This is a genomic window from Psychroserpens jangbogonensis (assembly GCF_000797465.1).
GTDB lineage: Bacteria > Bacteroidota > Bacteroidia > Flavobacteriales > Flavobacteriaceae > Psychroserpens > Psychroserpens jangbogonensis.
This window is the reverse complement of record NZ_JSWG01000015.1, coordinates 230,686-288,356: the sequence shown is the minus strand read 5'-3', so window position 1 is coordinate 288,356 and position 57,671 is coordinate 230,686. Positions and strand designations below refer to the sequence as shown.

The window sequence follows — 57,671 nt, the reverse complement described above, 5'->3', positions numbered from 1 at the left end:
ATTCATTTATTTGTCCCATTCTCATTGCAATTGGTGCATTTGTTAAAACAAATGTTCCTCCTTCTTCATGAACACGCTCAGCAGTTTTCCAAGCAATTGAATTTGGATCTAACGCTCCGAATATGATTCCTTTTTTTCCTTTTAATAAATTGTATGACATATGACTTATTCTTTAGATTTTAGTTTTTTTAGTCTATAATTTAAGCGCTCAAAGTTAACTTTATTTTTTTGAATTATACCGCTGGGAAAAGAAATTCAACTAATTCAATAATTCCTTTGCATGAGCAATTGCAGACGTTGACACATCTGCTCCTCCTAACATCTGAGCAATTTCAACTATGCGATCATTTGGGCTTAATTGTTTAAGTTGTGTTTGAGTTACATTATTTACATCTTCCTTAAATACTTTATAATGTGTATCTCCTTTAGCTGCAATCTGTGGTAAATGCGTAATTGTAAAAACTTGCATAGATTTACTCATTTGTTGCATTATAGTAGCCATTTTATTTGAAATTTCTCCGGAAACACCAGTGTCAATTTCATCAAACATAATGGTAGGCAGTTGCATATATTTTGAAAGTATTGACTTTATAGCCAACATGATTCTTGACAGCTCTCCTCCAGATGCAGATTTTTTAAGCTCGTTAAATTGTCCACCTTTATTTGCTGAAAACAAAAACTGAAGCTCATCTCTTCCGTTAACCGTAAAGGTATTTGTTGGCACTAATTGAATCTTAAACTTAGCGTTAGGCATTCCTAATGTTGCCAATATAGATTCTAACTGATTCATTAGTTTAGGAATAATGGCACTTCTATTTTTATGAATACGATCTGATTCAGAAATCAATTTAGATTCAAGTACATTAATAGTCTCTTCTTTTTCTGAAATTATAGCATCCAAATTTTCTGTTTCAAAAACCTTAACGTCTAATTCTTCTTTTATATGAAGTAACTCTTCAATACTCGATACAGTATGCTTTTGCAATAAATTATTAATGATTTGAAGCTTAGTATTTACTTGTTCTAATCTATTAGGATCTGCTTCTAACTGGTCTTGAAGATTTTCAATTTCTGAAAACACATCATCCAATTCAATTAAACTGCTTTGTATACGATCGAATATAGAACTATACTGACTTGAGTAACCTGAGAGCTTTGAGAATTGGTTTTTTAATTCGGTAAGATTAGTAATAATTCCCATTTCACCATTACTCATTAATCCATGAGATAAGGATAGTTTTTCTTTAATCTCTTCAACATTATTTAGAGTTTCATATTCTGTTTCTAGAACCTCTAATTCACCAGAAATCAATTTGGCTTCTTCAAGCTCATTAAGTAGAAACGCATGATAATCTAATTCTTTTAACGCTGAATTCTTTTTATCCTTAAGAAATTCAAGGTCAGTTTTTAAAAGTTTAAATTGCTTTAATAAGGTATTGTACTTGATTAAATGCTTTTCATTTTCGGCTAAAGCATCAATAACCTGAAACTGGAAATTATCATTTGTGAGTTGTAAGGTTTGATGTTGAGAATGAATATCCAGTAAACGGTCACCTAGTACTTGTAAACTATCTAAATTGACAGGTGTATCATTTATAAAAGCTCTAGATTTCCCAGATGGTAAAATTTCTCTTCTAATTATAGTTTGTGCTTCGTAATCTAGGTCTTCGGTTTTAAAGACAGACTTTAAGTTGTATTTAGCAATATCAAAAGTCGCTTCAATTATGCATTTTTTCGAACTATCTTTTACACTACTTAAATCTGCTCGCTTCCCTAAAATAAGAGACAATCCTCCTAAAAGAATAGATTTACCTGCTCCTGTTTCTCCAGTGATTATTGTAAGTCCAGTGTTGAAACTTACATTTAATTCATCAATGAGAGCGTAATTTTTTATAGTTAAGTTTGTGAGCATATAACGTGTTAAATGGTATACTTATAGACTACCTTTCGCGCCTTATTTTTAAGACCAAGTATTAAAGATAAAAATAAGCATAAAAACGTAAACTCTAGAAATTAATGTTACGCCATTTTGAAGCATGCATTGGAGCTAATCTAGTTAATGTAGATACTAAATCTGAAATATTCACGGTTGGTCCACCACTAAAGACGTCTTCAATTTCTTCTGCTTTAGCATCAAATAACACACGCATTAAATAAGAATTTGGACGTCTGTTATTCATTTCTTTCAATGAAGTCATACTTTTAGCTATTGATAATTTGCCTTCTTTGGCATCATTACTCATTTCATCAAGACCAAATCGATGGTAATTATAAAGGACTTGTCTAAATTCTTTATATGTTTCAGATAATACATTGTCGATTAAGATAAAACGAGATTGGTTGCCATCTTCAAGCTTCCAACCGCTAAAACTCCCTTGTTGTGAATAATTTGAAATAACCTGAGCTTGGGCATAGTATTCTTCTCCTCCTTTCAAAGAAAATGTATCAGCGTCCATTCCTAAAATCATATATACATGAAACGCTAAAACTGAAACCAAGTTAGATTCAAACTGATTCTCATTATATACTATATTTTGAAATTCCAGATATTTAAAGTCAAAATCCTTATCATTATAATTATAGACTGGAGTACTATAAGACGACCCATAAACTGGTCTTGCAGATTGTACTTGAATTGTGGCTTTAAAATTATCGTTATTGTAATCGGTAACATTAATTACCATACTACAATTAATGCGTTCTTGAGACTTATACGTTTTATTTGTCCAGGTAGTATTATTTATAAATTCTTTTAGTTGTCGTTCAAGCGTTTTAAAGACTTGTACGTTTTCATTTCCTGTAAGCTGTGCATTTACAATAACCTCACAATTAAGCTCTTGTGAAAATGATTGCAAAGAAAATGTTACTATTAATAAATAAATTAATTTACGCATGCTGTTGTTTAATAATTTGTTGCATTAAGTCTTGAGCTACTTCTGTCTTAGATTTAAGCTCGTGTTCTAACACCTCTTCGGTATCAGTTATAAAAGTAACTTTATTTGTTGAACCACCAAAACCAGCACCTTTATCATTGAGAGAATTTAATACAATAAGATTTAAATTCTTGGCCTTCAACTTCCCTTTTGCATTATCAAGTTCATTGTTAGTCTCTAAGGCAAAACCTACTAAAAACTGATTCTTTTTAATAGCTCCTAATGATTTTAAAATGTCTTTTGTTTTCTCTAACTCAATACTAAACGTTGTTGATGCCTTTTTTATTTTTATATCTGAAACATTTTTTGGTTTGTAGTCTGCAACTGCAGCAGAAAGAATAGCAATATCTACAGAATTAAAATACAAATGTGCAGCGTCATACATTTCTGAAGCGCTTGTAACATGCACAACATCAATTAAACTGTGTGTTACTTTTTGATGAGTTGGTCCAGAAATAAGGTGAACCTCTGCTCCTAGATTGGCTGCGGCTTTAGCGATTTCAAATCCCATTTTACCACTTGAATGATTTCCAATAAAACGAACAGGGTCAATAGCTTCATAAGTTGGTCCTGCTGTAATAAGCATCTTTTTTCCACGTAGTGGAAGTTTATCTAAAATATCGCTTTCAATAAAGGCAATTATGTCTTCAGGTTCTGCCATACGACCTTCTCCAACCAAACCACTAGCCAATTCCCCTGAAGTTGCAGGAATCATCGTATTACCAAATGACTTTAATTTTTCAAATGAATCTAAAGTAGACTGATGTTTATACATATCTAAATCCATAGCTGGTGCAAAGTAAACTGGGCATTTAGCTGAAAGATATGTTGCTAACAACAAATTATCACACGTACCATTAGCCATTTTAGACATTGTATTTGCTGTTGCAGGTGCAATAACAAAATGATCAGCCCATAGACCAAGTTCGACATGGTTATTCCACATTGCATTGTCATCATCGTCATTTGTAAACGAAGAATGCACTGTGTTTTTAGATAATGTTGAGAGTGTTAAAGGTGTAATGAAGTCTTTAGAAGCAGGTGTCATAACGACCTTTACGTTAGCACCTGCTTTTATAAATAACCTAACTAGGCTTGCTGTTTTGTAAGCAGCAATACCAGCGGTAATACCTAATAGTATGTTTTTGCCACTTAAAATAGACATGTTTATTTATTCCGTAACGTCGTCATCAGTATTTCTATAGTAGATTTTATCATCTAACCATTCTTGTACTGCTAACGCGTGTGGTTTTGGTAATTTTTCGTAAAATTTTGACACTTCAATCTGCTCTTTGTTTTCAAAGATTTCTTCAAGACTATCGTTGTAAGTAGCAAATTCTTCTAACTTATCTACTAATTCTCTTCTGATATCAGTATTGATTTGTTCTGCTCTTTTAGATATCACTGAAATTGCTTCATAGATATTATCAGTTGTTTCATCGATAACGTTTCTATCATACGTTAAGGTTGTTACAGGAGCATTGGTTTTCTTTAAATCTGTCATAGTATATATATGATTAACTTTTAGTATTGAATTGTTGTAATTGGGTTTGCAAATCCTCATTCATCTTTTCTACTTCTTCAGTTCTGTCAGAATCAGGATAATATTTATGAAAAGTATTGTAATAACCTAAAGCTATATCCAACCTTCCTTCTTTTTTACTTTTAACACTATTGATCGCTAATCTGTATGCAGAATCCAAACGGAAAAACATAGCTTCTTGTCTAAAACTAGTTCCTGGGTAATCTACTAAAAAATTATCAAATGCTTTAATTGCTGCTTCATAATCTGAAGATTCAAAGTAAGCAATTTTATTATATTGCTTTGCTATTTCAAAAGCTTTCTTCTCTAGTTTAAAATCTAATTCTTTAATTAGAACATTTGTTTCAGCTAAAAATTTAGAATCTGGATACTTATTGATAAATAATTGTAGTTTCTCAAGAGCTTCAATAGTTTCTGCTTGCTCTTTTGAATACACTGGAGATAACTCGTAATAGCTTTTAGCCGATAAGAATGATGCCTCCTCTGCCTTCTCACTTTTTGGGTAGCCATTTTCAAAACGTTCAAAATGATAACCAGAAATATGGTAGTCTTTCAATTCATATGAGCACATCGCGCTCATAAACATCAAACGTTCTGCTTGAGGCTTTCCTCTATATTTTGGTATAACCTGTGTAAAAAGCTTATTGGCTTTCGAAAACTTACCAATTTCATATAGCTTTGTTGCCATATCAAGTTTAGTCTTTACGTCTTCAGATTTCAAGGCTTTTTGGTACTCACTACATGATGATAGTGTGATGGCTAATAAAAGGATGTAAACAAATTTCTTCATAAATAAAAAACAGGTTGCAAAAGTACGTATTTCTAACGTATAATAAAAACTAATATTTGTTGCTAAAGTAAACGTTGAAAACAGACCTTAAGTATGTTTAAGTATATTTTAACTTTTTAAAAATCAATTGATTATTTGAAGTGCTTCTTTTATATCATTTTTCAAGGATTTTGTAGCCTCAACTAATGGCAATCTTACATTTGATTTAGCTAGATTAAGAGCCTCTAAAACAGCCTTTATTCCTGCTGGATTATTTTCTAAAAAAATCAAGTTAGTAATATCCATCAATTGGAAGTGAATGGCATAAGCTTCTTTAGCCTTTCCTTGTAATCCCAATTGCATCATTTTAGAAAATTGCTTCGGCAAAGCTTGACCTATTACTGAAATCACTCCTGATCCACCAGCCAAAACAATACCAAGGGCTAAATCATCATCTCCTGAAATTACTAAGAAATCATCTGGTTTATCTCTTAACAGTTTTAAATATTGGTGCACATTATTTCCTGCTTCTTTGACAGCAATAATATTATTGAAGTCTAGAGCCAAACGCAATGTTGTTTCTGGTGACATGTTTGAAGAAGTTCTACCCGGAACGTTATACATCACAATATCAATCGGACATGCTTGAGATATGGCTTTAAAATGCTGATAAATTCCCTCTTGAGTTGGTTTACTATAATATGGAGATACCGATAGTATTGCATCTATTTCACTTAAATCAGTAGACTCAATCTCATTAATAACCTCAGCCGTATTATTTCCTCCAATTCCCAAAATTAAAGGCACTCGCCCTTTATTTGCTTTAATAATAGTCTGTGTTATATCTTTCTTTTCGTCTTTGGTTATGGTTACGCTCTCACCTGTTGTACCAGATATAACAATGTAATCTGTTCCATTTTCAATATTAAAATCCACCAAATGAGCTAATGCTACATAATCTACAGATAAGTCATCTTTAAAGGGAGTAATTATAGCGATTCCTGTACCTTGAAATTTTGTCATTTATATTTTATTTAAAACAGTTAGGTATTTTTTTAATTCAATTTTAAAAAGTTGAATATCTTTAGTCTTTACGTCTATCATTAAATCAAATACACGCTTATCATCTTGAATTAAACCAACTTTAAAATTGGCTTTTGAAGCTGCTGTAATCAGTTTTAATTCTAAACTTTCTTGTGTATAATAACTTATAAGAACATCAAATTTAGTGTCAATAAAAGATTGCAAATCAACATTGTTGATTTTTCCTTTCCAACCAAAATCTTTAGGGTTAAAATACGTGTCCCAAAGCGGGTTTGCATCTTTAGCATCGTCGATAAATGCGATAACTTTAGTCTTTGCAGGAGAAACTCCAAGTTCTTTAAAATAGTTTCTAAAAGTATCAAAATCTGAAAACTCATTCATATTTAAAATAACACCAACCGAATTCATCTTCATGTTACTAACTGCAACTTGACGTGCATTCAGCAATTTGTTAATATATTTTTGGTTAGAATTTGCCTTAAATACTTTTAAAATCATTTATATTTATGCTTTGTACAAATGTAGTAAAAAAGTAACTGCATGTTTTGTTAACGATTGCATAAATCCCTTATGAAAAACATCTTTTTTTTAACATGTTTAACCTTAATTCTGTTTACGTCATGTAAGTCGAAAAATCTTTATAAAATTGAAGGTCGACAAATAGCCGTTACCGACAGTCTTAAGTCAAATCAATCTATTGAAGATTACATAAAACCTTATAGAATACAGATTAATAAAAGTCTTGATAGTGTTATCTCATATGCCAAAGACACGTATTCAAAAAGAGACGGTCACCTTAACACTGCTATAGGTAATATGATGGCAGACGCTGTTTATGAGGAATCTAATCCAGTTTTTAAATCAAGAACTGGTAAGGAAATTGATTTTGTACTACTCAATCATGGAGGCATTCGTTCTATTATTTCCAAAGGAAACATTTCAACAAGAACTGCTTATAGTGTTATGCCTTTTGAAAACTCAGTTGTTGTTGTCAAAATGAAAGGAACTAAAGTTCAGGAATTAGTCGATTACTTAGTTAGAGAGCAACGAGCACATCCAATACATAGATTACAGATTATTTTAGATGAAGAATTACAACTAAAATCTGCAACAATTAATGGTGAAACTATTAACACTAGGAAAACATATTATGTTGCAACAAATGATTATTTATATAATGGAGGTGATCGCATGACATTTTTTAAACCTAATGACAGTCTGCATGTCTTAGACTATAAAATAAGAAATGTACTAATAGATTATTTTACCAAAAATGATACGATTGCTCCAGTAATTGACGATCGATTTATTCAGATAAAACAATAAGCCAAATGAAAAGAAGAGATTTTATTCAACAAACAACTGCAGCTTCAGCACTAATTGGACTTGGAGGAATAGGCTTATCGTCTTTTAAATCATCCCAAAAAAAAATAACTATTCTACATACCAATGATGTGCATAGCCATATTGATCCATTTGGTCCAGAAGATGGTAGAAATCCAAATAAAGGAGGCGTTGCTAGACGTGCCAGCTTAATAACTTCTATTCGAAAAGAAAATCCACACACGCTATTACTAGATGCTGGAGATATTTTCCAAGGAACACCATACTTTAACTATTATGGTGGCGAATTAGAATTCAAACTAATGAGTATGCTTAAATATGATGTTGCAACCATTGGGAATCATGACTTCGATAATAGTATCGAAGGATTATACGCACAATTACCTCATGCAGATTTTGACTTTGTGTCTGCAAATTATGATTTTTCAAACACAGTTATGGACACGCACGTAAAACCATATAAAATCATTATCAAGGATGGTATTAAGATTGGAATTTTTGGCTTAGGAGTGGAACTAATAGGACTAGTAGGTAAAAACTTATATAAGGAAACTGTTTATAATGATCCTATTGAATCGGCACAAGATATGACTCGAATTTTGAAAGATGACGAACACTGTGATCTCATAATTTGTTTGTCACATTTAGGCTATGACTACAGGCACATACCAGGAAAAGTAGGCGATTTAAACCTTGCAGAAAAAACAAAAAATATAGATTTAATTATTGGAGGTCATACACATACATTTTTAGACAAACCTACAATTGTTAAAAACATAGAAGGTAAAGACACTTTAGTGAATCAAGTGGGTTGCTATGGAATTAATTTGGGTAAAATCGATTTCTATTTCGATTCTGATAAGAATAAATCAGCAAATGGCAGATCTATAATAGTCTAAAACGATTAGTCTATTGCTCCTTCTACTCTAATGTCTTTTAATTTCGGAGTGGTAGTAATAAAATATTCACTTATATTCATTTTTTTATCATTGTTTACCATGGTGTGATGATCATAAACATACTTGTATAGTAAAAACAAACCACCAATATGTAGAGTTCTTCCAAAGACCTCAAATAACCAATAATAGATATATAAGTTGTTTATGTAATCTAAAACATCTGAAAACACAAAGCAAAATATCATTAATAAAAATGTGATCGACTGTCCTGTTTCTTTACTTAAATAAACGGCAAAAGAGAAATAGGTTAAGGCAATTAAGGTAATTCCATGAAAAACATATAGTACTAGATTCACTTCGTCAACAAAATTCTCTTTAGCAACTTCATACAAAATGTATAAAAAGTATGCATTTAATACGAGTACAAGTATTAAATACATTGATACTAAACCATCAAATCTTAATTTTTTTATTTTCCCTAGTAATACAAAAATCAGTAGTAAATAAGCACCGATATACATGCTCTTAGATAGCTTTAGCATAACTTCACCAAAACTGAATACGGCAAAAGCATCACCAATAAAAAACAATAGAAAGACTGTCAGAAATACATTTGCCATTTTATTTAATTGACAAAAATAAAAGGTCATTAAAATAGTAACTGTTATAAGTTTAACAGTTTTCGGAACCATAATAGAATCAAAAAAAGTCGCTACTGCAGAACATAAAACAATGACCGCAAGTACGATGACTAAAATCAAATTTGGCGTAAATCTGAGAGCGTTTTTCATAATATTTAATATAAGTAGGTAGGGCAATATACAAATAATATTACACTTAAACGATAATTTTATACAATTTGTCGATTATTTTGATAATTTCATCTGATTTTTATAGTTTTCAATGAATGTTACGTCTAAACTGGAAACAACATTCAATATGAAAAAATATCTTCCTCTAGTTTTAAGAATTATTGTGGCCTTGATTTTAATTCAAACCTTGCGATTTAAATTTACTGCACATCCAGATAGTGTTTATATTTTCACCAAAGTAGGGTTAGAACCAATAGGTAGAATTGGAATTGGAATTGCAGAATTAATTGCTGGGATCTTATTACTTTTCAGAAAAACAGCTTGGGCAGGTGCATTATTAACACTTGGAATTATTGGAGGTGCAATTATGATGCATCTAACACAATTGGGAATTGAAATAAATGGTGATGGTGGTGTTTTATTTTATACGGCCTTAATGACTTTTATACTTTCAGGAATTATACTGTTTATTTATAGAAAAGATATTCCTATAATTGGAAAACGTTTTTAACTTTCAACGTGAACATCCTGGTGATTATAATCGATAACCTCTCTATTTTCCAAACGACATTGTAGATAAAAGAATAGAAAAGCAAATACTAAAAACATAGAACAAAGAACATTCAGCAAATTAATGTCTGCAATATAAAAGTAGGCGAGTTGTATTACTTCTGAAAACATAATACAAATGGTTCCAAGCAGTAAATTCATAGATTTCTTATCATCTCTGTACATATAGTTTACAAGAGCCATAGCCATTAAAAGCATAACTACTGCATTATAAAGTAACTCTAGGTAGTATTCATTATTGGTTAGTTCATTTTTAGTTGTATCCGAAACGTAATACACAAAAAACAAACCAAGAATAGCCAATAATCCAATTTGAATAGGAAATTTAAAAAACACCTTTTTGAAATTCATTGAGACTACAATCCTAGCTATTAAAAATAGGTAAGAAATAATGTAAAGTGTATTACCAATATAATAAGAATAGTCTACATCATATGTAACAGTTAAATTTATACTCCAAGTGATATAATTTAGAATTTCTGAAACTGAGAAGAAAACCAAGAATAATAAGAAAAATGAATGCTTGTTCTTTATCCTAATAATATATAAAAAAGTAAGCAAAGAAATTGCTAAAGCCCTCACTCCTGCAGCCTCGATTTCAAGACCTTTGAACTGTAGTCCAAGAAAAAATAAACTAAGAGCCAAAGTAAGTGCTCCTAAAAACTTTCCTATCTGCATATTATTATCTCATTATTTATTAAGCAAATATAAAAATAACACTCGATTAAACGTTTAAAATCTTATTTAATCGATGAAATACATATAAAAGTAGGAATTTACTCAACTAATAATAAGAAATCATCTTCAGATATTATCGGAATTTCCAATAATTCTGCTTTTGTTCGTTTACTTGGTCCCATTTTCTCTCCAGCTACCAAATAATTAGTCTTAGATGATATTGAAGAAGATACCTTTCCTCCATTATCTTCAATTAGCTTTTTAAGTTCTGTTCTAGATACAGAAACAAAGACACCAGACACAACTATAGATAAACCTTTCAATTTATCTGTTTGATTGGCCAACTTTTCTGCTGACAATTCTAATTGTAGTCCATGTATTCTTAATTTTTCAATAAACACGTTGTTCTCTTCTGAAGAAAAGAACTCTATTACACTTTCAGCTATACGTTCTCCAATCTCATCAACCGCTATTAAATCTTCATTTGAAGCATTAGCAATTGCATCTATGCTTTTATAATGTTTTGCTAGCTTTTTGGCTACAGTCTCACCAACATAGCGAATACCCAATGCAAATAAAACACGTTCGAATGAAATCTGTTTAGAAGATTCAATTCCATTGATTAGGTTTTCAGCACTTTTTTCTGCCATTCGCTCTAAAGGCAAAACATCTTCTTTCTTTAACGTATATAAATCTGAATAATTAAAAATTAGCCCTTCGTTCACTAAAAGCGCAACAGTTTCACCACCTAAGCCTTCAATATCCATTGCTTTCCTAGAGATATAGTGTTGAATACGACCAATAATTTGAGGATTACAGCCATTGTAATTCGGACAATAGTGTTTTGCATCTCCTTCTTGTCGTACTAATTCTGTTTGACATTCTGGACATTGCGTTATGTACTGCGTAACTTTTGAATCAGCTGGACGTTTACTTAAATCAACCGCAATAATTTTAGGAATAATTTCACCTCCTTTTTCCACATAAACCTCATCACCTTCTCTAATATCCAATTTAGCAATTTGATCTGCATTATGTAAAGACGCACGTTTCACAGTTGTACCAGCTAATTCTACAGGTTTTAAATTTGCAACTGGTGTAATTGCTCCTGTACGACCAACTTGATAAGTGATTTCATTTAATCGCGTTGACACTTGCTCGGCTTTAAACTTGTAAGCCATTGCCCAACGTGGAGCTTTTGCTGTGTAACCCAATTCTTCTTGTTGTTGCAGACTATTCACTTTAATCACAACACCATCAGTCTCATAAGGTAAATCATGACGATGAACATCCCAATACTCTACAAATTCCAAAACCTCATCAACAGACATTGCTAATTTGGCGGCTTCTGGAACCTTAAAACCCATATGCCTTGCTTTGTCTAAACTATCAAATTGAGTTGTAAATCCTAAATCCCGTCCTATTATACTATATAACAAACACTCCAAAGGTCGTTTTGCTACTTCTGAGCTGTCTTGCAATTTTAAACTTCCTGAAGCTGTGTTTCTCGGATTTCGGTACAACTCCTCTCCTGCTTCAAGTCGCTCTTCATTCATTTTATGAAACCCATCAAACGGCAAAACGATTTCACCTCGTATATCAAACTTATCAGGATAATCACCTTTTAATTGTAATGGTACCGATTTTATAGTCTTTATATTAGCAGTTACATCATCACCTTGCGTTCCATCTCCTCTTGTGACAGCTCTTACTAAACTTCCATTTTCGTAAGTTAAACTTATAGAAGCGCCATCGTATTTTAATTCACATACAAATTCAACGGTTCCGTCTACATTTTTTTCTATTCGTTTTTCCCAATCTAATAGATCCTCTTTTGAATACGAATTATCTAAAGAATACATTCGGTGCTCATGCACTATTGTATTAAAATTCTTGGTAATCTCTCCTCCTACACGCAACGTTGGCGAATTGGGATCAAAAAACTCAGGATGTTTAGCTTCTAACTCTTGTAACTGTTTAAGTTTCATATCAAAGTCAAAGTCATCAATAGTAGGATGATCTAATACGTAATAATTATGATTATGTTCGCGTAATTCGCTTCGAAGAGACTGGATTTGTGTTTCTATACTCATTAAAAATGTCGTGAAAAAAGTTATCTTTTTACCTTATATTTAAAGCATCTAATATACTAAAATGAACGTCAAGACAATTGTGGTTTTCTGTCTTTTTATTAGCTTTTTATTCAGTTTATTTAATTCCTTTAATCATCCTGTCTTTACCAAATAGATCCTTTTTCAGTTCTATAGATTTAAAACTAAATTCTTCTAAAAGTAGAATCATCTCTTTTCCTAGATATTCGTTGATTTCAAAATATAAGATTCCGTCTTCCTTTAGATTGTTTTGTGCAAACGCACAGATCGCTTTATAAAACTGTAATGGATTCTCATCATCAACAAACAAAGCTAAATGTGGTTCATTATCTAGTACATTAGGTTTGATTTCTGTTTTTTCTAAGTTTCTAACATAAGGCGGATTTGAAACAATAATATCAAAACTAGGCGAAGAAGAAACACGTGGATTTAAAATGTCATCATGAATAAATTCAACAATTACGTCATTCAATTTTGCGTTTTTTTTCGCTATGTCTAAAGCTTTCTCTGAAACATCTAAAGCATGAACATTGACTTCTGGTAAGTTTTTAGCTAAGGAAATCGAAATACATCCTGATCCTGTACCTATGTCAAGAATTTTGAGATGAGACTCTTCACTTTGTTGCATATAAGAAGTGATTATCCATTCAACAAGTTCTTCTGTTTCAGGCCTTGGTATCAGCGTATATTCATTCACTTTAAATGGTAAACCATAGAATTCAGTTTCACCTAACATATATTGTATTGGTGAATTATTATTTAATTCCACTAAAGCATTTGAAAACAATTGTTCTTGTCCACTCGTAATTGCATATTCAGGATCTAAAACTAATTGAATTCGTTTTATACCTAAGTGATGTTCCATTATTAAATCGAAGAAAGAATTGACTTCATCTTTACCATAATTATCATCCAAAGTTGAATGGAACTTATCAAGAATAGTTTTTAATCTCATAATGTCTTTGTCATCCAAACACCACATGAATAATGACCTGTGTTTCCTATAGGTTCGGCTCTATGCTCAAAACCGAAGTCTTCATAAATATGAATGGCTGCTTTTAATTGTGAAGCAGATTCTAAATAACAGGTTTCAAAGCCAAAGTCTTTAGCAGCTTTTAAGCAAGCCTCAAACATTTTTTTTCCAAAGCCTTTACCTCTAATTTTAGGTGAGAAATACATTTTTTGAATCTCACATACATTACCATTAAAGTCCTTTAGTTGTTTTATTCCTCCTCCTCCTAAGACTTCGGTATCGCTAGCAACCACGTAGTAAACTTCTTTTTCACCTTGATAGGATTCGTACATAAAAGGTGTTTCAGCATCTTCATAAGCTGTTCCTTTTAGTGGTATTTTAAACTCCGGAAAACAACCTTTGATTATCGCTTCTATTTCAGGATTGTCTTCTGGTCGAATTTCTCTAATAACAATATTATCTTTGCTCACTTTAATATTCTATTTTTGCTCCGTGAAGATAGTACAAATCTAAAAATACTAATATGAAGAAGCTTATAATCTTATCAACACTTGTCATCACTTTCATTTCCTGTTCTGTTAAAGAAAAGCCTGAATTTTTACGTGTTGAAAACATTAAAGTTTTAGAATCTACAAGTAAAACAATCACACCTACTGCTGATGCCTTATTTATGAATCCAAATGATATTGGTGGAGAATTAAGAACAGATGGCATAAAAGTAATTGTTAATGGAAATGAAATGGCTTCAGTATCTACTGAATCTTTTAAAGTTCCAGCAAAAAAAGAATTTTCTATTCCGTTACGAGCCGATGTTCCAACAGATAGTTTATTTAGCGATAAAAGTTTGAGCGGTTTATTAGGAAGTATATTTAGTAAAAAACTAAAGGTTCAATATAAAGGTGATATTAAATATAAAGTCCTAGGTTTTTCTCATACATACGCTGTTGACGAAACCGAAGATGTTAAAATAAAATTTTAGTTGACCATCCACGAGACTTACATACAACGCTGCATAGATATTGCAAAAAACGGATTGGGCATTACTGCTCCAAACCCTATGGTTGGTGCTGTTATTGTTCATAATGATAAAATTATAGGAGAAGGTTTCACAAGTTCTTATGGAGGTAATCATGCAGAAGTAAATGCTATTAATTCTGTAGAAAACAAAGATTTACTAAATCAAGCTACGCTTTACGTTACACTTGAACCGTGTTCTCATTTTGGCAAAACTCCACCTTGTTCAGATCTGATAATTACTCATCAAATTCCAAACGTTGTTATTGGTTGCATTGATGATAATCCCGAAGTTTCTGGAAAAGGAATTGCTAAGCTTAAGGCTGCTGGATGCAGCGTTACAGTGGGTGTTTTAGAGGAAAAATGTAAAATACACCACAAGCGATTTTTTACGTTTCATAATAAGAAACGTCCTTATATTATTTTAAAATGGGCAGAAACTAGTGATGGTTTCATTGCACCAACAACTAAAGATAAAACGGAACCTGTTTGGATTACTAATGAATTTTCAAGGCAGTTAGTACATAAATGGCGAGTCGAAGAACAAGCTATTTTAGTTGGCACGAATACAGTTTTAGAAGACAATCCGAGTCTAACTGTTAGAGATTGGACTGGAGCACATCCAATTAGGGTTGTTATTGATAGACAAAACAAACTATCAAAGGACCATTCAGTATTCAATTCAATTAGTGAAACACATATTATCTCTGAAAAAGAAGCAGATTTCAACAAACCTTTAGGTCATGAAATTTGTAGAGTATTGCATTCAAAAAATATCAATTCAGTTATTATAGAAGGAGGAGCACAAACACTTCAAACCTTTATAAATGAAAACCTTTGGGATGAAGCTCGCATTTTTACAGGAACATCAATATTTAAAACAGGCATAAAAGCGCCTAAGCTTTCAGGAGCAATAATTTCAGAACAAAACATTATAGAAGATTCTTTAAAAATATATGTCAACAATTAAAACAATCATATTCGATTTTGGTGATGTATTCATCAATTTAGACAAAGAAGGTGCTGTGCAAAATGTGCTCACTTTATTTGAATTGGATGAATTACCAGAAGACCTCATTGCAATCAACACCTTATATGAACAAGGATTAATCTCTTCGGAAGAGTTTATAGAGTTCTACACTGATAATTTCCCAAAGCTTTCAAAGAATAATATCATTGATGCATGGAATTTCATTTTAAAAGATTTCCCTGAAGAACGTTTAAAATTCCTTCAGAAATTAAAACTGGAAAATAAATATAAACTCATATTATTAAGTAACACGAACGATTTACATATTAAATGGGTTCAAGAACAGGTTCCTTTTTATACCGAGTTTAAAGACTGTTTTGATAAATTTTATTTATCACATGAAATCAATTTAAGAAAGCCGAATGATGATATTTACAATTTCGTTTTAAACCAAAACAAACTAAAAGCAGAAGAGTGTTTGTTTATAGACGATACTAAAGACAATACAGATACTGCTTCCAAATTGGGCATTCATGTTTGGAACATTGATGAAACGAAAGAAAACATCATAGATCTATTCTCCATTAAAGAAGACTTATTTTGATATATCTACTGCTAAGCATAACGGCTTCTACACTCATATTTATCATTTTTAAACTCTTAGATAAATTCAAGATCAATACGCTTCAAGCTATTGTTGTCAATTATTTTACGGCTTGTCTGTTCGGGATTTGGAGTTATGACGAACCTCTAAATGTTACTAAGGTTTTACAATCTGAATGGATTTATGGTGCAATTGGACTCGGTTTTTTATTCATCGCTATATTTAACGTCATGGCGCTTACAGCACAACGTAACGGGATTTCAGTTGTGTCTGTGGCATCTAAAATGAGTGTTATTATTCCTGTAGTTTTCGGTGTATACGTCTACAACGAAGGTGTTGGTGCCCAAAAGATTATAGGAATTATACTCGCTCTAATTGCTGTATATCTAACTTCAGTAAGACCGAAAACAACAAGCAATTTCAACAAAGGACTTGTGTTACCTATTATATTGTTTTTTGGTTCAGGTGTTATAGATACCTCTATAAAATATTTTGAAACGACGTATGTATCTGAAAATGGGATTCCTATATTTTCAGCAACCATATTTGCTTTTGCATTTATTATTGGGTCAAGTATTCTTATTTATAAATCGATAAAAAAACCAAATAAATTTCCACTAAGAGCTGTTGTAGCAGGAAGTATATTAGGTATTGTAAATTACTTTTCTATTTATTATTTATTGAAAGCACTTAATCATGAAAGCCTTGAAAGCTCTACCTTGTTCACGGTAAACAATGTAGCGATCGTAATGGTATCAACACTTTTAGGGCTTCTAGTTTTCAAAGAATCCATCTCAAAAACGAATTGGTTCGGTATCGTATTGGCTGTAGTTTCAATTGTATTAGTAACTTTGTCTTAAATGACAGAAAAAGACATCTATAAAACGATTACCAAAGCGTCTCCCGAAGTGCTATTCAAAGACAAAAACAGTAAGTTTTATGGTTATGCATTTCCTGTTATTACTGAAGGCGACGTTAAATTGCATATAGAAGATCTTAAGAAACAGCACCACCAGGCAAGACATTGGTGTTATGCTTATCAATTAGGAAAGTCTGAAAACGATTATAGTTATAGAGCAAATGATGATGGCGAACCTAATAATAGTGCAGGAATGCCTATTTACGGACAAATACAATCGTTTGAGGTGACTAATATCTTAATTGTAGTCGTTAGATATTTTGGAGGTGTCAAATTAGGAGTAGGCGGACTTATTAATGCTTATAGAACAGGAGCACAAATGGCATTAGACGCTTCGAAAATAGTTTCCAAAACAATAAATATTGAATACACAATCACTTTTGATTACAAAAACATGAATAAAGTGATGAGAATAGTAAAAGAAAAAAATCTAAATGTCATTAGTCAAACTTTAGAATTAAGTTGTGAACTTATTATTTCTGTAAGACTTAAAGAAGCTTCTACTATTTTTGAAATGTTTGATCGTCTATATGAAATTGAAATCAAAACTTTAAACGATTAAATTTGCAGTTGGTCTAAAATATATTCAGGACATCTTGTAGGTCGATTCTTATGAATATCCATAAATACCAAAACAGAATTTCCTGTTGTCAAAACTTCATTATTTTCATTTAAAATTTCGTAATCAAATTCAATTTTTGCTGTCGGCTTTTTTACAAGTTTAGTTTTTACTTTAATGAGGTCGTCATAAAACGCTGACTTTTTGTAATTTATAGACAGGTTAATCACTGGCAACATTATTCCTTCTTCTTCCATTTGTTTATAGGAAAAACCCATTTTTCGTAACCATTCAGTTCTGCCCATTTCAAAATATTGTGCATAATTACCATGATAAACGACTCCCATTTGGTCGGTTTCTCCATAGCGTACTCTAAATTGGATTTCATCAGGTTTAGTAAGATTCGTCATCGTTATTGATATTTTTTTTGTAATTTCGACTCGATTTAAACATGAGGAAAAAATTCTAGAAAATCAATACCTTTTGATTTTTTTATTAAAAAATTTGTTCACATATTTGTCATGTAAAAATCAACCCTGAGAAACTCGGTTTTCTCTTTTTTTTGCTAACTAACTATCAACTTAAAAACTACCCTTAGAGAATGGATGTAACTGCGCAATCGGTTTGGACTAACTGTCTGTCTTTTATAAAAGACAATATTCAACCTCAAGCCTATAAAACATGGTTTGAGCCAATAGTAGCAGTTAAGCTTTCCGATAATGCATTAAGCATTCAAGTTCCTAGTAAATTTTTCTACGAATGGCTAGAAGAACATTACGTAAAAATACTTAAAGTAGCTTTAACAAAGCAGATAGGTGAAACAGCAAAATTGGTTTATGTTATCAAAATGGAAAACACCTATGGTAACAAACAACCGTTTACAGAAAAAATTCCAAGTTCAAATAGAGGCGCAATGAAATCTCAAGATGTAGATGTTCCTCTTAATAATAAAAATCCAGAATTAAAGAATCCGTTTGTGATTCCTGGAATTAGAAATGTTAAGATTGAATCTCAACTTAATCCAAATTATAGTTTCGAAAATTTCTTAGAAGGTGATTCTAACAGATTAGCGAGAAATGCAGGATTGGCTGTTGCCAACAAGCCTGGAGGCACATCATTTAATCCGCTATTGATTTTTGGTGGTGTTGGATTAGGTAAAACACATTTAGCTCATGCTATTGGTGTTGATATCAAAGACAAGTATCCTGAAAAGACCGTTTTATATATTTCTGCTGAAAAGTTTACGCAACAATACATTGACTCTGTAAAGAAAAATAATAGAAATGATTTTATTCACTTCTATCAAATTATCGATGTTTTAATTATCGATGATGTTCAGTTCTTATCTGGTAAATCTGGAACACAAGATGTATTCTTCCATATTTTCAATCACTTGCACCAAAACGGCAAGCAAGTTATATTAACTAGTGACAAAGCTCCAGTTGATATGCAAGATATTGAGCAACGATTATTATCTCGTTTTAAATGGGGACTTTCTGCAGAACTTCAAAGTCCAGATTTTGAAACTAGAGTTTCAATTTTAAAGAACAAATTATATCGCGATGGTGTTGAAATGCCAGATGATATTATTGAATATGTTGCGAAACACATTAAAACTAATGTTCGTGAACTTGAAGGCGCTATCATATCGTTAATTGCACAATCGTCTTTCAACAAAAAGGAAATTACAGTTAGCCTTGCTAAAGAAATTGTTGAGAAATTCGTTAAGAATACCAAACGTGAAGTATCAATCGATTACATTCAAAAAGTAGTTTCTGATTATTTCCAAATGGATGTAAGTACGCTTCAGTCTAAAACAAGAAAGCGTCATATTGTTCAAGCAAGACAATTAGCTATGTTTTTTGCTAAAAAATACACCAAAGCTTCATTAGCGAGTATTGGATCTCAAATTGGTAAGAGAGATCACGCTACTGTTCTTCACGCTTGTAAAACTGTAGATAATTTATCATCTACTGACAAGCAATTTAGAAAGTACGTTGAAGATCTATCTAAGAAACTTTCTTTATAAGTATCATCTATGACTAGTATTTTAATGGTTTGTTTGGGCAATATTTGTCGATCACCATTAGCACATGGTATTTTAGAATCAAAACTACATTCTGATCAATTTTATGTAGATTCTGCAGGAACTGCAAACTATCATGTTGGTGATTCTCCAGATCATCGCTCTATTGATGTTGCAAAATCTAATGGAATAGACATTTCTAACCAACGTGGTAGACAATTCAAGGTCTCAGATTTTGATACATTCGACTACATATACACCATGGACGACTCCAATTATCAAAATGTCATAGCATTAGCGAGAAACACTGATGATATAGGTAAGGTGAGATGTATTCTTGAACTAGAAGACAGCATTAAAATTAAGCATGTTCCAGACCCTTATTATGGAGGTATATCTGGTTTTCAAGACGTTTTTCAACTCCTAGAAAAAGCCTGCAATACTTTATCAAAAAAATTACAAAACTCTGATATATAGGAATTCTCTCCAACCAAGTTATTTGTTTTTTCGTATTTTTAACAAAATTGAGTCCTAAAACTACATAGCTATGAAAAAAATTACCTTATACTTTATGTGTATGTTATATGCATTTAGCTTTTCCCAAGACATTGAATTAGAGACGTTTGCTACTGGATTCTCAAGTCCTGTAAATGTAAAACACGCTGGAGACGATAGACTTTTTGTGGTTGAACGAGCTGGAGTAATTAAAATCTTAAATTCAAATGGTAATACGAATACTACACCATATTTAGATATCAATTCACTTGTGATCAATACTGGTGGCGAACAAGGATTATTAGCCATGGCTTTTCATCCTAACTATTCTGTCAATGGTTTCTTTTATGTCAATTACATCAATAATTCTGGAGACACAGTAATCTCAAGATTTACGAGAAATGGAGTAGACACTGCAGATTCAGGATCTGAAGTTATTTTAATGACTATATCTCAACCTTTTATTAATCACAATGGTGGTGATATGCACTTTGGCCCAAATGATGGCTACCTATATATCTCAACAGGAGATGGCGGAAATGCTGGTGATCCAGGAGACAGAGCGCAAAACCTAACTTTGTTATTAGGAAAAATGCTTCGTATTGATGTGGATGGAACTAGTAATGGAAATTATGGTATTCCACCTGATAATCCTTTTGTGACTAATTCTGCCGCTCTAGATGAAATATGGTCTTATGGATTGAGAAATCCATGGAGATTTTCTTTTGATCGAAGCAACGGAGAACTATGGATTGCAGATGTTGGACAAAGCAGCAGAGAAGAAATAAATAGAGTATCAGCTACCAGTCCTGGTGGTGAGAATTATGGATGGAGATGCTATGAAGGTAATTCTACATTTAACACAACTAGCTGTCCTGCTATGAATACACTAACATTCCCTGTAGCCGAATATACTTATGGTGGCAGTCCTTTTAAATGTTCTATTACTGGTGGTTATAGATATAGAGGAACACAACAATCTAGTTTAAATGGCTTATATTTCTTTGCCGATTATTGTAGTGATGAAATTGGTGTTGTGAGAGAAACATCGCCAGATGTATTTCAACTTACTATAGAAGATCGATTTATAGGTGAAGGATTTTCTGCTTTTGCCGAAGATATTAATGGTGAATTATATACTGTTGGACTTGATTCAGGAGCTATTTCAAGAATTGTTGATGTACTATTAAGTGTTGAAGAAGAGACTTTTAAATCGGTTAAAATGTATCCAAACCCTTCAGATTATATTCTGAATTTTGATGCAACTGGAAGTTCAATTCAAATCAATTCAATTGCATTTTACAATATTCTAGGTAAGAATATAAAAACGGTTTCTGGATTTACAAATCAAAACATATCTATATCTACAAAGAATATGGCTAGTGGTATTTATCTAGTTGAAATTTCAGATGTAAATGGAAATAAGGATACACGTAAACTTGTAGTGAATTAGAAATGAATACAGATTTCGGAAAACTTTACCTCATTCCAACTCGTCTTGGAGATAATCCTCCTTTAGAGGTGCTGCCTATTTCAGTAAAAAAAATAATTGAATTAGTTGATGACTATATTGTTGAGAATGAAAAAACAGCAAGACGATTTATAAAAAAAGTAGACTCTAGAAAACAACAATCTACACTTAAATTTGAAATTTTAAACAAGTATTCACAACCTGAAGAAATTCAATATTTTCTTGACACTTGTAAAAGCGGAAAATCAATGGGACTCCTATCTGAAGCAGGTTGTCCAGGAATTGCAGATCCAGGAGCAGAAGTTGTAAAATTAGCACATGAAAATAACATCCAAGTAGTTCCACTTGTAGGACCTTCTTCAATTGTTTTGGCTTTGATGAGTTCTGGAATGAATGGACAGAGTTTTGCATTTAATGGCTATATTCCAATTGATAAGAGCGAACGAAAAGCGACTCTAAAAAAAATGGAACGCATATCGTTCGAGCAAAATCAGACACAATTATTTATTGAAACACCTTACAGAAACAATAAAATTATTGAAGATATTTGTAATGCTTTACATCCTCAGACAAGAGTTTGCATTGCTTGTGACATCACTTTACCAACAGAATACATTAAAACTTTAACGGTTAAAGAATGGAAACACGTTAATATAGATTTACACAAGCGCCCTGCTATTTTTGTAATTCATAAGGACTAATTTCTTTTAAGTTAAAGAAACATTAAAACAAACAATACCCTAGATTACTTTGCTATATTTGGTTTTTAGCCAACTAATAAATTATGCGAAGACAATTACATTTTATTGTATTATTACTTTTTACTTCATCACTAACTTTAGCTCAACAACCAAAAAAACCATCTTCTTCGGAGATTTTTGAATCTATAAAAAAATTAAATTTTTTGGGTTCTGTTTTATATGTTGCTGCACATCCTGATGATGAAAACACACGATTAATTTCCTATATGTCTAATGAGGTTAAAGCAAGAACGGCTTACCTTTCATTAACAAGAGGAGATGGAGGTCAAAACTTAGTTGGTCCTGAAATCAGAGAACTATTAGGTGTTATTAGAACTCAAGAATTATTAGCTGCGAGACGCACTGATGGTGGAGAACAACTATTCACAAGAGCTAACGACTTTGGCTATTCAAAACATCCGGACGAAACACTTGCTATTTGGAATAAAGAGGAAGTTCTAAGCGATGTTGTTTTAGCCATTCGGAAGTTTAAACCAGATGTAATCATCAATCGATTTAATCATAGAAATCCTGGTACCACTCATGGTCACCATACAAGTTCGGCTATGTTAAGTATTGAAGCCTTTGATTTAGTTGGTGATAAAAACTCATATCCTAATCAATTAGCTTCAGTTGATATTTGGCAACCACAACGACTATTTTTCAACACTTCATGGTGGTTCTACGGAAGTAGAGAAAATTTTGAAAAAGCAGATAAATCCAATTTATTAGAAGTTGACACAGGTGTATTTTTCCCAAGCAGTGGATTAAGCAACCCTGAAATAGCAGCATTAAGTAGAAGTCAGCACAAATCACAAGGATTCGGTAGTACAGGAAGTCGTGGTAGTCAAATCGAATATATTGAATTAATAAAAGGTGATTTACCCACTAATAAAGACAATCTTTTTGAAGGTATTGACACTTCTTGGAATAGAATTGATGGCGGAAAAGCTATTGGAGATATTTTGTATGCCGTTCAAGAAAATTATAATTTTAATGATCCATCTGCTTCAATACCAGAATTAGTTAGAGCATACAAAGCTATTCAGAACATAAAAGACACACATTGGAAGACCATTAAAAATGATGAGATTAAAAATATAATAGCTGCATGTGCTGGATTATATCTTGAAGCGTCAGCAAGTACAAATCATACAGCTGCTGGTTCAACCGTAGATTTGAATCTGGAAATCATTAACAGAAGTAGCTCAAATATCACTTTGAATAGTATTATAAATCCTAACGGGATTCAAATTGATAAAAATTTAAAATTGGAAAATAATACAGATTACGATTTTAAAGAAACACTTAATATTAAGAACAATCAAGAAGTTTCAACACCATACTGGCTTACAAAAAAAGGAAGTTTAGGCATGTATGCCGTTAATGACAAAAGCTTGATTGGAAAACCTGAAACGCCTAGAGCTTTAAATTTAACTTTCAATCTAAATATTGAAAACATAAACATTTCGTACACAAAACCTATAGTTTATAAAACAAATGATCCTGTTAAAGGAGAGGTTTACAAACCTTTTGAAATCGTACCTGAAGCTTCAGCAAAGATTTCTGAACGCGTCATCATTTTAGATTCTGATGCACAACGTGAAATTGAAGTCATTGTAAAAGCTGGACGAGATAACCTTGAAGGATATGTGCAATTAGCACATCCAAAAGACTGGAGTGTTTTTCCTGAAAAACAAAAAATATCCATTACTAATAGAGGTCAAGAACAACGTTTAACGTTTACCGTTATTCCTCCAAAAGAACAAAGCGAAGGTCTTTTATCACCTATGGTTCATATTGGAAATCAAATTTATACTCGAGAATTGATTGAGATCGATTATGATCATATTCCATTTCAAACAGTGTTATTGCCAAGTGAGAGTAAAATTGTAAGATTAGACATTCAAAAGCGTGGTGAAAATATTGGATATATTGAAGGTGCTGGTGATGTAGTCCCAGAGAGCTTAAGACAAATAGGATATAACGTAACAATTATAAAACCTGAAGATATTTCTGCGGATAACCTAAATCGTTTTGATGCTATAGTAGTTGGTATTAGAGCCTATAATACAGTTGAAGATTTAAAATTCAAACAACAAATACTATTTGATTATGTTGCTCAAGGCGGAAATATGATTGTTCAATACAATACCAATCGTAGACTAAAAGTTGATGCTATTGCACCATATGATTTAAAATTATCTAGAGATAGAGTGACTGATGAATATGCCGATGTTACTTTACTTGCTGAAAATCACGAAATCTTAAACTACCCAAATAAAATCACTTCTAAAGACTTTGATGGATGGACTCAAGAACGTGGATTATATTTTCCAAATGAATGGGCAAATGAGTTTACTCCTATCCTATCAATGAATGACGAGGGAGAATCACCAAAATCAGGAAGCTTATTGGTAGCCAAACATGGTAAAGGGTATTATGTATATACTGGTCTTAGCTTCTTTAGAGAATTTCCGGCAGGAGTTTCTGGAGCTTACAGGCTTTTTGCTAATATGCTGTCTTTAGGAAAAAACAACATCAATTAAACTAAATAAATCACTAATAATGGAAAAGCTTAAATGGAACCGCATGTACACTCTTGTACTTGTTGCTAACATCATATACGTTATTGCATTTTACTTCATAACTAAAGCCTTTTAAAATGCAAACATTAGATTGGATTGTACTTGTTAGTACATTGTTACTTATTGTCGTTTATGGAACCTATCAGTCTCGAGGTAGTAAAAATGTAAAAGACTACTTAAAAGGTGGTAATACATCAAAGTGGTGGACGATTGGTTTATCTGTTATGGCAACTCAAGCAAGTGCTATAACATTTCTTTCAACTCCAGGTCAGGCGTTTAATGACGGAATGGGATTTGTTCAATTCTATTTTGGTCTACCTATAGCGATGATCGTTATTTGTATGGTATTTATTCCATTATACCATAGATTAAAGGTGTACACAGCCTATGAGTTTTTAGAGGGTAGGTTTGATAAAAAAACCAGGACTCTTACAGCAATATTATTTTTAATTCAGCGTGGATTAGCTGCAGGTATTACCATTTTTGCTCCTGCAATTATTCTTTCAGCTGTTTTAGGATGGAATTTACTTTTGCTCAATGTTATCATTGGAGTATTAGTTATCATATACACTGTTTCTGGCGGAACAAAAGCCGTAAATGTGACTCAAAAACATCAAATGATAGTGATTTTCACAGGTATGATTATTGCTTTTGTTTTAATCATCAGTAAACTTCCAACGGATATTACATTTTCAAAAGCACTTGATATTGCAGGCGCTAGTGGCAAAATGGAAATTTTAGATTTTTCATTTAATCTAAATAATCGCTATACTGTTTGGAGTGGTCTTATAGGTGGAACATTCTTAATGTTATCCTACTTCGGAACAGATCAAAGTCAGGTTCAACGTTATTTATCTGGAAAGTCTTTAAAAGAAATGCAATTGGGATTAGTATTCAATGGCCTTTTAAAAATTCCTATGCAATTCTTTATCTTACTGGTAGGTGTTATGGTATTTGTATTTTACCAGTTTAACCAAGCTCCTGCTAATTTTAATCCAACAGCAACCGAAGTTGTTTTAAATTCTGAATACGCTCAAGAATACAAATCAATACAAGATAAACAAGCCTTAATTTTTGAGGATAAGCAAACACTAATTAATGCGTTTGTAAATTCAAATGATCAAGATGTTTCTTCAGAAATTGCTGCCTTAAATAGTTTAAATGATAAACTTAGAGGAGATGCAAGAGCATTGATTGAAAAAGCTGGAGATGCACAAAACATAAAAGTTGAAAGCAACGATAAAGATTACGTATTTATTCACTTCATCTTAAATAACTTACCTCGAGGTCTAATAGGCTTGCTTTTGGCAGTAATCTTAAGCGCTGCAATGTCGAGTACATCTAGTGAGCTAAATGCATTAGCAAGTACAACCGCTATGGACTTGTATAAAAGGAATACTGGTGAAAAGTCAGACACCGAAATGGTAACAGCTTCTAGATGGTTTACTTTAGGCTGGGGAATTATAGCTATTGGAGTTGCATGTGTGGCAAATCTTGCCGAGAATTTAATTCAGTTGGTAAATATCATTGGTTCTATCTTCTACGGAAACGTTCTAGGTATATTTTTACTAGGTTTCTTCTTTAAATTTGTAAAAGGTAATGCCGTATTTACAGCAGCTTTAATTACACAAGTTCTTGTAATTGGACTATTCTTACTTAATGAATACGAATTTATCAACCTGCCTTTCTTATGGTTGAACTTTGTTGGTTGTGTGATTGTTATTAGCATCGCATGCTTGATTCAAGGTATGACTAGAAACAAAATATATTCAGAAGCATAAAAATATAAAGTATAAAAAAAGACCTTTTGAAAATTCAAAAGGTCTTTTTTTATGATTAATAAATAGGAATTACATTGCTCCCCATTCTTTTAAAGACTCCATGTTCATCTTAACATAGTTCTCATTTTTTGCTTCTTTTGCTCCAGCCATAGATGCTTTAGCAGCAGCAATTGCTTTATCTTTATTTCCAGCTTTAGCGTGTATCAAAGCTTGTTGACGTAACCACCAGAAACGAGGTTGTTCTTTAGTCATATCTACAGCCATATCAATCCACTTTACAGCAGTATTGATGTCTTTATCCGCTTCTAAGTAATAACGAGCAGATGCATAATAATCATCAGCACTTGGTCCAGCCATTAGTTTATCAATAGAAGAGCTTACTGTATTATCTGTTGGCACAGTTATAGGAATACCAGCATAAGACTTTTCCCAAATAATACCAATCACTGCTCCATCGCTAGTAATGTCATTAATATCTATCACCAATGTTTCAACATTAAAAGGCATCTCAGCTACTTCTACTTTAGCTGTTGCTGCTACTTTACTATCGTCCCATTCTCTTGGTGTCCCCCAGTTTTCAGTATCACTGTAAAACATAACATCCCACTGTGTTGCTGAATTTAATTTCGTAAATATAGCATAAGAACCAGCTTTAACTTCCTGACCTGCTATTGCAACATCATCACTAAAAGTGATAACTGTATTCTTGTTAGCACCTGTTCTCCAAACTGTTCCCCAAGGCTCTAAACCTCCAAATATTGTTCTTCCTTTAACTCCTGGACGAGAATACTCAATAGTAACATCTGTTAAGCCAACTTTTTGTTCCACTTTTGAAAATGGACTTGGCTGTGGTGTTTCAATTTGAGCATTTACATTGAAAGCCATTGCAAATACTGCAAATACTAGTAATAATTTTTTCATTGTATTAGATTTAATTAGTTTTAATTTCACGTAAATTTACAAACTAGATAACCCTTTATTTGTTAATAAAACTATAAATTAAAATCATCTAAATATTCTAAGTAGCGATGAAAAAATATATAGCTGAACTATTAGGCACCTTCACGATGATATTCTGTGGATGTGGAGCCATGACCGTAAACGAGATTACAAGTGGCAGCGTTTCTCACGTTGGAGTTGCGCTAACTTGGGGATTAGTCGTCATGAGTATGATTTATGCCTTTGGCGAAACCTCTGGCGCACATTTTAATCCTGCGGTAACCTTTGGTTTTGCATATGCAAAAAAATTCCCCTGGAAAGAAGTACCAAAATACTTCCTAGCTCAAGCAATTGGTGCATTTTTAGCTTGTTTTGTATTATGGTTTTTATTTCCTGAGAGCGAAACTTTGGGAAGCACTTTTCCTGCAGAGGGCTTTGAACCTTATAAAGCGTTTGTCTTTGAAATATTACTCACCTTTTTTCTAATGGTCGTTATCATTAATGTATCTACAGGAAGTAAAGAACTTGGAACTATGGCAGGAATAGCTATTGGAAGTGTAATCTTACTCGAAGCTATGTTTGCTGGTCCAATGACAAAAGCATCAATGAATCCGATTAGATCTTTAGCACCAGCTATTGTATCTGGAAATCTTCAACATCTTTGGTTATATCTTACTGCTCCATTTATTGGTGCTTTCCTGGCAGTTATAAGCTGTAGTTTGATTAAAGATGATAATTGTTGCTAGAATTTAAAACAAATTGTGACAACTGATAATGTCTTGTTAAATTTTGTTTAACATATTTGAATAATTGTTAAACATTTGTATCTTTATACCATAATTATAAGACATGGCTAAAAAGAAAAATATAACGAGTAACGACATTATTACTTTTTACATGGATTATGTTCTTGAACATAATCACAATCCAAAAACCATCTATGCGTTTGCTAAAGCAAACAATTTTGAAGAGCAAAAATTTTATGAGTTTTTTGCTTCTTTTGAATCCATTGAGAAGCATGTTTTCAAAGCTTTCTTTGACAACACACATAATGCTTTAGAACAAAATGATGATTACCTCTCGTTTGATGCTCGTAACAAATTGCTAAGTTTCTACTTCACATTTTTTGAAAATTTAACGGCCAATAGAAGCTACGTATTATATGCCCTTGATAACCATAAAAACAGCTTGAAAGGTTTGAATTCACTTTCAGAATTAAAGCACTCATTCACCAATTATATAGATCATTTGGGTATTGAATTAATTGAAATCAAACAAGAACAAATTGATAGAATTCAGCGTCGTGGGCTCAAAGAATCTGCCTGGCTACAATTATTATTAACTATGAAATTCTGGATTGATGATTCATCTTCGAGTTTTGAAAAAACTGATATTTTCATTGAAAAATCTGTGAACACTAGTTTTGATGTATTAGACATCGCTCCTATTCGTAGTCTTATTGACTTAGGGAAATTTATTTTCAAAGAAAAAATCCACATGAATTAAATAGCTCCAAATGAAAACTATAGATAAAATACCAACTTCAAAAATACAACGTGCCTCCAAAATGGTTTCAACTGGTGCTAAAGTTGGCGTGAATTATCTTAAGTATTATGGAGATAAAATCACTAAGACAGAACAAGAAGCAAAAGAACGATTAAATGAAAATAATGCGTCAGACATCTATGATGGCTTAAAACAATTAAAAGGTAGTGCGCTTAAAGTCGCTCAAATGCTAAGTATGGAAAAAAGTATTATGCCTCAAGCCTATGTAGAAAAATTCTCATTAGCTCAATTTTCAGTACCACCTCTATCACCTCCTTTGGTGATTAAAACATTTAAAAAATATTTCGGGAAACTCCCAAATGAATTATATGATACTTTTAATGCAACGTCTGTAAACGCTGCCAGCATTGGACAAATCCACTTGGCAACTAAGTATGGGAAAAAACTTGCTGTGAAAATCCAATATCCAGGCGTTGCAGAAAGTATCGCATCAGATCTTGCTATGGTAAAGCCAATTGCCATGAGCATGTTTAATATTAAAGGAAAAGGCTCTGATAAATACTTCAAAGAAGTTGAAAACAAACTGGCTGAAGAAACCGATTATATTCTTGAAGTCAAACAAAGTAAAGAAATTGTAAAAGCTTGTAGTCACATTCCAAACTTAAAATTCCCAAGCTATTATGAAGAACTTTCTAATGAACGTATCATAACTATGGATTACATGGCTGGTGAGCACCTTTCAGAATTTGTAGCTCATAATACTAGTCAGGAAAAAGCCAATAAACTAGGCCAAGCACTTTGGGATTTTTATATGTTCCAAATACACAACCTTAAAAAAGTGCATGCAGATCCTCATCCAGGAAATTTCCTGATATCTGAGGAAGCAGAGCTCATAGCTTTAGATTTTGGTTGTATGAAAACAATTCCTGAAGAATTTCACAAACCTTATTTTGAACTAGCAGAAGAAGAGAATATCTCAAACAAAACATATTTTGAGAATAAGCTTTATGAACTCGAAATTTTACGTGAAGACGATTCTAAAGAAGAGATTGTGTTTTTCACAGAGATGTTTCATGAAATGCTAAGTCTCTTTACAGAACCGTTACATTCAGAAATTTTCGATTTTTCGGATGATGCATTCTTTGGGAAAATTGCTGCGTTAGGTGAGAAATATTCTAAAAATACTGAGCTGCGTAAAATGAATGGAAATAGAGGTTCTAAACACTTCATTTATATGAATAGAACCTTTTTCGGTTTATATAACCTAATGTTCGACTTGAAAGCAAAGGACATCAACATCAATAATTTTAGAACTTTATAATGGTTCATATTAACAATGATGATATTGACAACTTTGAACATTTATACAGAATAAACTTAATTAATAGTTGTTCTGGCTATAAATCTGCAAATTTATTAGGCAGTAAATCTTTAAGCGGAATTGAGAATGTAGCAGTTTTTAGCTCTGTAACACACATAGGTTCTAATCCTCCAATGTTAGGTTTTTTTTTACGACCAACAATTATGCTGAGGAATACATATGAAAATATAAAAGCTACAGGATTTTACACTATTAATCATATTCATGAAACCATTTTAGAAGATGCACATCATACATCAGCTAAATACAAATCTAGTATTTCAGAGTTTGATAAAACCAATTTAGTTTCCGAATACAAAAATGAATTTCTAGCGCCTTTTGTTAAAAACGTACCTTTACAATTAGCTATGGCATTTGTTGAAGAACAAGAAATCAAGGCAAACAATACCATTTTAATAATTGGGAAAATTGTTGGTTTACATGTAAACGATAATTTACTTGAAGACGATGGTTTTATTAATTTAGCAAAAGGAAAGATAGCCACCATTAATGGGTTAGATGGCTATTCTGTGCCAAAACAGAACAAACGTTTTGGCTATCAAAGACCTAAATAATTTAAACTATGAAAATTCTTATTACAGGGGCTACAGGCTACATTGGCAAACGGTTAATACCACTATTAGCCAACGATGCTCATCATGTTGTTTGTGCAGTTAGAGATAAACTTCGTGCTGATAAAAATTATGCTGAAGAGGATTTTATTGATGTAATTGAAGCAGATTTTCTAAAGCCTGAAACACTTCATAATATTCCAAAAGACATTGATATTGTCTATTATCTAATTCATTCCATGTCTAATTCTTCTAAAGACTTTGAATCATTAGAAGAACGTTGCGCTATTAACTTCAGAAATTACATTGAAACAACCAATACCAAACAAGTCATATATCTTAGCGGAATTACAAATGAAGACAATTTATCAAAGCACCTACAATCTAGAAAACATGTTGAAGATTGTTTAAAATCTGATGTTTATAACCTAACTATTTTTAAAGCTGGAATTATTGTAGGCTCTGGAAGCTCGTCATTTGAAATCATTAGAGATATCGTTGAAAAGCTACCATTTATGATTGCTCCAAAATGGCTAAATACAAGGACCCAGCCTTTATCTGTTCGTGATGTTTTGACATTTCTTCATAGAAGTGCTGGACGAGAAGATTTGTATAACCAATCATTTGATGTTTTTGGTTCTGAAGTTTTAACGTATAAGCAAATGTTACTTCAGTTTGCAGAGGTTAGAGGACTAAAACGTTACATTTTGACCGTTCCTGTAATGACACCAAAATTATCTTCATACTGGCTTTACTTTGTAACATCAACATCATATAAGCTCGCTACCGCTTTAGTAGATAGTATGGGAGTTCAAATTATAGGTAAACCAAGTAATATTAATGATTTACTCAAAGTGAATCCATTAACTTACAAGCAAGCTGTTGAATTGGCATTCGAAAAAATTGAACAAAATAGTATTGTGTCTAGCTGGAAAGATTCCATGATAAGCAGCGGAAGGCTTCGCAACAATCTTCATAAATATATCAATGTCCCAAAATTTGGATGCTTCAAAGATTATAAAGAACGTAAAGTCATAGACACGGATAAAACCATTAATAAAATATGGAGCATTGGCGGAAAAAATGGATGGTACTACGGTACATTCCTATGGAAAATTAGAGGCTATATAGATAAACTTGTTGGTGGTATTGGTTTACGTCGAGGACGAACAAGTCCTACCAATTTAGAAGTTGGAGATGCTTTGGATTTTTGGCGTGTCATTTATGCAGATAAAAAGCAACAAAAACTACTTCTATATGCTGAAATGCGTCTTCCTGGTGAAGCTTGGCTAGAGTTTAAAATAGAAGATGGATTACTTAAACAAACTGCGACTTTTAGACCACGTGGACTTTGGGGCAGATTATATTGGTACAGTGTTTTACCTTTTCATGGATTTATTTTTAAAGGAATGATAAACAAACTTGTAGATGTCTAATCACAAAAAACAAAACTTGCCAGAAAAGACCTGTCTAACTTGTGGTTTACCTTTTAGTTGGCGTAAAAAATGGAAAAATAATTGGGACAATGTAAAATATTGTAGTGAAAAATGCAGACGACACAAAAAGACATAGCGCTTGTATGGTTTAGGAACGACTTGAGAGTTCAAGATAATACCGTTTTGAACACTGCTATTAGTAATCATAAATCAGTAATTGCGTGTTATTGTTTTAACCCAAAGCATTTCGAAATATCAGACTTAGGATTCAAAAAAACTGAAAAATTTAGAACTCAATTCTTAATTGAAACCATTATAGATTTAAAAGCAAATCTCAAAGCTTTAAACATAGAATTATTTGTTTCGGTTAAATCTCTTGAAATCCTTATTAAAGAATTGGTTGAAACATTTAATATAAAGCCCATATACCTTCAAAGAGAATGGACAAGTGAAGAAGTACAAGATTTAAATGATCTAAAAGAATCACTACCTAACGAGGTGATTATAAACCAATCCTACGACCAACTTCTATATCATCCTGATGATATAAATATGTCCTTTTCAGAGATTCCACAAGTATTTACTAATTTCAGAAAAAAGGTTGAAAAAGATAGTACGATAAGGCATTTAATAGAAAGTGAATCCGTAGAAAAAATTGACAACATCATTAATACGACTTTAATTCCTTCACTTGAATATTTTGGTTTTGAGTCCTTTGAAACACACCCAAACTCGGCATTTCCTTTTAAAGGTGGTGAAACAATTGCTTTAGAACGATTAAACGATTATTTTTTTGAAACTAAAAAATTAAGGTTATATAAGAAAACTAGAAATGGATTAATAGGAACCGATTTTAGCTCTAAGTTTTCACCATGGCTAGCTAATGGAAGTATTTCGGCAAGAACAATTTATTGGCAAGTCAAACAATTTGAAAAAGAATACTACAAAAACGACTCTACTTATTGGCTCATATTCGAATTGATCTGGAGAGATTATTTCAAATACACCTCATTAAAACATCAAAACAAAATTTTCAAAGTTGGAGGAATTCTAGACAAAGTCTACGAATGGAAAACTGATGAACACCAAATCCGAAAATGGATTAATGGAGAAACGAAATCTTCATTTGTAAATGCCAATATGATTGAACTCAAAAAAACAGGCTGGATGAGCAATAGAGGTAGACAAAATGTGGCTTCATTTCTTGCCAAAGACATGCTATTAGATTGGCGAATTGGTGCTGCTTATTTTGAAACAATGCTCATTGATTATGATGTGCATAGCAACTATGGAAACTGGATGTATGTTGCTGGCGTTGGTAATGACCCAAGAGATAGAAAATTTAATACTAACCTCCAAGCCGAACGTTATGATACTAATGGCAAGTTTCAAAAACTCTGGATACAAGACACTCTTTTTTAGATGAAAACACTCAAACTTGTTTTAGGTGATCAGCTCAATATAAAACACTCTTGGTTTAAAGAGGTAAATGATGACACTTTGTTTTGTTTATTTGAAATGCGTCAAGAAACAGACTATGTGAAGCATCATATTCAGAAAGTGATTGGTTTTTTCGCTGCTATGCGTCAATTTGCTCAAGATTTAGAGGCTCAAGGCCATCAGTTAACATATATAAAAATTAATGATACAAACAACACACAGTCTTTAACAAGTAATCTTTCAGAATTAATAAAAGAACACAAAGTTGAACACTTTGAATTCATGTATCCTGATGAATATCGCTTAGATGACCAATTGAATTCATTTTGCGATTCGATAGACATTTCTTCAAAGGTTGTTTCTGCAGAACATTTTTATACAAATCGTAATGATTTATCGACCTTCTTTAAAGGGAAAAAGCAATATCTCATGGAAAACTTCTATAGAGATATGCGCAAGAAACACGATATTTTAATGATTGCAGGACAACCGGAAGGTGGCAAATGGAATTACGATAAAAGCAATAGAAACAAATGGAAAGGTGATGTTGAAATACCTGATTTCAAAGCATTCAAAAATGATATTTCTAAGGTTAGAAAAGATCTTGAAAAAGTAAATATTGAAACTATAGGACGGTTTGAAACCAAAACCTTTTCTTATCCAATAACAAGAGCTCAAGCCATTGAGCAACTAAAATATTTCTGTGAAGAATTATTAATACATTTTGGAACTTACCAAGATGCTATGCATACGAAAGAGAACTATCTCTTCCATTCAAGATTATCATTTGCGATGAACTTGAAATTAATTTCACCAAAGGATATTGTAACGTCAGTTATCAATTATTACAGAAAACATGGCGACGATATTAATATATCTCAGGTCGAAGGATTTATTAGGCAAATTATTGGTTGGCGAGAATATATGAGAGGCATGTATTGGGCATTTATGCCAGAATACAAAGCAAAGAATGAATTGGATAATCACAATAAGCTTCCCAAATTCTTTTGGACTGGTAATACGAAAATGAATTGTCTCAAACATGCCATCACTAATTCATTAGATAATGGATATGCTCATCATATTCAGCGATTAATGATTACTGGAAATTATGCGTTATTAACTCAAACACATCCAGACGAAGTTGACGAATGGTATTTGGGCGTTTATGTAGATGCGATTGAATGGGTTCAAATTACAAACACAAGAGGAATGAGTCAGTTTGCAGATGGCGGAAAGATTGCAACCAAACCTTATGTATCTTCAGGATCATACATTAACAAAATGAGTAATTACTGTGGTGATTGTCACTATAACAAGAGTAAAAAAATTGGAGATGATGCTTGTCCGTTTAATAGTCTGTATTGGAATTTTTTAGATGAAAAACGAGAACAACTAGGAAACAATTTCAGAATGGGAATGATGTACAGTCTACTAGATAAAATGAATAAACAAGATCTTCAAAATATAAAAGAAAAAGCACAACATATAATAGAACATCAAGATGAGTACTAACGCTCCAAAAATAAATGTCGTTTGGTTGAAACGTGATCTTCGATTAGAAGATAATGAGGCGATATTTAAAGCTATAGCTTCGGGAGAACGCACACTCCTACTTTATGCATTTGAAAAAATGCTCATAGAAGATAAGCATTATAGTGAGCGTCATTGGAATTTCATTAAAGAATCCATTATCGATTTAAATCAGCGTCTTGAGCCATACAATTCAAAGGTATTTACTGTTGAAGCGGATATTATTTCAGCAATAAACCAATTAATGGAGTTATATACGATTAGAGATATTTATTCTCATCAAGAAACTGGAATTCTTGTGACTTATAATAGAGATAAATCATTTAAACGGTTCTGTAAAAACAATTTGATTTCTTGGCATGAAACCATAAATAATGGTGTGCAACGTGGTTTAAAAGATCGTGAAAAATGGACTAAAATGTGTAATGCCTATTTTGAAACCGAACCATTATCTTTCTCTCCATCAGAAAATCAATTACTAAACATTCAAGAAATAGATGTATTAGAAGAACTATTAACTATTCCATCACTAGAAACTCCTAAAGACACCTTATTTCAAAAAGGCGGACGTACAATGGGAACAAAGTATTTAGACTCCTTTCTTAACAAACGTTATGTTAACTACATGACTCACATCTCGAAACCAGAGTTAGCAAGAACAGGATGCAGCAGAATATCACCATATATAGCTTGGGGAAACTTATCAATTAGAGAAGTCTACCGAAAAGCCTTTTTTCTCAAAAAAACTGCTCATAACAAAAAAGCATTAGAAGCGTTTATGTCTCGATTACGATGGCAGGCTCATTTTATTCAAAAGTTTGAAATGGAACATACCATGCAACAAGAGAGTGTGAATAAAGGGTTTCAAAAGTTGAAGAAAGAAATTTCAAAACACTATCAGATTGTTTGGGAAACAGGACAAACTGGCTATCCTTTAATTGATGCTTGCATGCGCTGCTTAAACGAAACAGGGTATTTGAATTTCAGAATGCGTGCTTTAGTTGTATCCTTTTTTACACACAATTTATGGCAACCATGGCAAGCTGCATCACAACATTTATCACAGATGTTTTTAGATTTTGAGCCAGGCATACATTTCCCACAATTACAAATGCAAGCTGGTGAAACAGGAACAAACATGTTAAGGATTTATAATCCTATAAAAAATAGCTTAGAACATGATCCGGATGCCTTATTTATAAAAAAATGGGTCCCAGAATTAAGAGATCTTGATATTCCTTTTGCACATGAACCATACTTAATGACAGAGATGGAGCAACAGTTTTATGGCTTTCATTTGGGAAAGGATTATCCATATCCAATAGTAGATATGAACGAAACCCGTAAAAGGGCTACAGATATATTATGGAATCTTCGCAAAAACAAAAAAGTAAAAGAGGAAAGTCTTAGAATTCTTAAAAAACACACATTAAGAGGAGCGAAATTTACAAATTAACACCCTGAAAAACAAACACTTAAATGTGTTATTAGTAAAACCTATAGCGTTATGTTAAATTTTTGTTTAAACATATGTAGAAAAGTATAAACATTTTGTAAATTTGAGTATTAAAGGTTTCAACAGATTGATTTTAGATTCTACACATCCAAATAAAGAACACAAACAAATGATCAATGATTTGATAGGCAAGTCTTATTCTTTCATTGAATCTATTAAAATGGGTGGTGTTGGTTCAAAACGCATGATTATTGAAGAAACTAGTCCGAATATGAAACAATATCTTAATCTAATTTCAGATATTAATTATTCAAATATTGAAATGCGATCCGATGGCATTCTTGTTTACATCAATAAAGGACTGAAAAATTTCATTTGGGTAATTCCTTATTACCAATTGGTAATTTATAAAACGAATGGAACAAGCATACATGCTCAAGGAAAATTTATTCATTTTAAAAACAATATGCCGTTTAAAGAGAATAAACCCTTTTTAAATAAGTTATTAGATGCGAAAGTAAAGTACGACGAACGATTTAATTTTCAGTTTTAGTATGGAATTGGATACAATTGCGACAGATAGAATTATAGAAATGGCTTGGGAAGACAGAACCACATTTGAAGCAATAGAATTTCAATTTGGTTTAAAAGAACAAGAAGTAATTGAATTCATGCGAAAAGAGATGAAACCAAAAAGTTTCAGAATGTGGCGCAAACGAGTTCAAGGACGTAAAACAAAACATGAAAAATTACGAACATTTTCAGAGGGTAGATTTAAATGTTCCAGACAAAAACAAATAACCCAAAACTCGATATCAAAACGATAACGTGCTTTGACTAAGGAGATGAGTTCCTTAGGACAGCACACTAAAAAGACTTTAAATGAGTACAAACACTTTAAATCTCAAAAGAAATGGCCATAAATTAAATGGCTTTTCAACTTCCGAAATTGGCGATGACCATCTATACACTGGTCTAGAAACACCCATGAAAGCAGATGCTTTTAAATTAAATGATGACGAAAAGAAACAGCGTATAGCTATTTTATTTGAAGAAATCATGGACGTTATGGGATTAGATCTCACAGATGATTCACTTCAAGGCACACCAAAACGGGTTGCCAAAATGTACATCGACGAGATATTTTCTGGTTTAAATCCAGCTAACAAACCTAAAGTAGCGTTGTTTGATAACAAGTATCAATACAATCAAATGTTGGTAGAAAAAAATATCACCTTCTACTCCAACTGTGAACATCATTTTGTACCAATTATTGGTAAAGCTCATGTAGCATACATTTCATCTGGAAAAGTAATTGGATTATCAAAGCTAAATAGAATTGTACAATATTATGCTAAACGTCCACAGGTACAAGAACGTTTAACAAATCAGATTGCGGAAGAATTGAAATCCATTTTAGAAACTGATGATGTAGCCGTTATTATTGATGCTAAACATTTATGTGTGTCTTCAAGAGGAATTAAAGATGATACATCAACAACTGTTACATCGTATTATGGTGGACAGTTTAATAAATCAGAAAAAATATCAGAATTACAGAACTATATAAATAATTAAGATGATGGAAGTAATTAATAGAGCCTTAGAATTTGAGCAGAGAAAAATGAAGTCGCTGTCAACAAGCGATCGTGTTAAAATTTCTCGTGAAGCAAAACAATTAATATTAGATTTAAATCAAATCTATAAAGAACATAAAGATCAAAAAGTTATGGATATTATGAAGCGTTTAACCCTTATCAAAAGAAAAGTTGAAAAGCGATTAAAAGGCACTCCATTAACTGCATAAACTTAACCTAGAAATGTACAATGAGCGTATCAGAAAACGGTTTGGCCTAGTTATGTTGCGCTCTTTTAAAATAATAAATTGAAATGAAAACATTCATAGTTATTGGTGGTAGTCGAGGTATTGGAAACGCTATAGTTTCCACTTTACTTGAAAATCATAAGGTCATAAATATTAGTAGATCAAAGCCCGAACTCGCACATCACAACCTACTTCATTACGATTGTGACATCCTTAAAGATGAATTGCCAGATATAGAATTTGCTGATGGATTAGTTTATTGCCCAGGAAGTATAAACCTTAAACCAATAACTCGTTTAAGTTTGGATGAGTTTAGAGCTGATTACGAAATCAATGTCATTGGAGCAGTAAAAGCAATTCAGAAGTATTTGAATGTTATTAAAAATGGTGACAATCCATCTGTTGTATTATTTAGTACAGTAGCAGCCAAATTAGGAATGCCATTTCATGCTAGTGTTGCAGCGGCAAAATCTGGTGTTGAAGGTTTAGTAAAATCGTTAGGAGCTGAATTAGCAACCACTTTGAGAATCAATGCCATTGCTCCTACTGTTACTAACACAGACCTAGCGTCAAAATTATTACGTAATGATAAAATGATTGCAAACATTACAGAGCGTCATCCAATGAAGAAATTCTTGCAGCCTCAAGATGTCGCAGGAATGGCAGAATTTTTATTATCTGAAAAATCTAGTTCAATATCAGGGCAAATTTTTGAAATGGATTGCGGAATTGTAACTTTCAAGATATAATATGAATCCATTTAAAATTTTTATGGTCACATTATTCTCAAAACCAACAAATAAAATGAACAAAACTTCCATTTACGACATCAAAATTAATGGCCTTAATGGGAAACCATTGCACCTTTCAGATTTTAAATACAAATACATACTTTTTGTTAATGTGGCTTCAAAATGTGGATTTACACCGCAATATAAAGGTTTACAAGAACTAAGTGACACCTATAAGGACAAATTAGTTATCATAGGTGTTCCTTGCAATCAGTTTGGAAAACAAGAACCAGGTAGTGCTGAAGACATTGAATCATTTTGTGAGATTAATTATGGCGTTACTTTCCCTATCTCTGAAAAAATAGATGTAAAAGGCAGTAACCAACATCCTTTGTATACTTGGTTAACCCAAAAGCAATTAAACGGAAAATCTAATTCAAAAGTAAAATGGAATTTTCAGAAATATTTAGTTGACCCTCAAGGCGAATTTATTGATTATTATTATTCAATCACTTCACCAACGAGTTCAAAAATCACAAAACACTTAAAATAAATAGCATATGTTCGGATTATTCAAAAAAACGTCTGAAGTTGATAAGCTTCAAAAAAAATATGAAAAGCTAATGAAAGAATGGCACACTTTATCAACTACAGATAGAACTGAAAGTGATAAGAAATATGCTGAAGCTGATAAAATTCAAAGGCAAATAGAACAATTACAAAACCAAGAACAATGAAGTTTTTAAAACCATTTATTGTATTCTTAATCATTAATTTCGGTGCACTAGGCATTGGCACTTGGCTAATGGCTGAAGGTCCTCAAGGCGACTGGTATTCTCAGTTAGAAAAAGCACCTTGGACACCTGATGGCTGGGTTTTTGGAACTGCATGGACAACAATTATGATTTGCTTTTCGGCATATATGGCATTTCTGTATTTAGTGCGATTCACTAATAAAGTCAGAACACTATTTGTCATACAGTTCATTCTAAATGTAAGTTGGAACCTTCTGTTTTTTAATCAGAAATTAATTGATTTCGCTCTTATAGATATCGTTTTACTAACGATTATCGTTACTGCATTTCTATTTACGTATGCTAAAGACTTAAAAGGAAAATCTATTTTAATACTGCCTTATGTCATTTGGTTATGCATTGCCACATCACTCAATTTATACATTTCACTTTATAATTAAGAATCCATTAAGGTGTATCTCTTAAAATAATCAATAACAGCGCACAGCATGTGACCGCTGAGAATAATAAATAGAACCACATGAAAATCTACAGATTCCATAAAAAGCAAAACTTGCCTATATCTCTGGATACAGCTTGGGACTTTTTATCAAACCCAAGAAACCTTAAAACAATTACTCCAGAATATATGGGATTCAATATTCTATCTGGAGCAGACAGACCTATGTTTGCAGGACAAATCATCCAGTATATTGTAACTCCTATTTTGGGTATAAAAACCAAATGGGTTACTGAAATAACACATAGTGTAGACAAAAAATACTTTGTTGATGAACAACGCTTTGGACCATATTCCTTATGGCATCATAAGCATTTTATTAAAGAAATTGATAATGGCGTTGAGATGGAAGATATTATTGATTACAAAGTGCCCTTTGGAATTTTAGGCCAACTCGTTCACCCTATTTTAGTAAAACCTAAATTGGAAGAAATTTTCAATTATCGCACCAATAAATTGGAAGAATTATACGGAACCTACAGCAATTAAATCTATAGTATTTTTATGAAACAACCACTAAATATTTTTTGGTTTAGACGCGATTTACGCTTAGATGATAATGTTGGGTTTTATAAAGCGCTATCCAGTGATTATCCTGTATTACCTATCTTCATTTTTGATACTGAAATACTAGATAAACTTCCTGAAGATGATGCAAGAGTTACTTTTATTCATGGCACTTTGCAGACCATGAGCACAACGCTTCAAAAAGAATATCAAAGTAATCTTGCTATGTTCCATAGCAAACCAATAGAAATCTTCAAGCAATTAATTGAAACGTATGATATCAAATCCGTTTTTACCAATCACGATTACGAACCTTATGCAAAGAAGAGAGACTCTGAATTAAGTGACTTTTTATCAAAGCACGAGATTGAATTCAAAACCTTCAAAGATCAAGTGATTTTTGAAAAAGATGAGGTCGTAAAAAAAGATGGTAAACCTTATATGGTGTATACACCATATATGAGAGTTTGGAAAGCACAATTTAAATCTCAAGAATTAGACATTTATGATACTGAATCACTCTTTAGTAATCTTATCAAAAACTCAGAATTGCCAAACTTGAGCCTTACAGATTTAGGATTTAAAACATCAATTCAAAAAATTGCTCAGTATGTAGTAACACCTTCGCTTATTCAAGCCTATGAAGAGACTAGAAACTTTCCTGCAAAAGACTCTACATCACGACTAGGACCTCATCTTCGATTTGGGACAGTTAGTATTCGGAAAATGGTACAAAAAGCAATTGCAGAAGACAATGAGATTTTTTGGCAAGAATTAATTTGGAGAGAGTTTTTCATGCAAATATTATGGCACTTTCCACATACTGCAAAAGATTCATTCAAATCAAAATATGATAGAATAGAATGGCGTAATAACGAAGATGAATTTTATAAATGGTGTGAAGGTAAAACTGGTTACCCTTTAGTTGATGCAGGCATGCGTGAGCTTAATGAAACCGGATTTATGCATAATCGCGTTCGTATGCTTGTAGGTAGTTTTTTATGCAAACACCTACTAATTGATTGGCGTTGGGGAGAAGCATACTTTGCCGAAAAGCTACATGACTATGATATGTCAAGCAATATTGGAAACTGGCAATGGGTTGCTGGTTCAGGTGTTGATGCCACTCCATATTTTAGAATTTTTAATCCGACATCACAGATACAGAAGTTTGATAAAAACCATGACTATATAAAAAAATGGGTTCCAGATTATCAAGAACTCACATATCCTCAGCCAATGGTTGATCATAAGATTGCTAGAGAACGTTGCTTAAAAATGTACAAAGACGCCTTAAACTAATACAAGATTAATAGTCTTTTAATCCTTTCAGTTTCAGTTTTAATTAATTTTAGTAACCATCTAAAACTCAATTAAAACGGACACAAAGGAAGTTGCTAAAAAATTTGGACAAGCATAAAAATTACAATAAAAAAAAGCCTCGATGATTCGAGGCTTTTTTTTATATGTGTATAAGGTATTAATTACCTTTTACTCTCGTAATTTTAGCTCCTATCGCACGTAAACGTTCATCTATATTTTCATAACCACGATCAATTTGTTCGATGTTGTGAATCGTTGATGTTCCTTTTGCCGATAATGCTGCAATAAGTAAGGATACTCCTGCTCTAATATCTGGAGAGGTCATTGTTGTTGCTTTCAAAGTCGATTTAAAGTCATGTCCGATAACTGTAGCTCTATGCGGATCACAAAGAATAATCTTTGCTCCCATATCAATTAACTTATCTACAAAGAATAAACGACTTTCAAACATCTTTTGATGTACGATAGCACTTCCTCTTGCTTGGGTTAATACAGTAAGGATAATACTTAACAAATCTGGAGTAAATCCTGGCCATGGTGCATCTGAAACAGTTAAGATTGAACCGTCAATATAACTTTGTACCTCGTAACCATTAATATGTGCTGGAATATGAATATCATCACCTTGACGTTCGATATTAATTCCTATTTTTCTAAATACGGTTGGTATCTGGCCTAAATCGTCCCAACTTACGTTAGTGATTGTCAGTTCACTTTTAGTCATTGCTGCTAAACCAATCCAACTTCCAATTTCGATCATATCAGGAAGCATTCTATGTTCTGTTCCTCCTAACTCTTCAACACCTTCAATAATTAACATATTAGAACCTACACCACTAATCTTTGCTCCCATTCTATTGAGCATTTTACAAAGCTGTTGTAAATATGGTTCACAAGCTGCATTATAGATTGTCGTTGTTCCTTCAGCAAAAACAGCTGCCATAACAATATTAGCTGTACCAGTAACCGACGCTTCGTCAAGAAGCATATAAGTTCCTTTTAATTTTTTTGCTTCGACACCATAAAACAAATCTTCTTTATTGTATCTAAATTTTGCTCCTAGATTTATGAAGCCTTCAAAGTGAGTATCTAAACGACGACGACCAATCTTGTCTCCTCCTGGCTTCGGAATGTATCCTTTACCAAAACGTCCTAATAAAGGACCAACAATCATAATCGACCCTCTTAATCCTTTTCCGTCTTCTTTAAATTCTTCAGATTCTAGGTATTTTAAGTTTACCTCATCGGCTTTAAAAGAATAAGACCCTTTGCCGAGATGTTTAACTTTTACACCTAATTTTTTTAATAAAGCAATCAATTTATTGACATCAATAATATCTGGAATATTATCAATCTTAACTTCTTCTGCAGTTAAGAGTACTGCACATAAAATTTGTAAAGCTTCGTTTTTCGCACCTTGAGGTTGAATTTTACCTCTTAGCTGGTGACCGCCTTCAATAATGAATGTTGACATGAACTACCTATTAGTAACGTTTTCTACTTCGGTTAGAATTACTCTTCTTGTGATGTGATTTCTTAGGGTTAGAATTACTGGTTGAGTATTTCTTTTTATTTTTTAACAAGCTCGTAGCATCTGCAAGTTCTTCTTCACTTTCTTTTAAATCAATTTTACCATCTGACAACTCAAATAAATGATTAAAAATCACATAATCTTCTACTGTGTCTTTGTTCCAATTAAGGAAACATTTTTTCATATGGTTAGCAATAGTGAATAATAAAGCTTCTTTTAATTCGCCTTCTTCCCAAGTATTTGCTACATCAATCATCGTTTTAATATTGTTTCCGTAGAAACGATATTTAGGAAAATTTTGCGGGTATTTTAAAGGTTCTGGCTTTTCATTCAACTCCTCTTGAGAAGTCGTTGGATATGGAGAATCCACATCTAATTCAAAATTTGCAATAATAAAAAGCTGATCCCAAAGCTTATGTTGAAAATCAGGCACATCACGTAAATGTGGTTGCATATTACCCATCACATTAATAATGGATTTTGCTACCTTATTTCTTTCCTCTTTTGTTGGTAATTCTTTAGCGTAATTAACCATTTTTTGAAGATGTCTTCCGTATTCTGGAATAATCAAATGCTCACGCTCTGTGTTATACTCTATATCGTCTATTAACATGTAATTTTTGTGTAGTATTTATAAATGCTGCATGAAGTTCTTCTGCATGGATGCAAAATACAAAAAAATAGTTATTTATCTGAAATTTATAAGGAAATAACACCCTCTACTTTTTCTGCAACTTCCTTATATTTTGTTATCACAGCATCAGGATCTTTCATATCTACATTTATAGAAACACTTGTATATGTTCCTTTACCAGATTCCTTTGTCGTTATAACTGCGCCAAGGTTATTGAATAAATCTTCAATTTGATTTATTTTACTTTGATCTGTTGGAACAATAAATTTGTACAAATATTCTGAAGGCCAACTCGTTGTTTCAAATAGCTGACTTCTTAAATTGTTGTAAAATTCTTCTGTTTTTTTGTCTGTACTCATAACTTTTCTTCTTCGGAAGCAAATATACGTTTTACTTACATTTTGCTTTGCATAATTAATTGTTAATTTTACAACCAAAACCTTGCTAAATTGAATACACGCAAAATAGTCATTACTGGTGGACCAGGAACAGGTAAATCTTCTATTATAAACGAACTCATAAAACGTGAGTATACTTGTTTTGAAGAAATCTCAAGACAAGTTACCCTTGATGCAAGAAAAGATGGTGTAGATCAACTTTTTTTAACGAAACCACTACTCTTTAGTGAATTACTCTTAGAGGCAAGAACAAAACAATTTATTGAAGCTGAATCTATTGATGAGAATCTTATCTTTTTAGATAGAGGTTTGCCAGATGTTGTAGCCTATATGGACTATGCAAAAAGTGACTATCCAAAGGTGTTTGACGAGATTTGTAACAAGCATGTGTATAATAAGATATTCGTATTAGCGCCTTGGCAGGAGATTTTTGTGAGTGATAGCGAACGTTATGAAAACTTTGATCAAGCTGTTCAAATTCATGATGCCTTATTAAGTACTTACGAACGTTTTGGTTATGAACTTATTGACGTGCCTTTTGATAGTATTGAAAAACGTGCAGATTTCATTATAGATGCTTTAAATTTGTAGTGTGTCACATCCTATAAACATACTTGAGCGCTATTGGAATCACACCTCTTTTAGGCCACTTCAAGAAGATATTATCAATGCCGTTTTAGATAATGAAGACACCTTTGTTTTATTACCAACAGGTGGTGGGAAATCAATTTGTTTTCAAATTCCAGCATTAATCAAAGAAGGTATTTGTATTGTAGTATCTCCTCTTGTTGCTTTAATGAAAGATCAAGTCAAAAACCTTAAAGACAAAGGGATTAAAGCTATGGCTATTACTAGCGGAATTAGTTATAATGAGCTTGATACCTTATTAGACAATTGCATTTATGGCAACTATAAGTTTTTATACCTATCTCCTGAACGTTTGCAACAAGATATCGTTCAACATCGCATTCATCAAATGAATGTCAACCTCATTGCTGTTGATGAAGCCCATTGCATTAGTCAATGGGGAAATGATTTCAGACCTGCATATAAAAACATTACAGTTTTAAGAGAATTGCATCCTAGTGTAAATGTTATTGCTTTAACAGCAACGGCTAAGCCTAAAGTAATTGAAGAAACTATAGCTGAATTAGATTTTATTGCACCCAAAATATTTAAAGCTTCTTTTAGCAGACCAAATATTGCCTACAATGTAATTTACAGTGAAGACAAGCTTTATGACCTAGAACGTCTTTTAAAAGAACACAGAGGAGCTTCAATTATATATGTAAGAAGTAGAAAGCTAACCATTGAAATTCATGAACAGTTAGAAAAGCTAGGATTTAGTTCTACATTTTTTCATGGAGGTATTCCAACGAAGGATAAACAAAAACGTCTCGACCAATGGATGAACGACCAAAAAGAAATTATGGTTGCTACGACAGCTTTTGGTATGGGAATTGATAAACCTAATGTAAAAACCGTATTTCATATTAATTTACCCGAAAGTCTTGAAAGTTATTATCAAGAAGCTGGTCGTGCTGGCAGAAATGATGAAAATGCGTTTGCTATTTTATTAACTAATAAATCTGATGAACAACGTCTTAAAAACCAATTTATAAAAACATTACCATCTATAGATTTCATAAAACTAGTCTACAGAAAACTCTGTAACTATTTTCAAATCTCTTATGGTGAAGGTGAGCTCTCATCGCATCAATTTAACTTTAGCACCTTTTGTAAAACTTACGATTTAAAAACAACACAAACATTCAATACACTTCAAATTTTAGATAGAAACAGCATCATTAAATTAGCACAACAGTTTAACTATAAAACGACATTACAATTCATTATCAGTAATGCTTCTCTATTCGCTTATTTAGAACGTCATAAACATGTTGAACTAATTGTTAAGTCCATACTGAGAACTTATGGTGGCATTTTTGAACATTCGCTTGCCATTAACTTGTCGCTTATTGCAACCAAAACGTCAACAACAGAAAAACAAATCATTGCTGTTTTACAACAATTAGACAAAGATGGTGTGGTCGAATTTAATTTCTCCAATACAGATTCTGAAATTGTATTATTACAACCTAGAGAAGACGACAAAACCATTAATAGAATCGTCACTATTGTAGAGCAACAACACGAATTAAAAAGGCTACAAGTAAATGCGGTATTAAGCTATATTGAAAATGATTCTGTTTGTAAGCAATTACAGTTGCTACATTACTTTGGAGAAGACTCTGTGGAGACTTGTGGTACATGTTCGGTATGCTTATCGAATTCAGAACCTACAAATTCTGCTGATTTAAAAACCATTCAGAACCACATCCTTTCAATATTAACGCATCAGAATTATAATTCAAGACAGCTTGTTGAGCAGTTACCATATAAAGACACTGACATATTTGAAGTTTTAAAACTTTTATTAGAACATCAAATTATAGAAACCACACCCTCAAATACCTATAAATTAAAATAACTATGAGCAACGAAACTATAAGAATTGTATTTATGGGCACACCAGATTTTGCTGTGGCCACATTAAAAACCTTAGTTGATGCTAAATATAATATCGTTGGAGTTATTACGGCTCCAGACAAACCTGCAGGTCGTGGTAGAAAACTAAATGAATCTGCTGTAAAAAAGTATGCGCAATCTGAAGGTCTAACTATTTTGCAACCTACCAATCTAAAAGCTGAATCCTTTTTAGAAGAATTAAAAGCTTTGGATGCCAACTTACAAATCATTGTGGCGTTTAGAATGTTACCTGAAGTTGTTTGGAGTATGCCAAAACATGGAACGTTTAACCTTCATGCATCGCTATTGCCAAACTACAGAGGAGCAGCACCTATTCATTGGGCTATTATAAATGGAGAAACCAAAACAGGGGTAACCACCTTCTTTATAGATGAGAAGATTGATACAGGAGCAATGATCCTTCAAGATGAGATTGCCATTGAAGTTGACGAAACTGTTGGAACGCTCCATGATAAACTTATGGATATTGGTAGTGCGCTCGTATTAAAAACTGTAAAGCTCATAGAAGATGATTCTGTAGAAACGACGATTCAACCAAAAACCGAAGATTTAAAAACTGCATATAAGCTTAATAAGGACAATTGTAAAATTGATTGGACCTTACCTATTAAAGATGTCTATAATAAGATTAGAGGTTTAAATCCTTTTCCATCGGCTTGGTCATTCCTTAATAATGGAAATGAAACTCTAAGTGTCAAGATTTTTAAGGTTGAAATGGAAACTGAAACGCATCATTTGGAAATTGGAACACTCGTTAGAGACAAAAATGAACTTAAGGTTGCTGTAAATGATGGGTTTATAAAAATCCAAGAAATTCAACTTCCAGGGAAACGAAAAATGGATGTAAAATCTTTATTAAATGGATATCATTTTGAAGAAAACGCAAAACTGCTGTAAACCCTTATTGCCATTGATATTACAAAAAATCCGATAAAATGCACACCCTTTATTAACAAATTGGATAAGTTATCAACAAAAAGCTGTATTTCCCTTGCTATTACTTGCGTAGATGGATTTTACATATAAATTTGTATACGGATTTAACAAAATGTTTAACCCAACTATTTATTAATAATTTAAAATATAATTTTATGAACAAAACAGATTTAATCAATGGAATGGCAGAAAATGCTGGAATTACTAAAGCAGCTGCTAAGAAAGCATTAGATTCATTATTAGTTGACATCGAAGGATCTTTACAAAAAGGAAACAGAGTTTCTTTAGTAGGATTCGGTTCTTGGTCAGTGACTAGAAGATCTGCAAGAGAAGGAAGAAACCCTCAAACTGGTAAGACGATACAAATCAAAGCTAAAAACGTAGTAAAGTTTAAAGCTGGTTCTGATTTAGGTAGTGCTGTAAACTAAGCATCATTTAAAATAGATTTAAAAGCCCACTTTTTTATAAAAGTGGGCTTTTTCATTTATACATCTACTGCTCTCTATAATAAAAGATTAAAATCAAGTATTTAGTTTAGTTATAGAATTTATTGGTTTTTAGAAAAATATGTTTTAGATTTAGTATATAAATCATACATAATGATTACCATAAAGCCCAAAAAAGGTGATTTATTAATTGCAGAACCATCTATAATTGGTGATTTATCTTTTAATAGATCCGTTATTCTTCTTGCTGACTATAACAGCCAAGGATCTATTGGTTTTATATTAAACAAACCTTTAGAGTATTCCCTTCAGGATTTAATACCTGAAACTCATGCTGACTTTAAAGTCTTTAATGGAGGACCTGTTGAACAAGACAATTTGTATTTTATTCATCAAGTACCTGAATTGATACCAGACAGTATTGAAATTTCGCATGGTGTATTTTGGGGTGGAAACTTTGACGCTGTTCTTAAATTACTAGAAGAAAACAAATTATCAAATTCTGACATTCGTTTCTTTCTTGGTTATTCAGGATGGGATTCTCAACAACTAGAGAACGAATTGCTTTCCAATTCATGGATTATTACAGAGAACATCTATAAAGAAGAGCTTATGGAAAAATGCTGTGATTCTTTCTGGAAGGAAAAAATGATAGAACTAGGCGGTAATTATCAATTATGGTCTAATGCTCCCGAAAACCCGAGTTATAACTAAGAGACTCTTAGTTTAATATTCAACCGTCTTATAATATCTTCAGAAATAGTCGTTGCAAATTCCTTTTTGCGATATTTTAATATTGGCTGAATGCCTGTGATCACATTACTTAAAAACAATTCATCTGCTTTTTGAAGTTCAAAAGGAGAAATGGATGCTTCTTCTATGGTATAATCTCCAGAATTCATAATCACTTCAATAAGTTGCTTTCTCATGATGCCTTTTAAACAGCCATCTTCTAAAGGAGGTGTTTTAATGGTTTCACCAGAAACTATAAACAGGTTTCCATTTAGAGCTTCTACAACGTTCTTATTGGTATTTAGAAGTAAACAGTTGTCCCAACCATTTTCTTCAGCATAAATGCTTCCTAATACATTTATAGCCTTGTTATTTGTTTTTAGTGTAGACAACAATCCAGGAGCAACAAAAAAGTCTTTATACAAATCTACTGTATAGGTATCTTGTTTTGCAACCGAATAGAAATCTGATGCTAAAGCTTCCACAGAAATATTATAACTGATCCCTTTTTGCTTCGGAAGGTATTTACCTCCATCACCTCTATCTACATTTAATCGAATCCTTGCTGATGATTTTAAAAGTGAATTTGCTTCAATCGTCTTTAAAAGTTCAGCTTCTAGGAATTCCATAGTAAAGTTCATTGGGATTTCCATGCGCATGATACGCATTGAAGCCATGAGTCTGAAGTAATGATCTTCCCAAAATAGCAGTTTACCATGAACCGCTTTTATGGTTTCAAATACAGCATCGCCATACTTATAACCTCTGTTCTCACTTGTAATGAAACTTGAATTTTCTATTAATTCGCCGTTAAGATTTGTCATAAAAAAAGTCTCGATTATCCTTTTTATAAAAAGGTCGAGACAAATATAAAACTTATATGAGTTAGAAGACTTAAGCTGAACCTAAAACTTGCTTTAAATCTGAAATTTGATTATCCCAAAGCATTTTAGCTTCTTCTACTTCATCTTCTTCTGAAAAATCGGTAACTATGATAGATACATCTTTTGTGATTTCATCTACTTGAATTCTAATTTCGAAGAAATAGCTATCGCCTTCGTCGTCGTCAGTGATCCATCTAAATTTGATACGTTCGCCACTTTTTTTAGTCAATAATTTAGCTGTTTCTTCAGAGTCGTCCCAAATAAAAGTGAACATCTCACCTCTTGAGTTAACGTTATCAGAAAACCATTCAGATAATCCTGAAGGTGTAGATATATATTGGTATAAAAGCTGAGGAGAAGCATGTATAGGAAACTCCATTTCGAACTTGACTTTGTCTTCCATTTGTATAATTATTATGAGGCTCAATATATACAATTAATTGTTGAGTATAAAACTAAACCGTAAAAAAATATTTTAAACATTTAATGTTTGTTGCCATAGAATTTGTTTATATATTTGCAGCCGAAATTATGGCGAGGTAGCTCAGTTGGTTAGAGCGTTGGATTCATAACTCAGAGGTCACGGGATCGTGCCCCGTTCTCGCTACAACAGTAAAAGTCTTGTATGAAAATGCAAGACTTTTTTTATGTCACATACTAGAGTTTGCTCTTAAGCGAAGTTCCTTAAAAAAAATATTACAAACTCGATAGCGTTTGACTTTTAATGTAGTACAACTTCCCTTTTAAGATTTACTGAAAGTTAATCTAGTTCTCGCTTCAACATCTTAGTCATTTTTTTTATGCTTAAATTAAATGAAGTTATTCAGAACACGATTTGTCACACAAAAAAGATTTTTCTTATTGATATAATTGGTGTTAAAAATGTTTTAAACGACCATCAAGAACATTTACTTACAGATTTACAGATGACAAAGTCAAGCATGATTATCATATAAACAAATCAATATATTAAAGAGAGAACTTTAGGCTAACCCGTAGCTCATAAAAAAAGCACACTTAAAATAAGTGTGCTTTCTGTATTTAAAATATGCAGTGTTTAGTTAATAATGACTTTTTTAGTTTTCTCTTGACTATTATTTTGAATAGTAACGATGTAAACTCCAGAGTTAATACTTGAAACATCAATACGGTTTTGTGAAAGCGTATTATCAAGTTTTGTGCTTAATACTAAGCGTCCCTGAATGTCATATAAATTTAACATTGAGTTATCCGATAACTGTCCTCTAATTACAAGTTCATCCGAAGCTTTTAAAGTAAAGATATCTATGTTATCAAGACTATTGTCTATAGTTGATAAAGCATCTTCCGAAATTCTAAGAAAGAAACGTCCAGTTCCAGATAAATCTGTTGTTGGCGAAATCACATAATCTGAGTTGTTTAACAATGTTATGGTGTTAGCCACAGTATCATCAAGATACACATTAACTGATGTTGGTAATGTCATATCAGCAATACTAAACGTTAATTGCTCACCTTGATTAGCGTTTACACCTAATGGGATTGTTACCTCTGTTATATCAGAGCTGTTTAAAGATTGTAAGTTAATTGCCTTATCACTATTATCTTGAACTAAATTCGAATAGATTGCGAAATCTGGCGCAGTTCCATAGAGCTCAGCATCATATCCTAAATCGAAACCAAGACTAGAATTGTTATTAAAGTAAATTTCAGTGGTATATGAATTATTAGATGTACTAGCATTAAGTTTTACATATATCAATTCGGCATTACGACCAACAATAAAATCATCACTTGTACCAGTTCTTCTCATAGCAGGAGTAAATTCTAAATCATAAAGAGGGACACTAGTAGCATTTGCACTTACAAAGAATCCTTGACCAGGTGCAATGACTGTTGAAGCTGTTGTATTAGCTAAGTTGTAAATTGTCCAATCATCTTGAGCTATACCATCATATCCATAGATAGCTGCAGAAAATGGCGCAAATAAAGCCAAGTTAGTAACACCACCCACATCATGGTTTAAGAAGGCTTGAACATTTAAGTAAGATGGATAAGGGTTACCAACAAGATTCCATTGTTTCTTTACAGGACCAAAATTTTGAATGTCAACACTTATTGTACCATTATTAGCCGTACCTGTAAACGTTACTGTGCCGTTATCGGTAGTTCCAGATCTGTAACCAACACCAGGGTCTAAAGGCGTTGTGGCACTTCCAGCGTATGTTATATACTCTCCTGAAGCTTTATCATATGGACCAAATAAATATAAGGTTCCATTATTTAAAATATTAGGATTCGCAGTCGCAAAATCGTTAAATGCTTGACCTGTTAATGGTGCAGATATTAAATCGTTACTTCCTGTGATTCCAGAACCATTTATATTTACGTGACGCTCGTATATTAATGTTCCAGAAACAGTTCCATCTAATATTAAACTTGAATAGCTAGTTGAACTTGACTCAAGCGTTAAATCACTAGAAGTTGCAAGTATAACACCTGAATCGACTGTAAGGCCAGCTCCAGAATTTACGGTTACCGAATTACAAACTGTATTAGTATCAATAGTAGCATCACCTGAAGCGATAATAATGTTATCAATAGTTGTAGAGATCCCATTAGGATCAGTGTCCCAAGAACCACTAGTAAATGTATAGTTTGCTGGTCCTGGAAGTACACAGGTTTGAACTCTTAAAAAGTCAATGGACATATCACCTTGATAAGCACCAGTTCCTGTGTGGCTAAATTCTATATATATAGTTTGACCTACATAGGCACCTAAACTAATATTAACAAGTTCCCAAGCAGCACCACTACTTGTTTGTAACTGACCAGCTTGTGTAAATAAAGTCGTAAACGGTCCAGATACAGAGGTAGAGGCACCAACATTAAGTGTTCCCATGCCTGAGCCATAAGCGTGTAAATAGAATGATAATTCAGCAGCATTTGCCGTACTTAAGTTGATTGCAGGACTTACTGCGGAAGCTGTAGCTGTTGTTGAACCAGAAGCTTCATAATTCATGAAATTAGAACCACTAAAGGCTGAATTTGGTCCCGTACTACCAGATCCTGAGTTGTCTGGGATTTCCCAGTCCCCATTTTGATTAGATGTTGTGATGTCACCTGTCCAACTACCTTGGCTATCAAACTCTTCAGTAAAAATATAAGAAGATGTTCCAGAGCTACAATATGGAGTTGTAAAATTAAGTGGTCCAGCCCAAGCACTTAAGCCATCGCTAGTATTTGAACAATCTGCTCTTACGTAAACTTCGTAAGCTGTAGATCCGCTTAGAGAAACGTCTATATATGCATTAGTTGTTAATGGAGTTCCTGCACCTGCAGGCGTTCCTGTACCAGCAGCTTGAACTACAATTTCCCATCCTGTTTCAGTACCACCTGCTGTCCAACTAATGTCAGCAGTATTTGATGTTGAGCTATTGATGGTTAAGCCTGTAATACCAGAACATGCTGGCACCACACCCTCGACTAACACATTATCAAATGTTGTAATTTCATTATCCGCATCGTTATCAACTTGAATTCTAATTTCTAATGTGCTACCAGTAAGTCCAGTTTGACTCACCACCAGGTTAAAGTCATCATTTAAATTACCGTTTGTAGCAGCAGTTATCCATGTGCCTCCATCAATTCGATATTGAGTTACAAAGAGATCTGCAGCGTCATTATTTCCTGATGTAAACGCATCTAACGACAAACTAACATTGACGTAGCCAGCAATAGTGAAAGATGGCGACAACCAAAAAGCATTACCATCAGTATCTTTAGCAGCAAATGCTTCACTAGTGACACGAAAGTAGTCTTCATTACCGCCAAAGAAGTCGGCACCAATACTTGCTGAAGAGACATCGATAGTCCAGTCAACTCCTGATAAATCAGTATTAGATCCGCCAAAAGCAGCTCCAATTATACCTTTTCCGTTTTGTCCAGTAAAATCCTCAGAATATAAGGTGGTTTGGGAAAAAATAACGTGGCTTACTAATAAGCCGAATAGTAGGGTAACGTAAAAATTTTTCATGGTTAACATAGTTTTCGTTAAAATTCAGTTTGTAAAAAAGTAGAGGGTTGCGCTAATATATTAATTGTCTTTTAATTAGCAATTAGAAAACCGTCGAAGCGCCATTTTATTTGTTTTAAAAGCAGAAAATTCGTTGAAAAGTCATCTTACTAGATAACTAGCATACAGTATTTTAGAAGAAACATCGAGTGCTTTTGGTAATTTGAAGCATGAAAAAAGTGTTATTATTTATCACAAAACGATAACGAGATGATGATGATGATGATGATGATGATGATGATGATGATGATGATGATGATGATTAATGCATCAAGCAAGTCAATCTTCAAGTTTTGTTCTATTCAACTTAACACCTAACAACCTTTCGTCCAATAAGATAGTCGTTTAACGAATTTGCTTTTCATACAAAGTCAATAATTGCATTTAAACGAATATTTTCATCCAAGAGATTCTAATCTCTTAATTTTGTAGTCTCCCTCATATCAGATTAATAGCATTAATAAATTATACTAATTTCAATGGTTAGATCGTAAGTGGTTTGATTTGAAATAGCAACTTATGGAATTAAACTTATGAAAAAAATCTACTTATTTTTTGCATTCATAGTTGTAATACTTGGAAATTCTACAAACGTTTCAGCCCAAAACGAGTTTATTACCACCTGGAAAACAGATAACCCTGGCACATCAAACGCAACATCGATAACAATTCCTACTACTGGAGGAGGCTACAACTATGATGTAGATTGGGATAACGATGGTATTTTCGATCAATTTGGCATTACTGGTGATGTTACTCATGATTTTGGAATTGCTGGAAATTACACCATAAGAATTCAAGGCACTTTTCCTAGAATTCACTTTGACAATTTTGGAGATAGACAGAAAATTCTTGAAGTTAATCAGTGGGGAGCTATTGCTTGGAGTTCTATGGAAAGAGCTTTTTATGGATGTAGTAATTTACAATTTAATACTATTATACCTTTAGACGCTCCCAATTTAAGTAATGTGACATCTATGCGTGAAATGATAAGAAACGCTACTATTTTCAATAGTCCTATGGGGCATTGGGATGTTTCTAATGTTACCAATATGTCAAATTTGTTTATATTTACAAGCTCTTTTAATCAAGATATAAGTGGTTGGGATGTGTCTAATGTAACTAATATGTCATTAATGTTTGTCGGTGCAAACGCTTTTAATCAAGATATAAGCAGTTGGGATGTGTCTAATGTAACTAATATGGGAAGTACATTTTATGAAGCAAACGCTTTTAATCAAGATATAAGCAGTTGGGATGTATCTAATGTAACTAGCATGTATAGCATGTTTAGGAGGAATAATTCTTTTGATCAAGATTTAAGTGATTGGGACGTGTCTAATGTTACCAATATGTCATTAATGTTTGATGCAGTTACACTCTCAACCTCAAATTATGAGAATATACTAATCGCTTGGAATAACTTAACACTGCAAAATGGTGTAGATTTCCATGGTGGTAATAGCAAATACTGTTCTGTTGCCGCTACAACTGCTAGAGCTAATATGATAGCTTCTGATGGCTGGTCAATTACTGATGGCGGTTTAGAAACTCCAACAGCAATTTGTATTGCAACACCTTTTATTTTAACCTTAGATGCTAGTGGAAATGCTATTTTGTTGGGAAGTGATATTGATAATGGATCAACTATTTGCGGTAATGACGCAATGGGTTTAAATTTATCTAAAGCAGCTTTTACATGTGCAGATTTAGGGAGTAACACTGTAATCTTAACCGTTGATGATGGTAATGGAAATACTGATACCTGTTCAGCAACTGTTAATGTTGTTGATAACTCTGGTCCAACACCTGATTTAGCGACTTTAACTGATGTTACTTCAGAATGTGAAGTAACTAGCTTAACACCTCCAACTGCTACTGATGCTTGTGGAACGGTTACAGTGACTAGCAATGTAACGCTTCCTATTACGACTCTAGGGACAATTATTACTTGGACTTATGAAGATGTTAACGGAAATACAAGTACCCAAAATCAAAATGTTATTTTCACTGACGTAACTAATCCTATTCCAGATGTGGCGACTTTAACTGATATAACTGCGGAATGTGAAGTTACATCTCTTACAAATCCTACAGCTACTGATAACTGTGGAACAGTTACTGTTACAAACAATGCAACGCTTCCTATTACTGCCCAAGGTACTACAACCATAACATGGACGTATGATGACGACAAAGGAAATACAACCACTCAAAATCAAGATGTTGTTATCACTGACGTAACTAATCCTGTTCCAGATGTGGCGACTTTAACTGATATAACTGCGGAATGTGAAGTAACGTCTTTAACGCCTCCTACTGCCACTGATAATTGTGGAACGGTTACAGTTACAAACAATGCAACACTTCCTATTTCTGGTGAAAGTTCAACAACGATCACATGGACTTATGATGATGGTAACGGAAATACGTCTACGCAAACTCAAAATGTGATAATTGATGATGTGACTGCTCCTGTAGCAGATATAGCAACATTAACTGATGTAACTACTGAATGTGAAGTAACTTCTTTAACGCCTCCAACTGCCACTGATAATTGTGCTGGAACGATTACTGTTACGAACAATGCTACTTTGCCTATTTCTGGTGAAGGTTCAACAACAATCACTTGGACTTATGACGATGGAAATGGAAATACGTCTACACAAACACAAAATATAATTATTGATGATGTAACTCCTCCTGCAGCAGATATAGCAACATTAACTGATGTAACTGCCGAATGTGAAGTCACTAACTTAACATCTCCTACTGCTACTG

General features: G+C 32.7%; 60 protein-coding genes and 1 tRNA gene (2 of these 61 only partly in view). 40 read left to right on the top strand and 21 right to left on the bottom strand.

The window, feature by feature from the left end; genetic code table 11:
• From RH81_RS15070 to RH81_RS15035, 8 genes are all read right to left on the bottom strand, one after another.
• Window positions 1-160, bottom strand: partial view of an enoyl-ACP reductase FabI gene (locus RH81_RS15070; protein WP_033961831.1) — the beginning only. It extends 653 nt beyond the left edge of the window; 160 of the gene's 813 nt are visible here — the first part of the coding sequence; the start codon lies at window positions 158-160; the stop codon falls past the left edge of the window.
• 99 nt (window positions 161-259) lie between these two features.
• Complete coding sequence (gene recN / locus RH81_RS15065) at window positions 260-1,912, bottom strand: DNA repair protein RecN (RefSeq protein ID WP_033961829.1); 1,653 nt, start codon at window positions 1,910-1,912, stop codon at window positions 260-262.
• A gap of 94 nt (window positions 1,913-2,006) precedes the next feature.
• A complete protein-coding gene (gene porD / locus RH81_RS15060) occupies window positions 2,007-2,894 on the bottom strand; it encodes a type IX secretion system protein PorD (protein ID WP_033961827.1) in 888 nt (295 codons plus the stop codon).
• Window positions 2,887-4,098, bottom strand: a complete 1,212-nt coding sequence (gene coaBC / locus RH81_RS15055) for a bifunctional phosphopantothenoylcysteine decarboxylase/phosphopantothenate--cysteine ligase CoaBC (RefSeq protein ID WP_033961824.1) — start codon at window positions 4,096-4,098, stop codon at window positions 2,887-2,889. The genes porD and coaBC overlap by 8 nt, the downstream gene beginning before the upstream one ends.
• A gap of 6 nt (window positions 4,099-4,104) precedes the next feature.
• On the bottom strand, window positions 4,105-4,437 hold the full coding sequence (locus tag RH81_RS15050) for a DNA-directed RNA polymerase subunit omega (protein WP_033961823.1): 333 nt from the start codon (window positions 4,435-4,437) through the stop codon (window positions 4,105-4,107).
• Between the two features lie 13 nt (window positions 4,438-4,450).
• Complete coding sequence (locus tag RH81_RS15045) at window positions 4,451-5,266, bottom strand: outer membrane protein assembly factor BamD (protein WP_033961822.1); 816 nt, start codon at window positions 5,264-5,266, stop codon at window positions 4,451-4,453.
• 123 nt (window positions 5,267-5,389) lie between these two features.
• A complete protein-coding gene (dapA, locus tag RH81_RS15040; protein ID WP_033961821.1) occupies window positions 5,390-6,268 on the bottom strand; it encodes a 4-hydroxy-tetrahydrodipicolinate synthase in 879 nt (292 codons plus the stop codon).
• A complete protein-coding gene (locus tag RH81_RS15035) occupies window positions 6,269-6,787 on the bottom strand; it encodes a DUF6913 domain-containing protein (protein ID WP_033961818.1) in 519 nt (172 codons plus the stop codon).
• 72 nt (window positions 6,788-6,859) lie between these two features.
• On the opposite strand from RH81_RS15035, the gene RH81_RS15030 reads away from it, so the two are divergent.
• Both RH81_RS15030 and RH81_RS15025 read left to right on the top strand, forming a co-directional pair.
• The gene (locus RH81_RS15030) at window positions 6,860-7,615 is read left to right on the top strand and encodes a 5'-nucleotidase C-terminal domain-containing protein (protein ID WP_033961816.1); all 756 of its coding nucleotides are present in this window, start codon (window positions 6,860-6,862) and stop codon (window positions 7,613-7,615) included.
• A gap of 5 nt (window positions 7,616-7,620) precedes the next feature.
• Window positions 7,621-8,532, top strand: a complete 912-nt coding sequence (locus tag RH81_RS15025; protein WP_033961815.1) for a bifunctional metallophosphatase/5'-nucleotidase — start codon at window positions 7,621-7,623, stop codon at window positions 8,530-8,532.
• Between the two features lie 5 nt (window positions 8,533-8,537).
• On the opposite strand, the gene RH81_RS15020 is transcribed toward RH81_RS15025, so the two are convergent.
• Entirely contained in the window at window positions 8,538-9,323 is a 786-nt protein-coding gene (locus RH81_RS15020) for a hypothetical protein (protein ID WP_033961814.1), read from the bottom strand.
• A gap of 148 nt (window positions 9,324-9,471) precedes the next feature.
• Between RH81_RS15020 and RH81_RS15015 the strand changes: the two genes are divergently transcribed.
• A complete protein-coding gene (locus RH81_RS15015) occupies window positions 9,472-9,855 on the top strand; it encodes a DoxX family membrane protein (RefSeq protein ID WP_033962200.1) in 384 nt (127 codons plus the stop codon).
• On the opposite strand, the gene RH81_RS15010 is transcribed toward RH81_RS15015, so the two are convergent.
• The 4 genes from RH81_RS15010 to RH81_RS14995 all read right to left on the bottom strand — a co-directional run bounded on the left by RH81_RS15010 (window position 9,852) and on the right by RH81_RS14995 (window position 14,146).
• Window positions 9,852-10,592, bottom strand: coding sequence for a hypothetical protein (locus tag RH81_RS15010; protein WP_033961810.1), 741 nt, complete (start codon window positions 10,590-10,592; stop codon window positions 9,852-9,854). The genes RH81_RS15015 and RH81_RS15010 overlap by 4 nt on opposite strands.
• Before the next feature lie 98 nt (window positions 10,593-10,690).
• On the bottom strand, window positions 10,691-12,685 hold the full coding sequence (gene ligA, locus RH81_RS15005; RefSeq protein ID WP_033961809.1) for an NAD-dependent DNA ligase LigA: 1,995 nt from the start codon (window positions 12,683-12,685) through the stop codon (window positions 10,691-10,693).
• Window positions 12,686-12,800: 115 nt separating this feature from the next.
• Window positions 12,801-13,658, bottom strand: a complete 858-nt coding sequence (gene prmC / locus RH81_RS15000; RefSeq protein WP_033961807.1) for a peptide chain release factor N(5)-glutamine methyltransferase — start codon at window positions 13,656-13,658, stop codon at window positions 12,801-12,803.
• On the bottom strand, window positions 13,655-14,146 hold the full coding sequence (locus RH81_RS14995; protein WP_033961805.1) for a GNAT family N-acetyltransferase: 492 nt from the start codon (window positions 14,144-14,146) through the stop codon (window positions 13,655-13,657). Before RH81_RS14995 ends, prmC begins: the two co-directional genes overlap by 4 nt.
• A 53-nt stretch (window positions 14,147-14,199) precedes the next feature.
• Between RH81_RS14995 and RH81_RS14990 the strand changes: the two genes are divergently transcribed.
• From RH81_RS14990 to RH81_RS14970, 5 genes are read left to right on the top strand one after another with little or no spacing between them, the layout of a single operon-like run.
• Window positions 14,200-14,655, top strand: a complete 456-nt coding sequence (locus RH81_RS14990) for an LEA type 2 family protein (RefSeq protein WP_052172585.1) — start codon at window positions 14,200-14,202, stop codon at window positions 14,653-14,655.
• Complete coding sequence (gene ribD / locus RH81_RS14985; protein WP_033961804.1) at window positions 14,656-15,660, top strand: bifunctional diaminohydroxyphosphoribosylaminopyrimidine deaminase/5-amino-6-(5-phosphoribosylamino)uracil reductase RibD; 1,005 nt, start codon at window positions 14,656-14,658, stop codon at window positions 15,658-15,660.
• Complete coding sequence (locus RH81_RS14980; protein ID WP_033961803.1) at window positions 15,647-16,264, top strand: HAD family hydrolase; 618 nt, start codon at window positions 15,647-15,649, stop codon at window positions 16,262-16,264. Before ribD ends, RH81_RS14980 begins: the two co-directional genes overlap by 14 nt.
• Entirely contained in the window at window positions 16,261-17,124 is an 864-nt protein-coding gene (locus tag RH81_RS14975) for an EamA family transporter (protein ID WP_033961802.1), read from the top strand. The genes RH81_RS14980 and RH81_RS14975 overlap by 4 nt, the downstream gene beginning before the upstream one ends.
• Window positions 17,125-17,745, top strand: coding sequence for an IMPACT family protein (locus RH81_RS14970; protein ID WP_033961800.1), 621 nt, complete (start codon window positions 17,125-17,127; stop codon window positions 17,743-17,745). It abuts the gene before it with no gap.
• On the opposite strand, the gene RH81_RS14965 is transcribed toward RH81_RS14970, so the two are convergent.
• A complete protein-coding gene (locus RH81_RS14965) occupies window positions 17,742-18,152 on the bottom strand; it encodes an acyl-CoA thioesterase (protein WP_033961796.1) in 411 nt (136 codons plus the stop codon). The genes RH81_RS14970 and RH81_RS14965 overlap by 4 nt on opposite strands.
• A 191-nt stretch (window positions 18,153-18,343) precedes the next feature.
• On the opposite strand from RH81_RS14965, the gene dnaA reads away from it, so the two are divergent.
• The 6 genes from dnaA (at window position 18,344) to RH81_RS14935 (ending at window position 26,843) form a co-directional block, all read left to right on the top strand.
• Entirely contained in the window at window positions 18,344-19,771 is a 1,428-nt protein-coding gene (gene dnaA / locus RH81_RS14960; RefSeq protein WP_033961793.1) for a chromosomal replication initiator protein DnaA, read from the top strand.
• Between the two features lie 9 nt (window positions 19,772-19,780).
• Complete coding sequence (locus tag RH81_RS14955) at window positions 19,781-20,245, top strand: low molecular weight protein-tyrosine-phosphatase (protein WP_033961786.1); 465 nt, start codon at window positions 19,781-19,783, stop codon at window positions 20,243-20,245.
• Window positions 20,246-20,315: 70 nt separating this feature from the next.
• Entirely contained in the window at window positions 20,316-21,716 is a 1,401-nt protein-coding gene (locus RH81_RS14950; protein ID WP_033961767.1) for a PQQ-dependent sugar dehydrogenase, read from the top strand.
• Window positions 21,717-21,718: 2 nt separating this feature from the next.
• On the top strand, window positions 21,719-22,435 hold the full coding sequence (locus RH81_RS14945) for an SAM-dependent methyltransferase (RefSeq protein ID WP_033961764.1): 717 nt from the start codon (window positions 21,719-21,721) through the stop codon (window positions 22,433-22,435).
• Window positions 22,436-22,518: 83 nt separating this feature from the next.
• Window positions 22,519-25,023, top strand: a complete 2,505-nt coding sequence (locus RH81_RS14940) for a PIG-L family deacetylase (RefSeq protein ID WP_033961762.1) — start codon at window positions 22,519-22,521, stop codon at window positions 25,021-25,023.
• A gap of 116 nt (window positions 25,024-25,139) precedes the next feature.
• A complete protein-coding gene (locus RH81_RS14935; protein WP_033961759.1) occupies window positions 25,140-26,843 on the top strand; it encodes a sodium:solute symporter family protein in 1,704 nt (567 codons plus the stop codon).
• Between the two features lie 69 nt (window positions 26,844-26,912).
• Here the strand turns inward: RH81_RS14935 and RH81_RS14930 are convergent, their stop codons facing one another.
• A complete protein-coding gene (locus RH81_RS14930; protein ID WP_033961757.1) occupies window positions 26,913-27,764 on the bottom strand; it encodes a DUF2911 domain-containing protein in 852 nt (283 codons plus the stop codon).
• Between the two features lie 107 nt (window positions 27,765-27,871).
• Between RH81_RS14930 and RH81_RS14925 the strand changes: the two genes are divergently transcribed.
• From RH81_RS14925 to RH81_RS14840, 19 genes are all read left to right on the top strand, one after another.
• Entirely contained in the window at window positions 27,872-28,528 is a 657-nt protein-coding gene (locus RH81_RS14925) for an MIP/aquaporin family protein (protein WP_033961755.1), read from the top strand.
• Window positions 28,529-28,631: 103 nt separating this feature from the next.
• The gene (locus tag RH81_RS14920; RefSeq protein WP_033961753.1) at window positions 28,632-29,288 is read left to right on the top strand and encodes a TetR family transcriptional regulator C-terminal domain-containing protein; all 657 of its coding nucleotides are present in this window, start codon (window positions 28,632-28,634) and stop codon (window positions 29,286-29,288) included.
• A gap of 10 nt (window positions 29,289-29,298) precedes the next feature.
• Window positions 29,299-30,609 (top strand): ABC1 kinase family protein, encoded by a 1,311-nt coding sequence (locus RH81_RS14915; RefSeq protein WP_033961750.1) that lies wholly within the window; start codon window positions 29,299-29,301, stop codon window positions 30,607-30,609.
• Window positions 30,609-31,223, top strand: a complete 615-nt coding sequence (locus tag RH81_RS14910) for a flavin reductase family protein (RefSeq protein ID WP_033961747.1) — start codon at window positions 30,609-30,611, stop codon at window positions 31,221-31,223. Before RH81_RS14915 ends, RH81_RS14910 begins: the two co-directional genes overlap by 1 nt.
• A gap of 8 nt (window positions 31,224-31,231) precedes the next feature.
• Window positions 31,232-32,656, top strand: a complete 1,425-nt coding sequence (locus tag RH81_RS14905) for an SDR family oxidoreductase (protein WP_033961744.1) — start codon at window positions 31,232-31,234, stop codon at window positions 32,654-32,656.
• On the top strand, window positions 32,649-32,792 hold the full coding sequence (locus RH81_RS16805; RefSeq protein WP_081988355.1) for a DUF2256 domain-containing protein: 144 nt from the start codon (window positions 32,649-32,651) through the stop codon (window positions 32,790-32,792). The genes RH81_RS14905 and RH81_RS16805 overlap by 8 nt, the downstream gene beginning before the upstream one ends.
• Window positions 32,768-34,078 (top strand): DASH family cryptochrome, encoded by a 1,311-nt coding sequence (locus RH81_RS14900; RefSeq protein ID WP_033961741.1) that lies wholly within the window; start codon window positions 32,768-32,770, stop codon window positions 34,076-34,078. Before RH81_RS16805 ends, RH81_RS14900 begins: the two co-directional genes overlap by 25 nt.
• On the top strand, window positions 34,079-35,611 hold the full coding sequence (locus tag RH81_RS14895) for a cryptochrome/photolyase family protein (protein ID WP_033961737.1): 1,533 nt from the start codon (window positions 34,079-34,081) through the stop codon (window positions 35,609-35,611). It abuts the gene before it with no gap.
• Complete coding sequence (locus tag RH81_RS14890; protein WP_033961734.1) at window positions 35,601-37,085, top strand: cryptochrome/deoxyribodipyrimidine photo-lyase family protein; 1,485 nt, start codon at window positions 35,601-35,603, stop codon at window positions 37,083-37,085. Before RH81_RS14895 ends, RH81_RS14890 begins: the two co-directional genes overlap by 11 nt.
• A 103-nt stretch (window positions 37,086-37,188) precedes the next feature.
• Entirely contained in the window at window positions 37,189-37,638 is a 450-nt protein-coding gene (locus RH81_RS14885) for a hypothetical protein (protein WP_338152384.1), read from the top strand.
• Window position 37,639: 1 nt separating this feature from the next.
• Window positions 37,640-37,912, top strand: a complete 273-nt coding sequence (locus tag RH81_RS14880; protein ID WP_033961729.1) for a TIGR03643 family protein — start codon at window positions 37,640-37,642, stop codon at window positions 37,910-37,912.
• A 55-nt stretch (window positions 37,913-37,967) separates the two neighbouring features.
• On the top strand, window positions 37,968-38,663 hold the full coding sequence (folE, locus tag RH81_RS14875; RefSeq protein ID WP_033961727.1) for a GTP cyclohydrolase I FolE: 696 nt from the start codon (window positions 37,968-37,970) through the stop codon (window positions 38,661-38,663).
• Between the two features lie 4 nt (window positions 38,664-38,667).
• A complete protein-coding gene (locus RH81_RS14870; protein ID WP_033962195.1) occupies window positions 38,668-38,892 on the top strand; it encodes a hypothetical protein in 225 nt (74 codons plus the stop codon).
• A gap of 83 nt (window positions 38,893-38,975) precedes the next feature.
• Window positions 38,976-39,659: an SDR family NAD(P)-dependent oxidoreductase gene (locus tag RH81_RS14865; RefSeq protein WP_033961725.1), complete on the top strand. Its 684-nt coding sequence runs from the start codon at window positions 38,976-38,978 to the stop codon at window positions 39,657-39,659.
• 55 nt (window positions 39,660-39,714) lie between these two features.
• On the top strand, window positions 39,715-40,194 hold the full coding sequence (locus RH81_RS14860; RefSeq protein WP_241478992.1) for a glutathione peroxidase: 480 nt from the start codon (window positions 39,715-39,717) through the stop codon (window positions 40,192-40,194).
• Window positions 40,195-40,201: 7 nt separating this feature from the next.
• Window positions 40,202-40,378, top strand: a complete 177-nt coding sequence (locus RH81_RS16925) for a Lacal_2735 family protein (RefSeq protein WP_033961721.1) — start codon at window positions 40,202-40,204, stop codon at window positions 40,376-40,378.
• Window positions 40,375-40,836 carry a TspO/MBR family protein gene (locus RH81_RS14850; protein ID WP_033961719.1) on the top strand — a complete coding sequence of 154 codons (462 nt, stop codon included), beginning with the start codon at window positions 40,375-40,377 and terminating at the stop codon, window positions 40,834-40,836. Before RH81_RS16925 ends, RH81_RS14850 begins: the two co-directional genes overlap by 4 nt.
• An 80-nt stretch (window positions 40,837-40,916) precedes the next feature.
• A complete protein-coding gene (locus RH81_RS14845; protein ID WP_033961717.1) occupies window positions 40,917-41,384 on the top strand; it encodes an SRPBCC family protein in 468 nt (155 codons plus the stop codon).
• A 15-nt stretch (window positions 41,385-41,399) separates the two neighbouring features.
• Window positions 41,400-42,704, top strand: coding sequence for a cryptochrome/photolyase family protein (locus tag RH81_RS14840; RefSeq protein WP_033961715.1), 1,305 nt, complete (start codon window positions 41,400-41,402; stop codon window positions 42,702-42,704).
• A gap of 178 nt (window positions 42,705-42,882) precedes the next feature.
• On the opposite strand, the gene murA is transcribed toward RH81_RS14840, so the two are convergent.
• The 3 genes from murA to RH81_RS14825 form a co-directional block, all read right to left on the bottom strand.
• Window positions 42,883-44,199 (bottom strand): UDP-N-acetylglucosamine 1-carboxyvinyltransferase, encoded by a 1,317-nt coding sequence (gene murA, locus RH81_RS14835; RefSeq protein WP_033961713.1) that lies wholly within the window; start codon window positions 44,197-44,199, stop codon window positions 42,883-42,885.
• Between the two features lie 10 nt (window positions 44,200-44,209).
• Window positions 44,210-44,869: a DUF4290 domain-containing protein gene (locus RH81_RS14830; protein ID WP_033961712.1), complete on the bottom strand. Its 660-nt coding sequence runs from the start codon at window positions 44,867-44,869 to the stop codon at window positions 44,210-44,212.
• Between the two features lie 86 nt (window positions 44,870-44,955).
• The gene (locus RH81_RS14825) at window positions 44,956-45,249 is read right to left on the bottom strand and encodes a YbeD family protein (RefSeq protein WP_033962193.1); all 294 of its coding nucleotides are present in this window, start codon (window positions 45,247-45,249) and stop codon (window positions 44,956-44,958) included.
• Between the two features lie 90 nt (window positions 45,250-45,339).
• Here RH81_RS14825 and RH81_RS14820 point away from each other — a divergent pair, with 90 nt between their 5' ends.
• From RH81_RS14820 to RH81_RS14800, 5 genes are all read left to right on the top strand, one after another.
• Window positions 45,340-45,879: an AAA family ATPase gene (locus RH81_RS14820; protein ID WP_033961711.1), complete on the top strand. Its 540-nt coding sequence runs from the start codon at window positions 45,340-45,342 to the stop codon at window positions 45,877-45,879.
• A 1-nt stretch (window position 45,880) separates the two neighbouring features.
• Window positions 45,881-47,779 (top strand): RecQ family ATP-dependent DNA helicase, encoded by a 1,899-nt coding sequence (locus RH81_RS14815; protein ID WP_033961710.1) that lies wholly within the window; start codon window positions 45,881-45,883, stop codon window positions 47,777-47,779.
• Window positions 47,780-47,781: 2 nt separating this feature from the next.
• Window positions 47,782-48,735, top strand: a complete 954-nt coding sequence (gene fmt, locus RH81_RS14810) for a methionyl-tRNA formyltransferase (RefSeq protein WP_033961708.1) — start codon at window positions 47,782-47,784, stop codon at window positions 48,733-48,735.
• Between the two features lie 170 nt (window positions 48,736-48,905).
• Entirely contained in the window at window positions 48,906-49,202 is a 297-nt protein-coding gene (locus tag RH81_RS14805; RefSeq protein ID WP_277619919.1) for an HU family DNA-binding protein, read from the top strand.
• A gap of 171 nt (window positions 49,203-49,373) precedes the next feature.
• Window positions 49,374-49,934, top strand: a complete 561-nt coding sequence (locus RH81_RS14800) for a YqgE/AlgH family protein (RefSeq protein WP_033961705.1) — start codon at window positions 49,374-49,376, stop codon at window positions 49,932-49,934.
• On the opposite strand, the gene RH81_RS14795 is transcribed toward RH81_RS14800, so the two are convergent.
• Window positions 49,931-50,776: an aminotransferase class IV gene (locus tag RH81_RS14795; RefSeq protein ID WP_033961701.1), complete on the bottom strand. Its 846-nt coding sequence runs from the start codon at window positions 50,774-50,776 to the stop codon at window positions 49,931-49,933. The two genes, RH81_RS14800 and RH81_RS14795, sit on opposite strands and share 4 nt — an antisense overlap.
• A 70-nt stretch (window positions 50,777-50,846) precedes the next feature.
• Window positions 50,847-51,239, bottom strand: a complete 393-nt coding sequence (locus tag RH81_RS14790) for an START-like domain-containing protein (protein ID WP_033961698.1) — start codon at window positions 51,237-51,239, stop codon at window positions 50,847-50,849.
• Window positions 51,240-51,369: 130 nt separating this feature from the next.
• On the opposite strand from RH81_RS14790, the gene RH81_RS14785 reads away from it, so the two are divergent.
• A tRNA-Met gene (locus RH81_RS14785) sits at window positions 51,370-51,443 on the top strand.
• 450 nt (window positions 51,444-51,893) lie between these two features.
• On the opposite strand, the gene RH81_RS14780 is transcribed toward RH81_RS14785, so the two are convergent.
• Complete coding sequence (locus tag RH81_RS14780; protein ID WP_161791997.1) at window positions 51,894-54,851, bottom strand: T9SS-dependent choice-of-anchor J family protein; 2,958 nt, start codon at window positions 54,849-54,851, stop codon at window positions 51,894-51,896.
• 572 nt (window positions 54,852-55,423) lie between these two features.
• Between RH81_RS14780 and RH81_RS14775 the strand changes: the two genes are divergently transcribed.
• A protein-coding gene (locus tag RH81_RS14775) for a BspA family leucine-rich repeat surface protein (protein WP_033961693.1) crosses the window boundary here: on the top strand, window positions 55,424-57,671 show its start. 8,294 nt of this gene lie beyond the right edge of the window; 2,248 of the gene's 10,542 nt are visible here — the first part of the coding sequence; it begins with the start codon at window positions 55,424-55,426; its stop codon lies off the right edge, out of view.

Bases quoted from the DNA above. Each gene is read 5' to 3' on its own strand.
- recN (WP_033961829.1), bottom strand. From the start codon at position 1,912: ATGCTCACAAACTTAACTATAAAAAATTACGCTCTCATTGATGAATTA.
- porD (WP_033961827.1), bottom strand. From the start codon at position 2,894: ATGCGTAAATTAATTTATTTATTAATAGTAACATTTTCTTTGCAATCA.
- coaBC (WP_033961824.1), bottom strand. From the start codon at position 4,098: ATGTCTATTTTAAGTGGCAAAAACATACTATTAGGTATTACCGCTGGT.
- RH81_RS15050 (WP_033961823.1), bottom strand. From the start codon at position 4,437: ATGACAGATTTAAAGAAAACCAATGCTCCTGTAACAACCTTAACGTAT.
- RH81_RS15045 (WP_033961822.1), bottom strand. From the start codon at position 5,266: ATGAAGAAATTTGTTTACATCCTTTTATTAGCCATCACACTATCATCA.
- dapA (WP_033961821.1), bottom strand. From the start codon at position 6,268: ATGACAAAATTTCAAGGTACAGGAATCGCTATAATTACTCCCTTTAAA.
- RH81_RS15035 (WP_033961818.1), bottom strand. From the start codon at position 6,787: ATGATTTTAAAAGTATTTAAGGCAAATTCTAACCAAAAATATATTAAC.
- RH81_RS15030 (WP_033961816.1), top strand. From the start codon at position 6,860: ATGAAAAACATCTTTTTTTTAACATGTTTAACCTTAATTCTGTTTACG.
- RH81_RS15025 (WP_033961815.1), top strand. From the start codon at position 7,621: ATGAAAAGAAGAGATTTTATTCAACAAACAACTGCAGCTTCAGCACTA.
- RH81_RS15020 (WP_033961814.1), bottom strand. From the start codon at position 9,323: ATGAAAAACGCTCTCAGATTTACGCCAAATTTGATTTTAGTCATCGTA.
- RH81_RS15015 (WP_033962200.1), top strand. From the start codon at position 9,472: ATGAAAAAATATCTTCCTCTAGTTTTAAGAATTATTGTGGCCTTGATT.
- RH81_RS15010 (WP_033961810.1), bottom strand. From the start codon at position 10,592: ATGCAGATAGGAAAGTTTTTAGGAGCACTTACTTTGGCTCTTAGTTTA.
- ligA (WP_033961809.1), bottom strand. From the start codon at position 12,685: ATGAGTATAGAAACACAAATCCAGTCTCTTCGAAGCGAATTACGCGAA.
- prmC (WP_033961807.1), bottom strand. From the start codon at position 13,658: ATGAGATTAAAAACTATTCTTGATAAGTTCCATTCAACTTTGGATGAT.
- RH81_RS14990 (WP_052172585.1), top strand. From the start codon at position 14,200: ATGAAGAAGCTTATAATCTTATCAACACTTGTCATCACTTTCATTTCC.
- RH81_RS14980 (WP_033961803.1), top strand. From the start codon at position 15,647: ATGTCAACAATTAAAACAATCATATTCGATTTTGGTGATGTATTCATC.
- RH81_RS14970 (WP_033961800.1), top strand. From the start codon at position 17,125: ATGACAGAAAAAGACATCTATAAAACGATTACCAAAGCGTCTCCCGAA.
- RH81_RS14965 (WP_033961796.1), bottom strand. From the start codon at position 18,152: ATGACGAATCTTACTAAACCTGATGAAATCCAATTTAGAGTACGCTAT.
- dnaA (WP_033961793.1), top strand. From the start codon at position 18,344: ATGGATGTAACTGCGCAATCGGTTTGGACTAACTGTCTGTCTTTTATA.
- RH81_RS14955 (WP_033961786.1), top strand. From the start codon at position 19,781: ATGACTAGTATTTTAATGGTTTGTTTGGGCAATATTTGTCGATCACCA.
- RH81_RS14950 (WP_033961767.1), top strand. From the start codon at position 20,316: ATGAAAAAAATTACCTTATACTTTATGTGTATGTTATATGCATTTAGC.
- RH81_RS14945 (WP_033961764.1), top strand. From the start codon at position 21,719: ATGAATACAGATTTCGGAAAACTTTACCTCATTCCAACTCGTCTTGGA.
- RH81_RS14940 (WP_033961762.1), top strand. From the start codon at position 22,519: ATGCGAAGACAATTACATTTTATTGTATTATTACTTTTTACTTCATCA.
- RH81_RS14935 (WP_033961759.1), top strand. From the start codon at position 25,140: ATGCAAACATTAGATTGGATTGTACTTGTTAGTACATTGTTACTTATT.
- RH81_RS14930 (WP_033961757.1), bottom strand. From the start codon at position 27,764: ATGAAAAAATTATTACTAGTATTTGCAGTATTTGCAATGGCTTTCAAT.
- RH81_RS14925 (WP_033961755.1), top strand. From the start codon at position 27,872: ATGAAAAAATATATAGCTGAACTATTAGGCACCTTCACGATGATATTC.
- RH81_RS14920 (WP_033961753.1), top strand. From the start codon at position 28,632: ATGGCTAAAAAGAAAAATATAACGAGTAACGACATTATTACTTTTTAC.
- RH81_RS14915 (WP_033961750.1), top strand. From the start codon at position 29,299: ATGAAAACTATAGATAAAATACCAACTTCAAAAATACAACGTGCCTCC.
- RH81_RS14910 (WP_033961747.1), top strand. From the start codon at position 30,609: ATGGTTCATATTAACAATGATGATATTGACAACTTTGAACATTTATAC.
- RH81_RS14905 (WP_033961744.1), top strand. From the start codon at position 31,232: ATGAAAATTCTTATTACAGGGGCTACAGGCTACATTGGCAAACGGTTA.
- RH81_RS16805 (WP_081988355.1), top strand. From the start codon at position 32,649: ATGTCTAATCACAAAAAACAAAACTTGCCAGAAAAGACCTGTCTAACT.
- RH81_RS14900 (WP_033961741.1), top strand. From the start codon at position 32,768: ATGCAGACGACACAAAAAGACATAGCGCTTGTATGGTTTAGGAACGAC.
- RH81_RS14895 (WP_033961737.1), top strand. From the start codon at position 34,079: ATGAAAACACTCAAACTTGTTTTAGGTGATCAGCTCAATATAAAACAC.
- RH81_RS14890 (WP_033961734.1), top strand. From the start codon at position 35,601: ATGAGTACTAACGCTCCAAAAATAAATGTCGTTTGGTTGAAACGTGAT.
- RH81_RS14880 (WP_033961729.1), top strand. From the start codon at position 37,640: ATGGAATTGGATACAATTGCGACAGATAGAATTATAGAAATGGCTTGG.
- folE (WP_033961727.1), top strand. From the start codon at position 37,968: ATGAGTACAAACACTTTAAATCTCAAAAGAAATGGCCATAAATTAAAT.
- RH81_RS14870 (WP_033962195.1), top strand. From the start codon at position 38,668: ATGGAAGTAATTAATAGAGCCTTAGAATTTGAGCAGAGAAAAATGAAG.
- RH81_RS14865 (WP_033961725.1), top strand. From the start codon at position 38,976: ATGAAAACATTCATAGTTATTGGTGGTAGTCGAGGTATTGGAAACGCT.
- RH81_RS14860 (WP_241478992.1), top strand. From the start codon at position 39,715: ATGAACAAAACTTCCATTTACGACATCAAAATTAATGGCCTTAATGGG.
- RH81_RS16925 (WP_033961721.1), top strand. From the start codon at position 40,202: ATGTTCGGATTATTCAAAAAAACGTCTGAAGTTGATAAGCTTCAAAAA.
- RH81_RS14850 (WP_033961719.1), top strand. From the start codon at position 40,375: ATGAAGTTTTTAAAACCATTTATTGTATTCTTAATCATTAATTTCGGT.
- RH81_RS14845 (WP_033961717.1), top strand. From the start codon at position 40,917: ATGAAAATCTACAGATTCCATAAAAAGCAAAACTTGCCTATATCTCTG.
- RH81_RS14840 (WP_033961715.1), top strand. From the start codon at position 41,400: ATGAAACAACCACTAAATATTTTTTGGTTTAGACGCGATTTACGCTTA.
- murA (WP_033961713.1), bottom strand. From the start codon at position 44,199: ATGTCAACATTCATTATTGAAGGCGGTCACCAGCTAAGAGGTAAAATT.
- RH81_RS14830 (WP_033961712.1), bottom strand. From the start codon at position 44,869: ATGTTAATAGACGATATAGAGTATAACACAGAGCGTGAGCATTTGATT.
- RH81_RS14825 (WP_033962193.1), bottom strand. From the start codon at position 45,249: ATGAGTACAGACAAAAAAACAGAAGAATTTTACAACAATTTAAGAAGT.
- fmt (WP_033961708.1), top strand. From the start codon at position 47,782: ATGAGCAACGAAACTATAAGAATTGTATTTATGGGCACACCAGATTTT.
- RH81_RS14800 (WP_033961705.1), top strand. From the start codon at position 49,374: ATGATTACCATAAAGCCCAAAAAAGGTGATTTATTAATTGCAGAACCA.
- RH81_RS14795 (WP_033961701.1), bottom strand. From the start codon at position 50,776: ATGACAAATCTTAACGGCGAATTAATAGAAAATTCAAGTTTCATTACA.
- RH81_RS14790 (WP_033961698.1), bottom strand. From the start codon at position 51,239: ATGGAAGACAAAGTCAAGTTCGAAATGGAGTTTCCTATACATGCTTCT.
- RH81_RS14780 (WP_161791997.1), bottom strand. From the start codon at position 54,851: ATGAAAAATTTTTACGTTACCCTACTATTCGGCTTATTAGTAAGCCAC.